52 protein-coding genes (2 of these 52 cut by a window edge) are annotated in these 57,671 nt (G+C 56.5%); 28 read left to right on the top strand and 24 right to left on the bottom strand.

All coding sequences use genetic code 11. The annotated features are described in order from the left end of the window. The 3 genes in view from KW849_RS04560 to KW849_RS04550 are tightly spaced (at most 13 nt apart) and all read right to left on the bottom strand, a layout consistent with a single transcriptional unit that may run on beyond the window. Positions 1–245, bottom strand: the beginning of a protein-coding gene (locus KW849_RS04560) for an alpha/beta hydrolase (RefSeq protein ID WP_218428074.1). The gene continues 652 nt to the left of window position 1, outside the view; 245 of the gene's 897 nt are visible here — the first part of the coding sequence; it begins with the start codon at positions 243–245; its stop codon lies off the left edge, out of view. A 13-nt stretch (positions 246–258) separates the two neighbouring features. After that, on the bottom strand, positions 259–1,260 hold the full coding sequence (locus KW849_RS04555; protein ID WP_218428072.1) for an NADP-dependent oxidoreductase: 1,002 nt from the start codon (positions 1,258–1,260) through the stop codon (positions 259–261). Between the two features lie 9 nt (positions 1,261–1,269). Further along, entirely contained in the window at positions 1,270–1,728 is a 459-nt protein-coding gene (locus tag KW849_RS04550) for a DUF2147 domain-containing protein (protein WP_218428070.1), read from the bottom strand. An 84-nt stretch (positions 1,729–1,812) separates the two neighbouring features. Between KW849_RS04550 and KW849_RS04545 the strand changes: the two genes are divergently transcribed. Continuing rightward, positions 1,813–2,496, top strand: a complete 684-nt coding sequence (locus KW849_RS04545) for a TetR/AcrR family transcriptional regulator (RefSeq protein WP_218428068.1) — start codon at positions 1,813–1,815, stop codon at positions 2,494–2,496. A 49-nt stretch (positions 2,497–2,545) separates the two neighbouring features. On the opposite strand, the gene KW849_RS04540 is transcribed toward KW849_RS04545, so the two are convergent. The 4 genes from KW849_RS04540 to KW849_RS04525 are packed head-to-tail and all read right to left on the bottom strand — an operon-like array spanning position 2,546 to position 7,602. Further along, on the bottom strand, positions 2,546–4,144 hold the full coding sequence (locus tag KW849_RS04540) for a GMC oxidoreductase (RefSeq protein WP_218428066.1): 1,599 nt from the start codon (positions 4,142–4,144) through the stop codon (positions 2,546–2,548). A 60-nt stretch (positions 4,145–4,204) separates the two neighbouring features. Further along, complete coding sequence (locus KW849_RS04535; protein ID WP_218428064.1) at positions 4,205–5,665, bottom strand: class I adenylate-forming enzyme family protein; 1,461 nt, start codon at positions 5,663–5,665, stop codon at positions 4,205–4,207. A 39-nt stretch (positions 5,666–5,704) separates the two neighbouring features. Further along, positions 5,705–6,622: an alpha/beta hydrolase gene (locus KW849_RS04530; RefSeq protein WP_256357075.1), complete on the bottom strand. Its 918-nt coding sequence runs from the start codon at positions 6,620–6,622 to the stop codon at positions 5,705–5,707. 5 nt (positions 6,623–6,627) lie between these two features. Beyond that, positions 6,628–7,602, bottom strand: a complete 975-nt coding sequence (locus tag KW849_RS04525) for an enoyl-CoA hydratase/isomerase family protein (RefSeq protein ID WP_256357074.1) — start codon at positions 7,600–7,602, stop codon at positions 6,628–6,630. A gap of 196 nt (positions 7,603–7,798) precedes the next feature. Here KW849_RS04525 and KW849_RS04520 point away from each other — a divergent pair, with 196 nt between their 5' ends. From KW849_RS04520 to KW849_RS04490, 7 genes are all read left to right on the top strand, one after another. Next, the gene (locus tag KW849_RS04520) at positions 7,799–8,647 is read left to right on the top strand and encodes an SDR family oxidoreductase (RefSeq protein ID WP_218428058.1); all 849 of its coding nucleotides are present in this window, start codon (positions 7,799–7,801) and stop codon (positions 8,645–8,647) included. A 223-nt stretch (positions 8,648–8,870) separates the two neighbouring features. Next, on the top strand, positions 8,871–9,530 hold the full coding sequence (locus tag KW849_RS04515; protein ID WP_046043291.1) for a winged helix-turn-helix transcriptional regulator: 660 nt from the start codon (positions 8,871–8,873) through the stop codon (positions 9,528–9,530). Between the two features lie 345 nt (positions 9,531–9,875). Continuing rightward, on the top strand, positions 9,876–11,246 hold the full coding sequence (locus KW849_RS04510) for an outer membrane protein transport protein (RefSeq protein WP_218428054.1): 1,371 nt from the start codon (positions 9,876–9,878) through the stop codon (positions 11,244–11,246). Between the two features lie 198 nt (positions 11,247–11,444). Continuing rightward, positions 11,445–13,088: a GMC oxidoreductase gene (locus KW849_RS04505; RefSeq protein WP_218428052.1), complete on the top strand. Its 1,644-nt coding sequence runs from the start codon at positions 11,445–11,447 to the stop codon at positions 13,086–13,088. Positions 13,089–13,112: 24 nt separating this feature from the next. Then, positions 13,113–14,378, top strand: coding sequence for an NADH:flavin oxidoreductase/NADH oxidase family protein (locus KW849_RS04500; protein WP_218428050.1), 1,266 nt, complete (start codon positions 13,113–13,115; stop codon positions 14,376–14,378). 52 nt (positions 14,379–14,430) lie between these two features. Further along, positions 14,431–15,312 carry an alpha/beta fold hydrolase gene (locus KW849_RS04495; RefSeq protein WP_218428048.1) on the top strand — a complete coding sequence of 294 codons (882 nt, stop codon included), beginning with the start codon at positions 14,431–14,433 and terminating at the stop codon, positions 15,310–15,312. Next, positions 15,299–15,697 (top strand): helicase, encoded by a 399-nt coding sequence (locus KW849_RS04490; RefSeq protein ID WP_218428046.1) that lies wholly within the window; start codon positions 15,299–15,301, stop codon positions 15,695–15,697. Before KW849_RS04495 ends, KW849_RS04490 begins: the two co-directional genes overlap by 14 nt. Before the next feature lie 126 nt (positions 15,698–15,823). On the opposite strand, the gene KW849_RS04485 is transcribed toward KW849_RS04490, so the two are convergent. Continuing rightward, positions 15,824–16,756, bottom strand: coding sequence for an AraC family transcriptional regulator (locus KW849_RS04485; RefSeq protein WP_218428723.1), 933 nt, complete (start codon positions 16,754–16,756; stop codon positions 15,824–15,826). 585 nt (positions 16,757–17,341) lie between these two features. Here KW849_RS04485 and KW849_RS04480 point away from each other — a divergent pair. The 4 genes from KW849_RS04480 to KW849_RS04465 all read left to right on the top strand — a co-directional run bounded on the left by KW849_RS04480 (position 17,342) and on the right by KW849_RS04465 (position 21,274). Beyond that, positions 17,342–18,691: an MFS transporter gene (locus KW849_RS04480; protein WP_218428044.1), complete on the top strand. Its 1,350-nt coding sequence runs from the start codon at positions 17,342–17,344 to the stop codon at positions 18,689–18,691. Positions 18,692–18,790: 99 nt separating this feature from the next. After that, positions 18,791–19,483 (top strand): fumarylacetoacetate hydrolase family protein, encoded by a 693-nt coding sequence (locus tag KW849_RS04475; RefSeq protein ID WP_218428042.1) that lies wholly within the window; start codon positions 18,791–18,793, stop codon positions 19,481–19,483. A 42-nt stretch (positions 19,484–19,525) separates the two neighbouring features. After that, positions 19,526–20,284 (top strand): SDR family oxidoreductase, encoded by a 759-nt coding sequence (locus tag KW849_RS04470; protein WP_218428040.1) that lies wholly within the window; start codon positions 19,526–19,528, stop codon positions 20,282–20,284. Positions 20,285–20,317: 33 nt separating this feature from the next. Then, positions 20,318–21,274, top strand: a complete 957-nt coding sequence (locus tag KW849_RS04465) for a 2-hydroxyacid dehydrogenase (protein ID WP_218428038.1) — start codon at positions 20,318–20,320, stop codon at positions 21,272–21,274. A gap of 73 nt (positions 21,275–21,347) precedes the next feature. Here the strand turns inward: KW849_RS04465 and KW849_RS04460 are convergent, their stop codons facing one another. Beyond that, positions 21,348–22,256, bottom strand: a complete 909-nt coding sequence (locus KW849_RS04460) for an AraC family transcriptional regulator (protein WP_218428036.1) — start codon at positions 22,254–22,256, stop codon at positions 21,348–21,350. Positions 22,257–22,421: 165 nt separating this feature from the next. Between KW849_RS04460 and KW849_RS04455 the strand changes: the two genes are divergently transcribed. Next, a complete protein-coding gene (locus tag KW849_RS04455) occupies positions 22,422–23,507 on the top strand; it encodes an NAD(P)-dependent alcohol dehydrogenase (protein WP_218428034.1) in 1,086 nt (361 codons plus the stop codon). A gap of 93 nt (positions 23,508–23,600) precedes the next feature. After that, positions 23,601–24,809 carry an MFS transporter gene (locus KW849_RS04450; RefSeq protein WP_218428032.1) on the top strand — a complete coding sequence of 403 codons (1,209 nt, stop codon included), beginning with the start codon at positions 23,601–23,603 and terminating at the stop codon, positions 24,807–24,809. 109 nt (positions 24,810–24,918) lie between these two features. Here the strand turns inward: KW849_RS04450 and KW849_RS04445 are convergent, their stop codons facing one another. Continuing rightward, on the bottom strand, positions 24,919–25,908 hold the full coding sequence (locus KW849_RS04445; protein ID WP_218428030.1) for a 2-oxoglutarate and iron-dependent oxygenase domain-containing protein: 990 nt from the start codon (positions 25,906–25,908) through the stop codon (positions 24,919–24,921). Positions 25,909–26,114: 206 nt separating this feature from the next. On the opposite strand from KW849_RS04445, the gene KW849_RS04440 reads away from it, so the two are divergent. The 3 genes from KW849_RS04440 to KW849_RS04430 all read left to right on the top strand — a co-directional run bounded on the left by KW849_RS04440 (position 26,115) and on the right by KW849_RS04430 (position 29,939). Beyond that, positions 26,115–28,151: an NADH:flavin oxidoreductase gene (locus tag KW849_RS04440; RefSeq protein ID WP_218428028.1), complete on the top strand. Its 2,037-nt coding sequence runs from the start codon at positions 26,115–26,117 to the stop codon at positions 28,149–28,151. Between the two features lie 219 nt (positions 28,152–28,370). Further along, positions 28,371–29,495, top strand: a complete 1,125-nt coding sequence (locus KW849_RS04435) for an S-(hydroxymethyl)glutathione dehydrogenase/class III alcohol dehydrogenase (RefSeq protein ID WP_218428026.1) — start codon at positions 28,371–28,373, stop codon at positions 29,493–29,495. A gap of 60 nt (positions 29,496–29,555) precedes the next feature. Further along, the gene (locus KW849_RS04430; RefSeq protein WP_218428024.1) at positions 29,556–29,939 is read left to right on the top strand and encodes a VOC family protein; all 384 of its coding nucleotides are present in this window, start codon (positions 29,556–29,558) and stop codon (positions 29,937–29,939) included. Positions 29,940–29,978: 39 nt separating this feature from the next. Here KW849_RS04430 and KW849_RS04425 read toward each other — a convergent pair whose 3' ends face one another. Next, positions 29,979–30,764, bottom strand: a complete 786-nt coding sequence (locus tag KW849_RS04425) for a pyrroline-5-carboxylate reductase (protein WP_218428021.1) — start codon at positions 30,762–30,764, stop codon at positions 29,979–29,981. After that, on the bottom strand, positions 30,754–31,461 hold the full coding sequence (locus tag KW849_RS04420) for a TetR/AcrR family transcriptional regulator (protein WP_108217575.1): 708 nt from the start codon (positions 31,459–31,461) through the stop codon (positions 30,754–30,756). Before KW849_RS04420 ends, KW849_RS04425 begins: the two co-directional genes overlap by 11 nt. 366 nt (positions 31,462–31,827) lie before the next feature. Between KW849_RS04420 and KW849_RS04415 the strand changes: the two genes are divergently transcribed. Beyond that, a complete protein-coding gene (locus KW849_RS04415) occupies positions 31,828–32,595 on the top strand; it encodes an SDR family NAD(P)-dependent oxidoreductase (protein ID WP_218428019.1) in 768 nt (255 codons plus the stop codon). A 12-nt stretch (positions 32,596–32,607) separates the two neighbouring features. Next, the gene (locus KW849_RS04410; RefSeq protein ID WP_218428017.1) at positions 32,608–33,363 is read left to right on the top strand and encodes an SDR family NAD(P)-dependent oxidoreductase; all 756 of its coding nucleotides are present in this window, start codon (positions 32,608–32,610) and stop codon (positions 33,361–33,363) included. A 109-nt stretch (positions 33,364–33,472) separates the two neighbouring features. Here the strand turns inward: KW849_RS04410 and KW849_RS04405 are convergent, their stop codons facing one another. Then, the gene (locus KW849_RS04405) at positions 33,473–34,252 is read right to left on the bottom strand and encodes an SDR family NAD(P)-dependent oxidoreductase (protein WP_218428015.1); all 780 of its coding nucleotides are present in this window, start codon (positions 34,250–34,252) and stop codon (positions 33,473–33,475) included. Positions 34,253–34,704: 452 nt separating this feature from the next. Between KW849_RS04405 and fdhA the strand changes: the two genes are divergently transcribed. Further along, positions 34,705–35,904: a formaldehyde dehydrogenase, glutathione-independent gene (gene fdhA, locus KW849_RS04400; protein WP_218428013.1), complete on the top strand. Its 1,200-nt coding sequence runs from the start codon at positions 34,705–34,707 to the stop codon at positions 35,902–35,904. 206 nt (positions 35,905–36,110) lie between these two features. Here the strand turns inward: fdhA and KW849_RS04395 are convergent, their stop codons facing one another. The 10 genes from KW849_RS04395 to KW849_RS04350 all read right to left on the bottom strand — a co-directional run bounded on the left by KW849_RS04395 (position 36,111) and on the right by KW849_RS04350 (position 46,808). Continuing rightward, complete coding sequence (locus tag KW849_RS04395) at positions 36,111–37,040, bottom strand: DMT family transporter (protein WP_218428011.1); 930 nt, start codon at positions 37,038–37,040, stop codon at positions 36,111–36,113. A gap of 140 nt (positions 37,041–37,180) precedes the next feature. After that, entirely contained in the window at positions 37,181–38,194 is a 1,014-nt protein-coding gene (locus tag KW849_RS04390) for a GlxA family transcriptional regulator (protein ID WP_218428009.1), read from the bottom strand. Between the two features lie 37 nt (positions 38,195–38,231). After that, the gene (locus KW849_RS04385; protein ID WP_218428007.1) at positions 38,232–39,230 is read right to left on the bottom strand and encodes a 4-hydroxyproline epimerase; all 999 of its coding nucleotides are present in this window, start codon (positions 39,228–39,230) and stop codon (positions 38,232–38,234) included. A gap of 12 nt (positions 39,231–39,242) precedes the next feature. Next, entirely contained in the window at positions 39,243–40,091 is an 849-nt protein-coding gene (locus tag KW849_RS04380; protein WP_218428005.1) for a proline/glycine betaine ABC transporter permease, read from the bottom strand. Further along, entirely contained in the window at positions 40,088–40,936 is an 849-nt protein-coding gene (locus tag KW849_RS04375; RefSeq protein ID WP_218428003.1) for a proline/glycine betaine ABC transporter permease, read from the bottom strand. Before KW849_RS04375 ends, KW849_RS04380 begins: the two co-directional genes overlap by 4 nt. Then, positions 40,933–42,051 carry a glycine betaine/L-proline ABC transporter ATP-binding protein gene (locus KW849_RS04370; RefSeq protein WP_218428001.1) on the bottom strand — a complete coding sequence of 373 codons (1,119 nt, stop codon included), beginning with the start codon at positions 42,049–42,051 and terminating at the stop codon, positions 40,933–40,935. The genes KW849_RS04375 and KW849_RS04370 overlap by 4 nt, the downstream gene beginning before the upstream one ends. A 75-nt stretch (positions 42,052–42,126) precedes the next feature. Beyond that, the gene (locus tag KW849_RS04365; protein WP_218427999.1) at positions 42,127–42,978 is read right to left on the bottom strand and encodes a glycine betaine ABC transporter substrate-binding protein; all 852 of its coding nucleotides are present in this window, start codon (positions 42,976–42,978) and stop codon (positions 42,127–42,129) included. Positions 42,979–43,043: 65 nt separating this feature from the next. After that, positions 43,044–44,390 carry an FAD-binding oxidoreductase gene (locus KW849_RS04360; protein WP_218427996.1) on the bottom strand — a complete coding sequence of 449 codons (1,347 nt, stop codon included), beginning with the start codon at positions 44,388–44,390 and terminating at the stop codon, positions 43,044–43,046. Then, positions 44,387–45,904 (bottom strand): aldehyde dehydrogenase, encoded by a 1,518-nt coding sequence (locus KW849_RS04355; protein WP_218427994.1) that lies wholly within the window; start codon positions 45,902–45,904, stop codon positions 44,387–44,389. Before KW849_RS04355 ends, KW849_RS04360 begins: the two co-directional genes overlap by 4 nt. After that, positions 45,897–46,808 (bottom strand): dihydrodipicolinate synthase family protein, encoded by a 912-nt coding sequence (locus tag KW849_RS04350; protein ID WP_218427992.1) that lies wholly within the window; start codon positions 46,806–46,808, stop codon positions 45,897–45,899. The genes KW849_RS04355 and KW849_RS04350 overlap by 8 nt, the downstream gene beginning before the upstream one ends. A gap of 483 nt (positions 46,809–47,291) precedes the next feature. Here KW849_RS04350 and KW849_RS04345 point away from each other — a divergent pair, with 483 nt between their 5' ends. After that, positions 47,292–48,527: an aromatic ring-hydroxylating dioxygenase subunit alpha gene (locus KW849_RS04345; RefSeq protein WP_218427990.1), complete on the top strand. Its 1,236-nt coding sequence runs from the start codon at positions 47,292–47,294 to the stop codon at positions 48,525–48,527. Positions 48,528–48,641: 114 nt separating this feature from the next. Here the strand turns inward: KW849_RS04345 and KW849_RS04340 are convergent, their stop codons facing one another. Further along, positions 48,642–49,595: a LysR family transcriptional regulator gene (locus KW849_RS04340; protein ID WP_056724831.1), complete on the bottom strand. Its 954-nt coding sequence runs from the start codon at positions 49,593–49,595 to the stop codon at positions 48,642–48,644. 449 nt (positions 49,596–50,044) lie between these two features. Here KW849_RS04340 and KW849_RS04335 point away from each other — a divergent pair, with 449 nt between their 5' ends. The 7 genes from KW849_RS04335 to KW849_RS04305 form a co-directional block, all read left to right on the top strand. After that, entirely contained in the window at positions 50,045–51,082 is a 1,038-nt protein-coding gene (locus KW849_RS04335; protein WP_108217561.1) for a glycine betaine/L-proline ABC transporter ATP-binding protein, read from the top strand. An 8-nt stretch (positions 51,083–51,090) separates the two neighbouring features. Further along, positions 51,091–52,095: a glycine betaine/L-proline ABC transporter permease ProW gene (proW, locus tag KW849_RS04330; protein ID WP_371319113.1), complete on the top strand. Its 1,005-nt coding sequence runs from the start codon at positions 51,091–51,093 to the stop codon at positions 52,093–52,095. Positions 52,096–52,164: 69 nt separating this feature from the next. Further along, positions 52,165–53,208, top strand: a complete 1,044-nt coding sequence (proX, locus tag KW849_RS04325) for a glycine betaine/L-proline ABC transporter substrate-binding protein ProX (protein WP_218427986.1) — start codon at positions 52,165–52,167, stop codon at positions 53,206–53,208. An 87-nt stretch (positions 53,209–53,295) separates the two neighbouring features. Beyond that, positions 53,296–54,645, top strand: coding sequence for an MmgE/PrpD family protein (locus KW849_RS04320; protein WP_218427984.1), 1,350 nt, complete (start codon positions 53,296–53,298; stop codon positions 54,643–54,645). Between the two features lie 48 nt (positions 54,646–54,693). Then, the gene (locus tag KW849_RS04315; protein WP_108217558.1) at positions 54,694–55,728 is read left to right on the top strand and encodes a GlxA family transcriptional regulator; all 1,035 of its coding nucleotides are present in this window, start codon (positions 54,694–54,696) and stop codon (positions 55,726–55,728) included. 90 nt (positions 55,729–55,818) lie between these two features. Continuing rightward, positions 55,819–56,970 carry an MFS transporter gene (locus KW849_RS04310; RefSeq protein WP_218427981.1) on the top strand — a complete coding sequence of 384 codons (1,152 nt, stop codon included), beginning with the start codon at positions 55,819–55,821 and terminating at the stop codon, positions 56,968–56,970. A gap of 140 nt (positions 56,971–57,110) precedes the next feature. Next, positions 57,111–57,671: the 5' portion of a dimethylsulfonioproprionate lyase family protein gene (locus tag KW849_RS04305; protein ID WP_256357073.1), read on the top strand. 147 nt of this gene lie beyond the right edge of the window; the window shows 561 of its 708 coding nt (coding positions 1–561); it begins with the start codon at positions 57,111–57,113; its stop codon lies beyond the right edge, outside the window.

The following is a 57,671-nucleotide window of genomic DNA, read 5'->3' as shown; positions in this document are numbered from 1 at the left end:
GCGCGAAATCCATAGTTCGACAGATCCGGTTGAGCCGGTGGCTTGGCCGATGCGCCATACCCGCGCAAATCAGCACAGACAACCCGATAGCCACGCGCGACCAGCCCAGGTGCGATACGCGCCCAGAGTGCCATGGTCTGCGGAAAACCATGGAGCATCAGTATGGGTTCGCCTGTACCCGCTGCAACACTGGCAATTTCTACATCACCTACGGTAATTCGGTGCGTTTCGAAGTTATCGAACATGAACGTCGTCTCGTTACTTTACCTTGACGATGACCTTGCCTTTTGCCCGGCCGGTTTCAACATAAGCCAAGGCCTCCGGGGTCGATTCGAAAGGAAAAACCCGGTCCACCACCGGGCGTATGACCCGGGAATCGATGAGCGCGGTAATCTTGCGCAATTGCTCACCGCTGGCTCTCATATAAAGAAATGAATAGCTGACACCACGACGCTTGGCTTTTTTCCTGATCCCATAACTCAACAGACGCATGACCAGTTTCAGGAACCCGGACAATCCAGCGCTTTTCGCAAAGTCCACATCCGGCGGTCCAGAGATTGAGATGAGCTTTCCACCCGGCTTCAGGATGCGTAACGATTTTTCGAGAGTCTCTGTGCCGAGGCTGTTCAAGACCACATCGTAGTCGTGCAGGATCTTTTCGAAATCGTCTTTGCGGTAATCGATCACGATATCCGCACCGAGACGCTTCACCCATTCGACATTCGCCGTGCTGGTGGTCGTCGCGACGGTCGCACCCAGGTGTTTGGCCAACTGAATGGCCAGTGTTCCCACGCCACCGGAGCCCGCATGGATAAGTACCTTTTGGCCTTTCTTCAGGTTCGCTTTTTCAACCAGCGCCTGCCACGCGGTCAAACCAACCAGAGGGATCGAAGCGGCTTCCTCCATGGTGAGATCTTTCGGCTTGATCGCCAGCGAACGTTGATCGATCGCAATGAATTCGGCGAATGCACCGATTCGATTGTCATCGGGCCGTGCATAGACCTCATCACCCGCCTTGAATTGCTGCACGCCTGAGCCGACCCGTACGACAACCCCAGCCAAATCATTCCCCAGAACAAGCGGCATGCGATAAGGCAAAATCATTTTGAACTCACCGTCTCTGATTTTTAAATCCAGGGGGTTTACACCCGCCGCATGGATCTGGACTAAAACATCATCCTTGCCCAATTCAGGTTCTGGTATTTCGGTCGCCCGTAACGCAGCCTTTTTTCCGTAGCGATCGATAATGAATGCTTTCATCGTGCTTCCTTATTCCTGGCGTACCCAGGTTTGTGAGCGCCCTAATACCGGCACGCCAATGTAGCCGCGTACGCTGAGCTTTTTGCCGTTGTCGGTCAGGTGGACTTTACTGCTATAGACCTTGCCGTTATCCGGATCGAGGATTTGGCCACCGGTGTACTCTTCGCCATCCTTTCGCAATCCGGTCAGAATGGTCAGGCCTACAATCGGCATATTCTTGTTCACGCCTTCACATTTCTCGCACCTCGGATTCTGATCTTCCTTGAGAGTGGGAAACGCTTTTTCGATAATGCCCTTCAGAGTCCCATTGGATTCGGTGATGCGAATCAACGCCCTCGGCTTGCCACTGACATCGTCAATGTTTTGCCACAGGCCAACCGGCGAATTGTCGTCTGCCCACAGCGCCGATGACATGACTGCTGCTGCCAGGGTGAGTCCGAAGACACCTGCTTTATTCAAAGTGCGCATTGCCTGAATCCTCATGATCGAGCGGTTACAGATCTATAACACTGTTATTTGATAAACATAACGCCGTTATGGCAGTATTGCAACATGACCACTGATAACTCTCTCCCTAATGCCCCCACCCGCCTCGTCGAGGCCACCATCCGTGTGCTTGCGACCAGCGGCCCGTCCGAAGTCAAGGCCCGTTCGGTAGCGAGCGAAGCCGGCCTGTCGACCATGGGGGTTTACACACACTTCGGCGGAGTGCCGGAACTTCTACAAGCGGTTGCTGACGAGGGATTCAAGCGCTTGGCCGCTGTCTTCAAGTGTGTGCCCATCACGGAGGATCCCATAGCCGACTTATGCGCGATGCTCCTGGCTTGCCGAGACCTTGCACGAAGCAATCCCCATCTGTACGACTTGATGTTCGGTCTTTCGATTGACGGCAGATATAGCCCCTCGCGAGGTACCATGACATCGATTGCAAATGGGCAATCGGAAGCCTTCAAGGCGACATACGCGATTCTGATCGACGCGTGCGCTCGCCTGGTCGATGCCAAATGCGTTCGTAAAATCGATCCTGCTCTCATCGCGCCACAGCTGTGGAGTGCCGCGCATGGGTTCATCATGCTCGAACTCGCTGGCCACTTCTCAGGCATGGAAAATCCTGCTGCGCAGATCCTGGTAGCGACGTGTAACAACATTGTTGTCGGCTTGGGAGCGAAGCGCGAAAAAGTGGAATCTTCCACTGCTGGCGTGATTGCCGGGCAGGCAACTGCGCCAGAGTCTTGAAAAACCGCGCAGCCATGCGGTCACGCGGTCACTCGGTGCGAACAGTATTTCAGTTCAAGTACACAGGAGCCTGTGGAATCTGCGCCATGGCGTACTCGGCGAGTGCCGTGATGGTCAGCGCAGGATTAACCCCGGGATTTGCAGGCATCGCAGCGCCGTCACACACCAACATGTTCTGGTAACCAAAAACGTGCAGGTTCTGATCAATCACGCCGCTTTGCGCATCGGCGCCGATCACGGCGCCTCCCAGCACATGGGCTGTTGTCGGAATGTTGCCCAGCGCTTCCAGTACGTTGCTCTGGGCAATACCGCCGGTGTGCCTGGCCAGCCACTGAGCGGCCTGATTACCCATCTCGATGTACGTCGGATTTGGCTTTTTGCGGTTCTGCTCGGTGACGAGGCGATAGCCACGGCCCAGCCAACGCTTCCTGGGACGCAGTGCAATCGCATTGTCCAATGTCTGCATCACCAGCAGCATCACCATGTGTCGGCTCCAGCCCCTTGGCCACATTGACTTGAGCCATCGCACCGGGTGCAGCACGATATTCCCCAGCCACTTCAACGGCCGCGTCACGCGGTTACCCTTCCCGACCAACAGCGTGCAAAGCAAGCTCAGGAAGTCCGCGTTGCGACCATAGGTGAGAAATTCGATGTGGGTATCCTGATCGACGTGCACACTGCTGCTGGCGGTGACATCGTTCCAGGTTTTGCGGTCCTCGGGCAGGCGCACGTTCAGAACCGATTCGCTGTTGGTGCGCACCAGTTCACCAAGGCGATCGCTGACCCGGGGCAACGAGCCGCCGTGCTTGCAGTTGGCCAATAATTCGTTGGTACCGAGGGCCCCGCCGGCGAAGATCACTCCGCGAGCGGTATACGTCTGACGATCACGGAAGAACCAGGCGCCGGGACGCTGGGTGGTCACACGATAGCCTTCACTGCCGTCGGCGGCCCCGAGCGGGCTCACATCAACGACCTCACGCTCTGCCAATATCTGCACGCCGCGTTTCTCTGCGAACCACAGGTAGTTTTTCACCAGCGAGTTCACGGCACCGACGCGGCATCCCACCATACAGGCGCCGCAACGTATACACCCGGTACGGTCAGGCCCTTCCCCACCGAAATAGGGGTCCTTGACGGTTTTGCCCGGTTCGCCAAAGAACACTCCGGTGGGTGCTCGAGTGAATGTGTCTTCGGTTGCGAAGTGTTGCGCCATCTCCCGGGCCAGTTGCTGGTTCGTCGAGTCGAATGGCACCGTCTTTACCCCAAGCATGCGCTCGGCCGTATCGTAGTGAGGCTGCAATAGCCTGTCCCAGTGACCGAGCTCGCGCCACTGCGCGTTTTCGAAGAACGCTGGCTTGGCGCGGTACAACACACCGCCATACACGGTGCTGCCGCCACCGACACCCGACTGGCTGGGAAAAAAGACATGACGAAACAGCGACACGCGCATGATGCCCTTCAAACCCAATGCGGGTGCCCACAGATATTTGTTGAACTGCCAGGCCGACTTGGGAAGGTCTTCGTCGCGATAGCGACGGCCGCGCTCGAGTACCCCGACGCGATAGCCTTTCTCCACAAGGCGCAGCGCCGAGACGCTGCCGCCAAATCCCGATCCGATCACCAGCCAGTCGAAGTCTGCGTTTTTCATGATGTGTCCCCTTCTACGTGCCGGTTGCTTTGCGCCTAAAGTCCATCAGGTAACGACCTGTCAATCGACACATTCGGTCCACATCTTGCGCAGCCTCAGCTTGTCGACCTTGCCCACGGCATTCTTTGGCAGGCTGTCGATGATGTTGATCGTGGAAGGTCTTTTATAACGCGTCAGCCGGTCAGTGCAGTGCTCATTCAAGCCCTCCTGGGTACCGGCGATTCCCGTACGAAGCGCGACGTAGGCAATCACAATTTCGCCGAAGGTCTCGTGAGGCACACCGATCACTGCTGCTTCAAGAACCCCCGGAAATTCGCACAACACATCCTCGATCTCCTTCGGATAGATGTTCTCGCCGCCGCGAATGATCATCTCTTTAAGGCGCCCGACGATGGCCAGATATCCGTCTTCGTCGATCCGGCCAATGTCGCCAGTGTGCAGCCAGCCATCGACGATGGTCTTCGCTGTTTCCTCGGGCTTCCCAAGGTAACCGCGCATGACGTTAGGACCTTGAACCAGCACCTCGCCAGTGGCGCCCTGCGGTAAATGCACACCGCTCGGGTCGGCGATTGCAATGCGTTGCCCGATGAAGGGCAGCCCGACCGTACCGGCCTTGCGTAGGCCGTCGAAGGGGTTGATGGTCGAAGCGCACGTGCCTTCGGACAGGCCATATCCCTCAAGCAGCGGAAAACCGAAGCGAGCTTCAAATTTTTCCAGTAGTTGCGCCGATGCAGGCGCCGCGCCGCAGATGCCATACCGAAGACTGGAGGTATAAGGTTTTACCTCGCGAGGTAACGCGTTGAGCATTGCGTAGATGGTTGGCACTGCAGAGAAGTACGTGGGTCGAAGCCACTCGACATCCTCAAAAAACGTGTCGACATTGAAACGCTTGCGAATCGAAACCCGACCACCGCTTGATAGCGGGACGAGCGTGCTCACCACAATGCCGTTTACGTGAAAGAGTGGAAGTATCAATAAACAGTGGTCTGCTGCCGTGACCTTGAGTGAGTTTCGTCCCATTTGCGACATGGCTTCGATATTGGCGTGATCGAGCATCACGCCCTTCGGCAGGCCGGTAGTGCCACTGGTGTAGATCAACAGAGCCAGTGCGCCAGGCTCTTCAAAAGGTACTCCGGTGTAGGACGCCCCCGTTTCCAGAGTGGCGACAGGCACAGACTGCAGATTCGGGACTAGGACTTCGCCGCTGGCGTTGATGAGCAGCTTCGCCCCTGAATCAACCAGTTGATGGGTGGCTTCCTTGCTGGTAAGCCCAGGATTGATCGGCGTGACCGCCGCCCCCAAACGCCAGGCGGCGAACATCGCCACCACAAACTCCACCTGGTTGGGCAACATGATCGCAACGACGTCTCCAACGCCCACCCCCCTGTCCGCGAATACTCCCGCTGCCGCGAGGACTCTGGAATGGAACTGCCGGTTAGTCAGGTTGCTGCTGTCGTCAGCGATGCACAGACCATCAGGCTCTGTCGTCGCGCGCAAATCTGAAAGTGTGGAAAAACACATTATTGTTGTTCTCTCTGAAAAGTGACGAAAACGCTTGAATCAGTTGGCTGAAGAGCCGAGTAGATGTTTCGTCAGAAATTGAGTCTGATCCTTCACCAGCTCTTCGAACGCGTCGCCCATGTAGAACTCGAAATGCCCCGCCGCGTAGAGTCTGGTTTCTCCATGCGGCGCCTTGCGCACCAAGGCGATCGTCTGTTCCGGTGGCGTGACGGTGTCAGTGGTGCTGACGCAAAACAGGATGGGGAGCTTCACCTTGGAGGCCGAGCGTCCGGGCCGATAAACCATGATTTCCGGGAGCACCCGTGCGGCGACGTGATTGACGAACACCATGCCCTTCGGCACCAAGGCCAGATAACCCGGCAGCGCGTCATGCGCATTCATCAAGGCGGGCTGACCGGGAGCGGCAGCGATTGGCACCATCACGGGCGGGCGACCCAGTAGCCTGGCTGCAAAATCACGCAGGAGCACCGGCATTACCTGCAGCGATCCCTTCACACCCAGTGCGGCAGTTGAAGCCAGGCCATCGGTGAAAGGGCACTGACTGATGGCGGCCAGTAACTCGGGATGCCGGCTGGCCACGGTAATCGCATGCCCTCCCCCAAACGAGCTTCCCCATACGGCAGCCCGGCGCCCATCGACCTCCGCGCAGCCTTTGACGAAGTCCAGCGCTGCATCCCAGTCAGCCAGTTGCCGCTTCACAGACATCAACTGCCTGGGTCGACCACCGCTGTCTCCGAAATAACGGTAGGTGAAGGCCAATGTAGCGATTCCCGCAGCGGCGAATCGTTCGCAAAAGGCATCGAGGCGCATCTCGCGAACCGCACCCAGTCCGTGTCCGAGCACTACGATCGGCGGTTTCTCCACGCCAACCGGCAGGTAGAGCCAGGCCGAACAGTAGGTTTCGCCCGAGTCAAACTGAACGTCCTGGCGAGTGAACTGATAGGTAAGCGGTGACATTTGATTCATTTCCTCCCTCCCCCGTTTTGCAGGGGCAAAGAGCCTTGCTCAAGGGTTTGCTCGAAAATGGCCGGGTTGTAGAACGGCACGTTGCCGTCCCGATCGGTGCGCTCAAGGTATTCGACCATCAGCGATTGCGCCGTCTCGGTCGGCGAGATCCTGATGAATTCGGTACGCTCCCTATGCAGCCCCTCGTCGAGGGTGGCTGACCCGCCGAAGTACACGGCTCGCTTGACGGCCTCAATCGCCCCTTTGGGTCGGGAACCCAGATACCCGGCCAGCTCGATGGCTCGATCAAGCAGCGCATCTGGAGCAACCACTTCGTCGATGTATCCTATTTCGAGCGCCTTCTGTGGCGACACCGGCCGACCTTCAAGCATCAGCATCAGCGCGCGATGGGCGCCGACCAGTCGTGGTAATCGCTGAGTGCCTCCGCCACCAGGAAGGATTCCAAGCAGCACCTCAGGCTGCCCGATGAAGAAATCGCCATCCGCCATCAGGCGGACGTCACACGCTAGCGCGAGCTCGCTGCCTAGTCCCAGCGCAGATCCATTCAGCGCGGCGACGAAAATGACGCCACTGCGGTTCATCCGTAAAAAAGTGTCGTGCAGCTTGTCCAGTTGCATCCCGCCATCCAACGGTGTCAGGGACGCAGCTGCCGCCAATGGCGCGATACCGCGAACGGTCTTGGCGGTTCGAGCGATCGCCGAGGCCATACTGCGCCCGACCGACGGGATACTCTTTCCACCTTCCTGCAGCCAACGAACGTCTGCATGACCGATGAAACGCTCAGGATGAGTTCCGGTGAGCACAACTGCTTTTACCGCGGTATCGGACTCCAGCTTGTCCAATAGCGCCGCAAGCTCATTGGCCATGTCCAACCCCATCAGCCCGTGTGGACCTCCATCCAGCCGCGCAATCAACACAGAGCCACGGGACTCCATATCAAGGTACTCGGGAGGTGCATGCATCTTCGTCATCTCTTGGATCCTCCGGTGACAAACGTAGAGAGCAAGCGCTCCCATCAGTATTTCCACCTCCTGACCAGTCATCGGATCAGTCGGAGAGGCGGATAACACTGTTATTGCAAAACATAACACCGTTATATTACTCTCGCAATATGCACTGACCTGTACACAAAACCTGAATGCTCAGCTCCTGAAGGGAACCTCTGAAATGAAACCGCACATCTCTGTGGTAAAGAGCAATCAAACAGCCAGAAACCCGACTCAATCCCCTCTTCCTGAATGGAGACCCGCCATCTTCGTCACAGGCGCGGCTTCGGGAATCGGTCGCGCCTGCGCTGAGTTGTTTGCACGGCGCGGTTGGTTCGTGGGGCTATACGACATCGATTCAGAGGGTGTCGCTGCGGTTGCCGCGACCCTGGGAGAGGGCAACGCCGTCTGCGGTGCGCTCGATGTGAGCGATCCCGAAGCATGGAGGCAAGCGCTTGTGGATTTCTGGGCACACAGCGGCCAGCGGCTTGACGTGTTGCTCAATAACGCGGGGATTCTCGCTGCCGGGCAATTTGAAGCCGTACCGTTGACCAGACACCAGGCAATGCTTGACGTGAACGTTCAGGGAATGATCACCGGCTGTCACAGCGCCTTCCGGTACCTGCGAGGTACGCCCTGCTCTCATGTCATCAATATGGCCTCCGCCACCGCCATCTACGGCCAGCCCGAACTTGCAACCTACTCGGCGAGCAAGTTCGCCGTGCGCGGATTCACCGAAGGACTCGACCTCGAATGGGGAAAGTTCGGCATTCGCGTGAGCGATATCTGGCCGAGCTTCGTAAAGACTGCAATGGCTGATGACTACGGCCGTATCCCCAGCGCCAGATCGCTGGGCATCCGGCTCACCTCGCACGACGTCGCATCGACCGTGTGGGCTTGCGCGACGTCGAAACGACGAATCCACAAGACCCACTGGACAGTCGGCATGCAAGCCGGATTCCTGTCGTTCGCTACACGTCTCGCGCCTGCGGCTCTCACCCGCTGGGTCGTCCAGCGCATTACGCGATAACGGACAGGTTTACGGCACAGCTATACGTTTTATATAGCATTACAACTAACCGGACGGTATAGTGAAATCAACAAGAATGACTCAACCTGTTCAGTGAGCGATACATGAACGCGACCGTGAGATCAGCCGTCCAAGGGACTGGAACAACGCCCAATGCCTTCGACTTGAGGCAGCAGTGGCTTTTCACTGTATTTCAACTGAGCGGAATTTTGTACAATGCGCCATGACAAACAAAACCTACGGTCAACTCTGCCCCTTAGCCCGGTCGCTCGACGTACTCGGAGATCGCTGGACGCTGCTCTTGATTCGCGAACTCCTGTTAGGTCCGAAGCGTTTCAAGGATCTGCTCGCGATCCTGCCTGCAATGGGTACAAACCGGCTGTCCGAACGCCTGGCCATGCTGGTGCAGAACGGCGTCATTCAACAAGTCACCCTGCACACACCTTCCGCCACGCCCGCTTACGAGCTGACGGACTTGGGCGAGCAACTACGCAAGCCGGTGATCGCGCTGGGATTCTGGGGGCTGAGCCTGCCGATCGACGAACGCATCGATCCGTCCAGTGCTCGTGCGGAGCTCATAGCCCTGTGCCTGACAGGCTCGAACGATTCGGCAGCGAGCGCCGGTTTGCAGGAGTTGTACGAGTTCCAGGTGGGGGCGGAAGTCTTCCATATTCGAGTCAACGACGGGAACCTGTTGGCACGCTCCGGGCCGAGCGAAGAGCCCATCGACGTCAAAATACAATGCGACATGGAAACCTTCATTGCGTTAGTCCTGCGCCAGATCACGCCAACTCGCGCACTTCGCGAAGGTCATGCAAAGCTGTTGCAAGGGGATCGACCCGCCTTCACACGAGTGTGCAAAGTACTCGAATACAAGCCCTAGGACTGCAGGTCCTCTCCCTTTCCCCTTCTCTCGCTTCATGCGAGTCGAGGGGAACAGCCGCCATTACCTCTTACCTGCGCCCTGCCCGCATCCTTGTAACCGCACGCGGCTCAGTCTGGCCCCAACTTGCAACCCCCAAATATATAAATACGGCGATCGCCTGAGCACGTGATATTCCAGAGAGGGCTCTGCAACTAAAAAACAACTACATATCTGCAAGACCTAATTAACACTCTCCTACTCCAGCCCAGCCGGGACTGTTGATGTATACGGCCGCCCACGATTTCTATTCATCCCGACAACAACAACAACAACAACAACAACAACAACAATAGGTACCGCCAGATGAACCATGAATATCTTTCTGCGCTTCGCCCTTCCCAGAAATCAGTACTGCGTTTGAAACGTCATCTTGAGACAGGGTCCACCCCGATACTAAAGTCAAGCAAAGCGTTGTTCATATTCACTCTGTCATTGGCTATCTGTGGGCAGGCAACTTTATCTTCGGCCAATGGTTTATCCATTAACGAGCAAAGCGTCAGCAGCGCCGGAACAGCTTATGCCGGGCGCTCGTCCGCGGCCCTGGATGCGAGTACTGTCTATGGAAATCCGGCCGGCCTGAGCAAGCTAAAGCGCAGGGAAGTGAGCGGAGGGTTCGCCTTGTTCAAGGTCAATAGCGATATTAAAAACGCTCATGGCGATGCGCCAGGCACCAACAAAGGAGATTCCGTACCCCTGACGACAATCCCTTTTGGCTATTTATCCATACCGATTGACGAACGCTTCACTTTCGGCTTGGGCATGTACGCGCTCTATGGTCTAGTGAACGATTACGAAAGTTCGTTCCAGGGACGCTACCATGGCTCCTATAGCAAGGTTCAAGTCAAAACCCTGAACTCCGCCGTTGCTTATCGCATCAATGATCATGTCTCTGTCGGAGGCGGGCTGACATTGAACCGTATCGAAAACAATATGCAAACCTATTTGGCCACAGGGCAGCTCAATGGGGGCACCGACACGAAGATCACTATCAAGGGTAACGATAACGCCGTTGGCTATAATTTCGGCCTGATGGTCGACCTGAACGACTCCACCACGTGGGGCGTCACCTATCATTCAAAACTTGATTTTCATGTCAACGGCCATACGCAGGTGAGCAACTCGCCAAGTGCTTTCGGTCTCGATGGCAAATACAGCAATAAAATAGACATCACGTTGCCAGAGTCGCTGGACACATCGTTTACCCATCACTTTGACGACCGCTGGACTGGCTACCTGGGCGCAACCTGGACCCGATGGAGCCGCGTTCAGAGGATCGAAGCCGTTAATAGTGGTGTACCGCCGCTGGGCCAGCAACTGGGTTTTAGCAGCTTCGGAGATGACTTTAAATTACATGACACCTGGTCGATGGCCGTTGGGGCCTCTTACCAGCTTTCCCCGCAATGGCTGTTGCGCAGCGGCTTCGCCTACGATCCATCACCTGCCCGCAATGCCGATCGAAACGTCCGACTCCCCGTAGGCAACCGAAAAGCCGTGACGTTGGGCATAGGTTTCTCTCCCGACACCGACCTGACCATCGATTTGGCTTATGGCTATCTATGGGAATCGACCACCTCTGTCAGCCAGGCAAATACAACCGGCGTACAGCCCAGCTACAGCGCAAAATACGACAACAGCGCGCACATTATAGGTACACAGATAACCTACCGTTTCTGACTGGCCCCCTCCTGCGTCTACGTCTGCAGCTCTATTATACTATACCAATCGTATAGCATTAAAAATATACGAATGGTATAGTCACAATGACAGAGTCACTCCTGCCACCAGTGTCCGCAGCACCCTTACAAAAACAAGGAGACACCGCATGACCCGTGCTTTCACGCCTGATCGCAGTGCTTGCCTGAGCAGCACGCAATGAATCCATCTTTCGATTTCGACTACGTCGTGATTGGCTCCGGATTCGGTGGCAGCGTTTCCGCCTTCCGGCTGACAGAAAAGGGCTACCGCGTTGGGGTAATGGAGATGGGCCGACGCTGGACGGCCGAGGACTTTCCAGAATCCAACTGGGACGCGCGGCGCTGGATGTGGCGACCCGGGCTGAAGATGTTCGGCTTCTACAACATGCGCCTGTTCCGTCACGTGATGATCGTCAGCGGCAACGCTGTCGGTGGAGGATCCATCACCTATGCCAACGCCTTGCTGACACCGCGCGGTAGCGTATGGAATGAGGGTTCCTGGGCCGGCCTGGCGGACTGGAAACGGATCATGCCGCAGTACTACGCCACGGCGGAAAAGATGCTGGGCGTGACAGAGAGCAAGATCATGGGCGAGGCTGATCTACGCCTCAGGAAAATGGCGGATTTGCAAGGTGTGGGCCACACGTTTCACCTCCCACGCGTTGGTACCTTCTTTGCTCCCGATGGTGAAGAAGGCGGCCAGACCTACCCGGATCCCTACTTCAATGGTGAAGGCCCGGCGCGCGGAACCTGCACCGGTTGCGGTGGCTGCATGATGGGTTGCAAGCACAACGCCAAGAACACACTCGACAAGAATTACCTTTATCTCGCAGAAAAGCGTGGCGCCCAGGTTTTTGCCGAGACCAAGGTGGTGGGCGTGCGACCGCTCAACGGCAAAGAAGACGGCAGTGACGGCTATGAAGTCTTCACTGAATGCTCGACCGCCTGGTTCGCCAAACAGCGCCGCAGTTTTCGCTGCCGAGGCGTGATCTTTGCCGCCTCGTCGTTGGGCACCATGGAATTGTTGTTCCGGCTCAAGCAAAACGGCTCATTGCCGCGCATCAGCGACGACCTCGGAAAACGCGTGCGCACCAATGCCGAATCCCTTATCGGCATACGCTTTCCGGCAGCGGACAAGAGCATGTCGCCGGGACTGGCAGGGGGCGGCAGCATCTATCTTGATGAGCACACCCATATCGGAGTCGTGCGCTACCCGGAAGGCTCGGATGCGATAGGCCTGATGATGACCTTGCTATGCGGCGGGCGCCCGGGGTGGACGCGAATATTGACCTGGCTATGGACGCTGCTCAAACATCCGCTGCAAGCATTGCTCGTGCACAACCCTATCGGTTTCGCCCGTCAGACCATGTTACTGCTGGTGATGCAGACAGCGGACGCGTCTCTCGACATGCGGCTCAAGCGTCGCTGGTTTTGGCCGTTCGCGAAACAGCTCGCCAGCGAAGGCGGCCCCATCCCCACCTTCATTCCGGAGGCGAATGCCTTTGCTGAAAAGGGTGCAAAGGCGCTCGGTGGCATACCTACCACTTTTCTCTCCGAGATTTTATTCAACATCCCGACCACGGCGCATTGCATGGGCGGCTGTGCGATGGCGGACTCACCGGAGCGCGGCGTGATGGACGTACAGAACCGGGTCTTCGGCTATCAGAACCTGCTGGTTTGTGACGGCTCGATGCTCAGCGCCAATCTCGGGGTTAATCCAAGCCTGACGATTACCGCGCTGACCGAGCATGCCATGTCGTACATCCCAGTGAAAAACAAGCGGATATCGAACGCCATTCCGCTGCACACCCTTCAATCTTGAATCAGACCTTATAGAGAACTCACCATGACCGCCTCCTCGCCTGAAGAAAATCTGCTGAGCCAGCCCTTGCAACTCCCGAACGGCAGCGCTTTTCGCAATCGCCTCGCCAAGGCATCCATGAGCGAAACGCTGGGCACCTACAACAATCATCCGACGTTGAAACTGGTCGAGTTGTACCGGCGCTGGTCCGCCTCGGGCATTGGTTTGCTCATCACCGGAAATGTGATGATCGACCGGCGTGCGCTCGGTGAACCAGGCAACGTGGTGATCGAGGATGAAGCGGACCTGCCTGTGTTACGCCAGTGGGCTCGTGCGGCAACCGGGCAGGGAGCGGCGATCTGGGTGCAGCTCAATCACCCCGGAAAACAGTCGACCAAAGGCTTGAATGCCAGCAACCTCGCGCCGTCGGCCGTGCCCTTTCGCGAGGACATGGCCGCACTGTTCGAGACTCCACGCGAAGCCACCACGGCCGAGATCGAAGACATCATCCGGCGCTTTGGACGCAGCGCGGCCATCTGCAAGGAGGCCGGCTTCAGCGGCGTGCAAATCCATGGCGCGCACGGTTATCTGATCAACCAGTTCCTCTCGCCACACCACAATCGGCGTACGGATGAATGGGGTGGCAGCCCGGAAAAACGTCGACGTTTCGTGTTGGCTGTTTACGCCGAGATTCGCCGCCAGGTCGGTGCCGAATTTCCCGTCGGCATCAAGCTCAACTCAGCAGATTTCCAGCGCGGAGGCTTCACCGAAGAGGAATCGATGGCGACGATTCATGCACTTGCCGAAGCAGGCATCGACCTGATTGAGATTTCGGGGGGCACCTACGAGGCTCCAGCCATGAGCGGCGGGCTCCAGGAGACGAAAAAAGCATCCACCGTAGCGCGTGAGGCTTACTTTCTTGAGTTTGCTGAAAAGGTGCGCGCCTCGATCAAGGTGCCTTTGATGGTCACTGGCGGTTTTCGCAGTGCCGCCGCCATGAACGCTGCGCTGCGTTCTGGAGCGCTCGATGTCATTGGCCTCGCGCGGTTATTGGCCATTGATCCCGAGGCACCGGCGGCCCTGCTGCAAGGGCAAGACAGTTCGCAACGTGTACGGCCGATCACCACAGGCATCAAGCAAATCGATCAGATGGGCGTCATGGAAATCTTCTGGTACACGCTGCAGCTCAAACGAATCGCCAATGGTGGTGATCCGCGTCCCAACGAAAGTGGGCTGTGGGCATTTTCAAAATCAGTGATGAAAAGCGGCTGGGGCACGTTCCGTACGCGGCGCATGCGCGCACGGGCCTGAGCCCGAGGTTAGCTCGCATCGATCACCACAATAGCCACTCTGGAAGACGCCAATGACCGACACCCATTTCACCGCCCCCACTCGCTTCGTGGAAGTCGACGGGGATAAATTTGCCTATCGCCGCTGGGGCAACAATACGACAGGCCAGCCCCCCCTGTTCTTCCTTCAACATTTTCGCGGCGGCATGGACCATTGGGATCCACTCATGACGGATGGCCTGGCTGCGGGGCGCGAGGTCATCCTCTACAACGGTCGCGGGATTGCCTCCTCATCCGGAAAACCGCGGACACGGATCGAACATATGGCCGACGATGCGGCTGCGGTGATCCGCGCGCTAGGCGTGTCCAAGGTCGATGTTCTAGGTTTCTCACTCGGTGGTTTTCAAGCCCAGGACCTGACACGACGCCATCCCGACCTCGTGCGCAAGCTCATGCTGCTCGGCACCGGACCTCGTGGCGGTAATCCGGATTCAGACCCTGGAGTGCTGGAAGCTGCACCGCGCCCCGTTCCGACCCTGGAAGACTTTCTGTTTCTGTTCTTCGGTCGATCCCCGGCGGCACAGCAGGCCGGACGTGATTTCTGGGAGCGCCGTCATCAGCGTGTCGACCAGGACCCACCCAGCTCTCCTGAAGTGATACAGGCCCAGATCGAAGCGAATATGTACTATTTGCCAAAGCTGGACCCGAACGATCCTTTCAAACATCTGCGCGAGATCAAACAGCCGACGTTCATTCTCAATGGCATGAATGACGTTATGGTTCCAACGGTCAATTCCTGGTACATGGCTCAGAACATCCCGAACGCCCAGCTGTTCCTGTACCCGGATGCCGGCCACGGTGCTCAATTCCAATGCCCTGAGCGTTTTCTCAAACACGCCATTCAATTCCTCAACGAGTCCCCCCTTGCGGAGCAAGCTCACCATGCTGAAGTTTAAATTTTTGTTATGGGCTTTGACCAAGCTGTTACAGCGAGCGATCAAAAAAAGCCCCGGCTGCGCAAAGTACGTTAGAGGCAAGGAGCTGGTCTTTCAAATTCGAACGGAGGGTGGAGTGGGTCGCTACTTCACCATCAAAAACGGCAAGATAAAATCCTCCGCCGGCTTAACTCAAAAGCCAGCATTCACCCTGACGTTTGAAGATGCAGAAAAGGGTTTCGCCATCTTGTCTGCAAAAGACAGTAAGGATGCATTCCTGACAGGCTTGCGTACAGAAGACTTGAGCATCAGTGGTAATTTCGTGGAGGTGATGTGGTTCCAGGGATTGACTGAATACCTACAGCCCCCAAAAGAAACATCACACCTCAATCTTTCGACGCGCTAGGACTTTGACCTGTCGGATGGACATTCTCTGGCAGCCGTTGGCACGCGCCGGCAAGTCCGGTTTCGGCCAAAGCGGTGCACGTGGATCGACCTCGGTATCTACCGCCACATCACCCACTGCTGTCGATCACGTGCCGGACGGTGATTGCGGAGTATCGGGATTGAGTTGCTGACGCCTGAATTGCCCGGGTGGCTGGCCATGTATCTGGCGAAAGCGTCGGGAAAAATAAGCCTCGTCAGCAAAACCGCACAACCTCGCCACCTCCCCCACCGGTCGTGTCCCATTGAGCAGATAATTGCGTGCCGCGTGCATCCTCCGTTCGAGCACCAGCTCAGTGAAGGTCTTGCCGATTTCCTTGCGCAACCAGTGCGTCAGGTACGTTGGTGACAGGTAAGTCGCAGCAGCCACCTTGATCAGATTGAGATCAGGGTCGGCAATATTCTTGCGCAAGTATTCGGACATCCTGCTCAGCGCGTCGCGCCGGCTTACTTCGGCGGCATTCTCTTCGGCCAATCGTTTGAGCGGCTCGGCATACAAGGCACAAACGCTCCCCAGCAGTTGCAGCAACAACCCCTTGAGCATCTCGCGGGTGCCAAACTGACGGTTCTCATCGAGCACGCGCATCTGCTCGATCAAGCCACAGACTTTGCTGAAATCCTCATCGGCCAGGATGAAATCCAGATGCTCCTGAAAGCGGAACGGTGACAACTCCGGCGCCAGCAGAATCGAGACTTCCTCCAGGTCCATCGGGTCGCACTGCAAATGCGGCAGCAGGAAGGTCTGGGAAAAATTGATCACCATGAAGTTGCTGTCTGCCGGATGCGGAATCACGTGCACGCGATGCGGCAGGATGAAGGCCAGCGTATTGCGCGGAAACGGACGTTCGACGTTGCCGATGTGCTGCACAGTATCGCCACCGAGGTTGACCTGGATCTGGAAATACTCATGGCGATGCGGACTGGTTTCGGCGCGCCGTCCCTTTTTGTCGCGGATGTAGAAGTCCGTCAATTCGCTGCGTTGCTGCATGACGTAAGTGGGTACTCGACTCGGTGACGACATCGCCTGAGGCTCCTCGACAGGTACATGGACAGGTTGTCGTCGCGCCGCGATGCAGGCGGTGACCGCGGTGATTGTGATGGCAGACACCGCTGGGTTCAACACGTCATAGGATGACAATGAAATACAGAGAATTAATTGTATCCGTGTGTGATGTTTCGTCTGTCCAAAAACAACGAGCACACAAAAAACAATTAATCTTTTAAAAACATCTACTTATGAAACACATAAAGCACAACGAAGGAAATTAGCTGATTAGATTTTTCTTGGACACCTGCATTAATCCCCTTTTTCAGAAGAAAAAACGATCTAACGCCTCCATTGATTTTGAAAGGTTGTACGACCACCGTGATAGCCAATTCAGCCCGACCTTTCCAAAAACAATCAAAAGGTGCGCACGTGATGAATCTGTTTTTCCCCCTCGCCAACCCTCCCCCGATCGAGCCAGTCCGAAGGCGTATCTGAGCGCCTGACAGCAGCTGTCCGCGCCTCTCATTCAAGTAGCGATTGCTCTGCCCCGACACTGGGGGCATCGGCTTCGGCTGCGCGCGAACATCTCGATTCTTCTAACAATAAAAAGGTCTACTCATGTCGAACTCGCACACCTCCCCGTCCACCGCGCCGTCGGTGAGCGCCGGCGCCCGGGACGCCGCACTGTCTCAGCGCCTGCCGACACGTCGGCGCTGGTTCATGCTGTCGTTGCTGCTGATTGCAACCATCATCAACTACATCGACCGCGTGAACATCTCGATTGCCGCACCGTTCATGGCCAAGGATCTGGGCCTGGACAAGATCGAAATGGGCCTGATTTTTTCCGCGTTTGCCTGGACCTACGCACTCGCCTTGGTCCCCGCCGGGTTCATTGCCGATCGCTTCGGCTCCCGGTTCACTTACGGGGTGTCGCTGATCAGTTGGTCGACGGTCACCGTGTGCCAAGGCTTTGCCACAGGGTTCGCTTCGCTGTTCGGGCTGCGACTGGCCGTCGGTGCCATGGAAGCTCCAGCGTTTCCGGCCAACAGCCGAGCGGTGACGGTATGGTTTCCGGCCCGCGAACGGGGCTTGGCCAGCAGCATCTATGTGTGCGGCCAGTATTTGGGCACGGCACTGTTTACCGGCGCGCTGTTATGGCTGGCCACGACCTATGACTGGCGACACGTGTTCTACAGCACCGGGATACTTGGCATTGTGTTCGGTGTGATCTGGCTGTACCTGTACCGCGATCCGTTGAACTGCAAGAACGTCAGCCAGGAAGAGCTGAAGTACATCGAAGCCGGGGGTGGACTGGTCAAGAGCAGTCAGGAACGCACCCGGTTCAACTGGCGGCAGATCGCCGAGCTGTTCAGTTATCGGCAGATCTGGGCGATTTGCATCGGCAAGTTCGCCAGCACCTCGGCGTTGTACTTCTTCCTGACCTGGTTCCCGACGTACCTGATCGAAGAGCGCAAGCTGACCATGATCAAGGCCGGGATCTTCGCGGTGCTGCCGTTCGTGGGCGCAACCGTCGGCATTCTGCTGGCCGGCATCGTCTCCGACTTGCTGATCCGCCGCGGCTATTCGATGTCCTTCGCGCGCAAGTTGCCCTTGGTGGTCGGATCAATGCTGGGCATGTCGATCGTCCTGGTGAATTTCACCGACTCGAACGTGATCTGCATTGCCGTGCTGACCATTGCCTTCTTCGCCCAAGGAATCGCCTCGTCATCGTGGGCGGCGGTATCGGAAGTAGCGCCCAAGGAACTGATCGGCCTGACCGGCGGGATCACCAGCCTCGCCGCCAACATCGGCGGGATCGTCACCCCGATCGTGATTGGCGCCATCGTCCACGCGACAGGCTCGTTTGCCTACGCCTTCTGGTTCATTGGCGGCGTGGCGCTGATTGGCACCCTGTCCTATTCGTTGCTGCTCGGGCGCTTGTACCGCATTGAACTCAAGGTGCGCTGAGTCAAAAAAGCCGTATTTCTCCAACACGAGGCGGCATTCGTCCAACTTCGCAAAAGATTGCCGCCGTACGCTGACGCTTCTAACAGGACTACTACAAAAATGACGATGACCGAGTATGTGTTTACCCCGGATCTGCCCGTGACCTTGCCGGTTGCCGGCAGCCAGGAGCGCTTTCCCATTGGCCGGGTATTTTGCGTCGGCCGCAACTACCCTTGGCCAGACACCCAGGGCCAGTCCCGCCAGCCGCCCGTGTTCTTCATGAAACCGGCGAGCAACGTGGTAGATGCGGCGGGTGAAGTGGCGTTCCCGCCGTTGACCGAAGAGTTTGCCCACGAAATCGAATTGGTCGTGGCCATCGGTGAGGGCGGCGCCAATATTCCGCAGAGTCAGGCGCTGGCCTATGTCTGGGGCTATGCCGTCGGTCTTGACCTGACCCGTCGTGATGTCCAGCGCGCGGCCAAAAGCAATGGCTTGCCGTGGGAAGGTGCCAAGGTGTTCGACGGCGCCGCACCGATGACCGCCATCGTGCCGGTGACTCGCGCGGGACACCCGGACGGCGAGTTATGGCTGAACGTCAACGGCGAAGAGCGCCAGCGCGACAGCCTGGACAGTCAGATCTGGTCAGTCAGTGAAATCATCAGCCGAATCTCTCAGTCGGTAGCGCTCAGGGCCGGTGACTTGATCATGACCGGCAGCCCGGCGGGCGTTGATGTGCTGCAGCCGGGCGACATCATCAACGCCGGGATCGACGGCATCGGCCAACTGGAAATGCGCGTCGGTCAGCGACCTTGAACCCGGCACACGCCCTCGTGAATTGAAAAAGGAGATAACAACATGAACAGTCCTTTGAAAGTAGCCCTGGTCACCGGCGCCGGTAGCGGAATCGGCCGCGCCGTGGCCCTGGCTCTGATGGCCGACGGATTTACCCTGGTATTGGCTGGTCGTCGGCCAGAGCCTTTACAGGCATTGCTCGAATTGGCGCTCAGCGAAGGACACGAAGCGTTGGCGGTGCCCACTGATGTGCGCGACCCGGCCAGTGTCGATGCACTGTTTGCAACCATCACCGAGGTATACGGACGCCTCGATGTGGTGTTCAACAACGCCGGGGTCAACGCCCCCGCCGTGCCGCTGGATGAACTGACGTTCGAGCAGTGGCGAAACGTGATCGACACCAACCTCAACGGCGTTTTCCTCTGCGCCCGTGGTGCCTTCGCACTGATGCGCCGGCAGCAGCCACGGGGCGGACGCATCATCAATAACGGCTCGATCTCGGCATATACCCCACGACCGTTCAGCAGCGCCTACACCGCCAGCAAACACGCGGTGCTGGGGCTGACCAAATCCCTGGCCCTGGACGGGCGCGAATTCAACATCGCCTGCAGCCAGATAGACATCGGCAACGCCCTGACCGACATGTCGGTGCGCATGACCAAAGGCGTGCGCCAGGCCAACGGCACCATCGCGGTGGAGCCGATGGTGGACGTCAAGCATGTGGCGGATGCCGTGCGCTACATCGCCGCTCTGCCGTTGGAGGCGAACGTCCTGAACATGACCGTCATGGCCAGCGCCATGCCGTTTGCCGGTCGCGGTTAAACCGGACTTTTTATTCTGTTACGCGAGGTTTACATGAAGCCAGAAGTCTTGCAGCTCAGCCCGATCCTGATCCCCGAAATCAACGCGCGGCTCGATGAGCTGTTTACCGTCAGACGTTACTTCCAGCAGGCCGACAAGCCGGCTTATTTGCAGGTGCACGGCGCGAACATTCGCGGGGTGATCACCGGCGGCCATACCGGTATCAGCCAGGCACTCATGGCGCAATTGCCGAAACTGGAAGTGGTGGCGGTCAATGGCGTGGGCACCGATGCGGTCGACCTGGCTTACGCCAGGGATCGCGGGATCCGCGTGACCGCGACCATCGGCGCGCTGACCGAAGATGTCGCCGACCTGGCCATCGGCTTGTTGATTGCCGTGTGCCGGGGTCTGTGTACCAGTGATCGTTACGTGCGTTCGGGGCAATGGCCCCATAGCCCGACTCCCTTGGCCCCGTTGCCGTTGGCGCGTCAGGTGTCGGGCATGCGCATCGGCATCGTCGGCATGGGTCGAGTCGGCCGTGCCGTGGCGACCCGGGCCGCAGCGTTCGGCTGCCCGATCAGTTACACCGATCTGCAGCCGATGAGCGATGTGAACCACACTTTCATCGCCGATCTGAAGCAGCTAGCCAGCAACAGTGATGCGCTGATTCTCGCGGCCGCTGCCGACAAGGCTGAAGCCATCATCAATGCCGAGGTGCTGCAGGCGCTGGGCAAGGACGGGTATCTGATCAACGTGGCGCGCGGCAAGCTGGTCAACGAGGTCGATCTGGTGGCGGCGCTTGCTGCTGGTGAGATCGCGGGTGCGGCGCTGGATGTGTTTGTCGATGAACCGTACGTCCCCGAGACACTGTTCGGCAACGAGAACGTGGTACTGCAGCCCCATCGCGCCAGTGCGACGCTGCAGACCCGCACGCGAATGGGAGAGATGGTGGTGGCGAGCCTGGTGGACAGTTTCGCCGGGAGAATACCGCAGGGTTCCGTGACTGACTGAAGGTTGGCCGCCGAGGAGACGTTGCGTCCCGCACGTGGACCAACCACCATTTTTGAATGATCTCACCATGTCGCTACCCTGCCCCTCGCAACAGCGCAATATCTCGTTTGGGCGGCACTCCAAATAGTCGGCTGTATTCGCGACTGAACTGCGAAGGGCTTTCATAGCCGACTTTGAACGCCGCGCTGGATACGTCCTGATGCTCGTTGAGCATCAGGCGCCTCGCCTCGTTTAGCCGTAGCCATTTCTGGTACTGCAACGGGCTCATCGCGGTGAGCTGGCGGAAATGGTGGTGAAAAGTCGGCGTGCTCATTTGCACCCGGGCGGCAAGGTCATCGACGCGCAGGGCCGAGGCGTAATTCAACTTCAGCCAATCGATGGCTTTGGCGATCCGATAGCCCTGGCCATCGACAGACGTGATTTGTCGTAACCTGCCCGCCTGATCGCTCTTCAAGAGACGGTAGTGAATTTCACGCTGGATCAAAGGGGCGAGAACAGGAATGGCTTCCGGTTCATCGAGCAGCGCCAACAAGCGCTCGAACGACGCCAGCATGGCTGCGGTCACAGAACCGATGCCCACCCCTTTCGCGACCGAACGTCCACGGGTGGGCGGCAGGTCACTCTGCGCTATCAGCTCTGCCAGCATGCGCAAATCGAGCTTGAGCGTCAGCCCCAGGCACGGTTGTTCCGGGCTCGCCGCAAGCACCTCCGAGTTGGCCGGCAAATCCAGTGAGGTGACCAGAAAACGCGAGGCGTCATACGGATAACCCTCGCCGCCTACCCACAGCTGTTTCTCGCCTTGGGCGACAAGAATGATGCTCGGTTCGACCATGCAAACAACGGGCGGCGACGGGTGTTCGCGCCTGAAGAAGCCGAGGCCCGCAATCGAGGTTGCGTAGTCACCGGGTTTCAAGACCCGCGAGCCAATGACCTGGGCGAGCGCCTCCTGGGGCGATGTGGCGGTTTCGTGTTGGGTCATCATGAACGTCTCATACCTCTTCGCTGAACTCTAACCCGCCCGCACGCAACCGTCCTGCGATTGAACGCAGACTCATAGAATCAGGCAAGTAATCCAGCGGATTGCACTACAGAGAGCCTTGTCAGACCGGGAAAATGTCCATCCGACAAATCCTTTGAGGTCTCTCCCATGCTTGTACAAGCCTATGGTGCTCATGCGGGCGACAAACCCCTTGAGTCTTTGCAGATCAGCCGCCGTCACCCCGCCGCCCATGACGTTCAGATTGATATCGCCTTCTGCGGTATCTGCCATTCGGACTTGCATCAGGTGCGTGCCGAATGGGCAGGCACTCAGTTTCCTTGCGTACCGGGGCACGAAATTGTCGGCCGTGTATCGGCGGTGGGTGCGCACGTTTCGGATTTCACTGTTGGAGACCTGGTCGGCGTTGGTTGCATCGTCGACAGCTGCAAACACTGTGACGACTGTGAAAACGGTCTGGAAAACTACTGCGACGGCATGGTCGGCACCTACAACTTCCCGACCCCGGACGCACCCGGCTGGACGCTCGGCGGCTACTCGCAAAACATTGTGGTGCATGAACGTTATGTTCTGCGCATCCGCCACCCGGAGGAGCAACTGGCCGCCGTCGCGCCGCTGCTGTGCGCGGGCATCACCACGTATTCTCCGCTGCGTCACTGGAACGCCGGGCCGGGCAAGAAAATCGGCGTGGTCGGCATCGGTGGGCTGGGCCACATGGGCATCAAGCTGGCCCATGCGATGGGCGCTCACGTCGTGGCGTTCACCACCTCTGAATCCAAGCGCGAAGCGGCAAAACAACTGGGTGCCGATAAAGTTGTGGTGTCGCGCAACGCTGAAGAAATGGCCGCGCATGCCAAGAGCTTTGACTTCATCCTCAATACCGTCGCAGCCCCGCACGATCTCGATGCCTTCCTGGTTCTGCTCAAGCGAGACGGGGCGCTGACCCTGGTCGGTGCGCCCGCCTCACCTCATCCGTCACCCAACGTGTTCAACCTGATCATGAAGCGCCGGACGATTGCCGGCTCGATGATCGGCGGCATCCCGGAAACGCAGGAGATGCTGGATTTCTGCGCGGAGCACGGCATCGTCGCCGACATCGAGCTCGTTCGAGCCGAGCAGATCAACGAATCCTACGAGCGGATGCTCAAGAGCGACGTGAAGTATCGCTTCGTTATCGACAACGCCACATTGACGGGCGAAGCGAAGAACGAGGTCAACTTGGCGAATGGAACCTGAAGTAATTTGCCGGTGCCCCTGACCGGGCACCGGTTCTCTCTCGTGGCCTCGTTCACGGGACCGCAACGCTTCGCGCATGACAGGATTCAATCAATGACCAGCCACTCCCTCCACGCCCCCCGGAAAGCTGAACCATCGTGGGGCGCCGTATTCGCCATGTCGCTCGCCGCCTTCGTACTGGTGGCATCGGAATTCATGCCCGTCAGCCTGCTGACGCCGATTGCCGCCGATCTGCAGATCACCGAAGGGCAAGCAGGCCAGGGCATTTCTGTCTCTGGGCTGTTTGCGCTGTTCGCCAGCCTCCTGATCGCTGCGGTGGCGGCGCGGGTCGACCGAAAGCCTCTGCTGATGTCACTGACTGTGCTGATGATCATTTCGGGAACAGTGGTCGCGTTCGCGCCGAACTACTGGGTGTTCATGGTCGGCCGCGCACTGATCGGTGTGGCGATAGGCGGCTTCTGGTCGTTGTCGGCGGCAACCGCCATGCGCTTGGTACCTGAAGACCAGATCACTCGCGCTATGGCAATCGTCAACGGCGGCAACGCTCTGGCGACAGTGATTGCAGCACCTTTGGGCAGTTTCCTCGGTTCCTTGATTGGCTGGCGCGGTGCGTTTATGTGCGTCATTCCGGTCGCGGTAGTCGCCAGTGTCTGGCTTTTGTTCAGCCTTCCAGCGATGAAATCGCAAAGCGTTTCAGGCTCTGGAAATGTCTTGAAGTTGATGAAAAGCCTGCCCGTCGCGTTAGGCATGTTGGCGGTCAGTGTCTTTTTCATGGGTCAGTTCATGCTGTTTACCTATTTGCGACCGTTCCTTGAAGCCGTCACGCACGTCAGTGTTTCCATGCTCTCGTTGATGCTGCTCGTCCTCGGTCTGGCGGGCCTCGCGGGAACCTTCCTGATTGAAGCCTTCTTGAAAAATGGCCTGCATCGCACCCTCATCGTCATCCCGATCTTGATGGCGGTGATCGCACTGGCACTGGTTTCATTCGGCAGCTCGGCGGCCACCACCACTGTCTTGCTGGGTCTCTGGGGCCTGGTTGCGACTGCGGCGCCGGTGGGATGGTGGACGTGGCTGGCGAGGACATTGCCAGAGGCAGCTGAAGCGGGCGGCGGTTTAATGGTGGCGATCATTCAATTGGCCATTACCTCGGGTGCAACCGTCGGCGGGCTGGTGTTTGACTCGAGCGGCTATCGAGCGACCTTCGAGTTGAGCGCCGCGTTGCTGGGCGTGGCGGCTGTTCTTGCCTTCCTGGCTGCACGCGCAATCTCGCGGGAGCCTGTTACATCGGTAAACATCGCTTGAAAAAAAACCACAAGACACGCCAAGGCGTTTCTTGTGGTTGTGGTGGAGCATTCGTTCGCAGGCTGGTGACTTTGACCTCCAATCAGCATCTTCGTAGCCAGAAGAACGATCATGCCTTCTCGGTTTCTTTCAGGTGCGCATAGCTATCAACAAATCGCTTAAATTTGTGTTTGCCACACGTGTACGCTTCATACTTCGCAGGCAAAATCTCACTCACGCAGGTTGACACAGGCTCAACAACTGCATCGAAATCCAAATCAATAAAGAACGGTATGGAATAACGTTCCAGGCCGCTGGTATTTATGACGCGATGCATTGTCGATGTGTAGCGATCATTGGTCAGGGTTTGAACCAGATCACCAATATTGACGATAAACGTGCCTTCAACCGGTGGTGCAGTAACCCACTCCCCTGCACGATTCATGACCTGCAAACCGCCAACTGCATCTTGGGACAGGACAGTCAGGAAACCGTAGTCCGTGTGAGCCCCAATACCAATCTCTTCTTGGGAAACCCTACCCATCTGGGGCGGGTAACGCAAAATTCGCTGAATAGTGATGGGCTTGCGCTGAAGACGTTCAAAGTAATCTTGTGGCAAACCTAAACTCAGCGCAATTGCGCCGATGAGCGTTCTCGCGAGCGCCAATACAGCGCCATGATAAGCGTCGGCAACCTTCTCGAATTGCGGCAGTGCGGAAGGCATTTGATTAGGGCCAAAAAATGGAGAAATATCATCGTAATGAGCGCCGTAATCAAAACACTCTTTAAAGTCGCGGGTGTTGGCAGGGTCTACGTTCTCCGCATACATCGGTATATAGCCGCGCAGCGTCAGTCCGGAGTTGACGACATTAAGTTCGTTTTTCTCCTCATATGGAAGCTTGAAAAAATCCTTGCTCAGCCTGTACATGTTGTCTATCAACTGCTGATCAACACCATGATTTTTAATATAAAAAAACCCCACCTTTTCGCATGCATCACCTATCTGGCTTGCCACCTGCAGTGGATTATTACCGTTGATAAGTGGCGACACATCTATGATTGGAATTTCAGTAAAAGCTGTTTGCCTGCTCGCCAAACGAATATCGGATAACGCTGTCACGTAGGCTCTCCTTTTAAAAATTATATTAAGGCAGTGGGTTCAGAAAGACCCCCTGACGATCCCCCCTGTTCGAATCGATCTTAATCCTGGTTTTTCCACCACGCAAGGAAAATGTACACCTGTGTCTCACACATTGACACACATGAACATTCGACATACCGTTATGTCAAACCAAGCCTGATGTTCTGTTCCCGGAGCGCAACACCATGTCCAGCGATCCCTTGCTGCAGCCCTACAAGATCAAGCACCTGACTCTCAAAAACCGGATCATGACCACCTCCCATGAGCCCGCGTATCCTGTCGACGGCATGCCGAAGGACCTGTACCGCGCTTATCACGTTGAGCGCGCGAAGGCCGGTGTGGCGCTGACCATGACCGCAGGCTCCGCCGCTGTTTCCCGCGACAGCCCGCCGGTGTTCAACAACGTGCTGGCGTATAAGGATGAGGTGGTCAAATGGATGAAGGACCTGACCGACGAATGCCACGAACACGGCGCGGCGGTGATGATTCAGTTGACCCACCTGGGAAGGCGCACGCGCTGGGACAAGGCTGACTGGCTCCCGGTCGTATCGCCTTCTCATCGCCGTGAAGCGTCCCACCGGGCCTTTCCGAAAAAGATGGAAGACTGGGACATCGATCGAATCATCAAGGACTACGTGGATGCCGCCGAACGCATGAAGGCGGCGGGTCTCGATGGCCTGGAGTTGCAGGCTTACGGTCACCTCATGGATCAGTTCTGGTCGCCATTGACCAACGATCTTGACGGCCCGTACGGCGGCTCGCTGGAAAACCGACTGCGCTTCACCTTTGACGTCCTGCGCGGTATCCGCCAACGCTGTGGCGAAGACTTCCTGCTCGGGGTGCGCTACACCGGCGATGAAGACCTGCCCGGTGGCTTCGGTGCGAAGGACGGCATGCAGATTTCTCACATGCTCAAGGACAGCGGCCTGGTCGACTTCCTCAACGTCGTACGCGGGCACATTGATACCGATGCCGGCCTGACCGATGTGATTCCGATCCAGGGCATGCGCAACTCGCCGCACCTGGATTTTGCCGGCGAGATCCGCTCGGCCACCGGCTTCCCTACTTTCCATGCAGCCAAGATCCCGGATGTCGCCACGGCTCGACACGCCATTGCCTCCGGCAAGGTAGACATGATCGGCATGACCCGAGCGCACATGACCGATCCGCACATCGTGCGCAAGATCATCGAAAAGCGCGAAGAAGACATCCGCCCCTGTGTAGGTGCGAACTACTGCCTGGACCGCATCTATCAAGGCGGCGCCGCGTATTGCATCCACAACGCCGCAACCGGGCGTGAAACCACCATGCCCCACGAAATTCCCAAGGCGCCGGCCAAGCGCAAGGTGGTGGTGATCGGCACCGGCCCCGCGGGTCTGGAGGCAGCGCGGGTCGCCGGTGAACGTGGCCACGACGTCACGGTGTTCGAAGTCGCCGACCAGCCCGGCGGGCAGATCCGATTGACTGCGCTCAGCGAACGACGCCGCGAGATGATCAGCATCATCGACTGGCGCATGGCGCAATGCGAACGCCTGGGTGTGAAGTTCCACTTCAACACGTGGGCCGAGGCCGAGACGGTCCTGGCTGAAGAGCCGGATGTGGTGATCGTTGCCACGGGTGGCTTGCCGCACACCGAGGTGCTCAAACATGGCAATGAATTGGTGGTGTCGACCTGGGACATCATTTCCGGCGACGTCAAGCCCGGCAAGAACGTGCTGATCTTCGACGACGCGGGCGACCATGCGGCGCTACAAGCAGCAGAGGTCATCGCCAACAGCGGTGCAAAACTGGAGATCGTCACGCCTGACCGGTCGTTTTCGCCGGAGGTGATGGCGATGAACCTGGTGCCTTACATGCGCAGCCTGCAGGACCTGGACGTTACCTTTACGGTCACGTATCGGGTCGACTCCGTAGAGAAGCGCGACGGGCAGTTGGTTGCCAACTTCGGCAGCGATTATGGCCAGGTGCATAAACAGCGGGTGGTCGATCAAGTCGTGATCAACCACGGCACCCTTCCCCTGGACGACTTGTACTTCGATCTGCGACCCCATTCGAGCAATGACGGCGCAGTCGAGCAGCACAATCTGATCGCCGGCAAAACCCAGAACATCGTGACCAACCCTGAAGGCCGTTTCCAACTGTTTCGGATCGGCGATGCGGTCTCGGCGCGCAATACCCACGCCGCCATCTACGATGCGCTGCGGCTACTGAAAGACATCTGAAGTCATGTCCCTGATCTTAAGGTTCAGGGACTGATGCTGCATTTAAGGAGTTCGGTAAACCCGTGGCGAGGGAGCTTGCTCCCGCTTGACCGGGCTGGCGCTCCAGTGCGAAGCGCTCATAAAAATGGGTCTGCTGCGCAGCCCAGCGGGAGCAAGCTCCCTCGCCACGGCTTTATCGTTCTCTCAAGTCAACTGCGTTGCAATTAACGAGGCTTTTCCATGTCAGCACAGACCTTGAAATCCAGGGCTGCTGTCGCGTTCGCCCCCAATGAACCGTTGCAGCTGGTCACCATCGATGTCGCCCCGCCCAAAGCTGGCGAAGTACGGGTTCGCATCGTCGCCACTGGCGTCTGCCACACCGACGCCTTCACCCTTTCGGGAAGCGATCCCGAAGGTATTTTCCCCACTGTGCTGGGGCACGAAGGCGGTGGTGTGGTCGAAGCCATCGGCGAAGGCGTGACTTCGCTGCAAGTCGGCGACCATGTGATTCCGCTCTATACCGCGGAATGTCGGCAGTGCAAATTCTGCCTCTCCGGCAAGACCAACCTCTGCCAGGCCGTCAGGGCGACCCAGGGCAAAGGCCTGATGCCCGACGGCACCTCGCGTTTTTCCTACGACGGCAAGCCACTGTTCCACTACATGGGTTGCTCGACTTTTTCCGAGTACACCGTGCTGCCTGAAATTTCCCTGGCGAAGATTCCAAAGGAGGCTCCGCTGGATCAGGTTTGCCTGCTCGGCTGTGGGGTGACCACGGGCATTGGCGCCGTACTCAACACCGCCAAGGTAGAGGCTGGCGCTAGCGTCGCGATTTTTGGGCTGGGCGGTATCGGTCTCGCCGCAATCATCGGCGCAAAAATGGCCAACGCCGGACGCATCATTGCGATCGATATCAACCCAGCCAAGCGCGATGTTGCTATGTCGCTGGGCGCGACGGATTTCATCAACCCCAAGGAACATGACAAGCCTATCCAGGACGTCATCGCCGAACTCACCGACGGTGGCGTCGATTACTCGTTCGAGTGCGTCGGCAATGTGCAGCTGATGCGAGCGGCACTGGAGTGCTGCCACAAGGGTTGGGGCGAGTCGATCATCATCGGTGTGGCCGGCGCCGGCCAGGAAATCAGCACTCGCCCCTTCCAGCTGGTCACCGGTCGCGTATGGCGTGGTAGCGCTTTCGGCGGCGTAAAAGGTCGCACGGAGCTTCCCGGTTATGTGGAGAAGGCCGGCCGCGGTGAAATCCCGCTGGAAACCTTCATCACCCACAACATGCCCCTGGAAGAGATCAACCAGGCATTCGAGTTGATGCACACCGGGCAAAGCATTCGCACCGTCATTCATTTCTGATATCCGACGGGTCTCCGATCCGTCGACAGTCCAATCACCACCAACAGTAAGGAAACAAAGATGTCTGTTTTTACTCATGTAACCGTCGGCACCAAAGATCTGCAAAAAGCACGCGCATTCTATGATGTCGTTTTGAAGGAGATTGGCCTGAAGCGCGTCGCCGATCTCGACGAGGCCGGCTCCATCTGGGGCATCGATAAGCCTTCGTTCTTCGTACTCAAACCGGCAAATGGAAATCCGGCCACCGTCGGCAACGGTGTCACCGTCAGTTTCGAAGCACCGAACCGCGCTGCGGTCCATGCCTTCCATACAGCCGCATTGGCGAACGGTGGCGTGTGCGAAGGCCTGCCAGGCTCACGTGGCTGGGCTGAAAATGCCTACGCTGCCTACGCCCGGGATCTGGACGGTAACAAGCTGGCCGTTTACTGCTTCAAGGCAGAGTAAACGACGCTTACCGGAGCCCCTGTGGAGGGGCTTCGGTTTTCAGGCCTGAAGCCCTCTTTGGGCAACGGCAGCACCTGCTTGCAAAGCCCTGCCGATTTGTTCTTCGAAGTGCCCTTGCGTCATCGCTTGCAACGCGGCGGCCGTCACCCCTCGATAGGCAACCAACGCGTCGATCATCTGCTGAGCATCGCGGCTGGCCAACAGTTGACTACTGTTTACGACGACATTTTTCGCGGCAAGTTGTGCGATTTCCGCAGGTATGCCTGCGACCATCGCCTGATTGGCCAGCGCCGTCATCAATAACGCAGGAAAGGCCGGGCCGGTGCCCGATAGTGCAGAAAGGTAATCGATGAAATCCTCTTGCTGAACTTCGGCGGCAGTGCCCACACACTCGAAAAGGTGCTGCACGAAATTCTTCGTCGCGGCCTCTATCTCTCCGAAGCAGTACCAAGGCGTAAAAGACTGCCCGATTTCTACCGCCGCGTTGGGCATCGCCCGCACGACCGCCGAAGCCGATGTCTGTTCAGCAATCGCCTGCGCTGTAATCCCGGCCATCAGTGAAATGACTGTTTTGCCCGTCGCGTTGATGTTCAAGCCGGCGAAATGCTCGGGGCGAACCGCGATGATGACTACGTCGCTGCGATCCACCAGGTCCTGGTTATCTGTGACCAGGCAAGCGCCTTGCTGTGCCAATGGATGGCTGCCCGTGCGGTTGGAAATGATCAGATTGCCCGTCGGCACCAATGTCTTTGCCAGCACTGCCTTGGCGATCGCTGCGCCCAACCACCCCGTTCCTCCAATAATGCCTAGCGTCTCATTGAGCATCTGCAGACGTCTCCTCGAAGGTATCTGTCAAGGGCACGAAAACCCCGGGCTCTTTTTCGGCATAGCCGAATTTCCCGTAAAAACGATCCAGCTCGCGCTGCTTGGGTACTTTCCCGGTGAAGATGCTCACGTAATGAGGAATGCGTTGGAAGCGCACAGTGATCAACTCAGTCGTGTTCATGGTGATGTAGCCGATCTGGGTCAAATAAATCGTTCTGGCTCGCGCATCAGCGCCCTGGCTGTCATAGCCGAAGCGCTTGAACATGCTCGCCAGGGCATTCATGCGCTGCTCGTCTACGGTAGCGACCTCTTGAGCCACTTCAGCTGACTGAAGCGCCCAGCTGCGCACGGCGAACTCGAATTGCGAGTCGAACAGTTGCGGGTTGAGCCAGCACTCGAACACATTCAGGATCGCCTCCGAGATGCTTTCGGCATAGCTTTCACTTTGCCGGATCAAGCCCCCCGTATTGGTCTCCCGCCAGCGTGAAAGCAAGGCGGCGAGCAATTGTTCACGATCCTCAAAAAACCAGTAGAAGCTGGTTCGTGACAAGCCCAGGCGCTTGGCCAGCGGCATGACCCGAACGGCATCGATGCCCGATTCCTTCAGGGCTTCGTAGGCGGCTTCGAGCCAACCCTCCGGGGACCCGCGCCAACCTGCATCCTGGGCCTTACCACGTGCCTTCCCTAACTGGGACATCGCGCTCACCTTCTTCAAAAATGCGTAACGCGAATGTACTCTGATGCCTCATCAAATGTACACCTAAGTACATTTTATTGACTTCGTAGCCTTAGCATGCCTGTTTCTCCACACGCTTCAAAGGAATACGCACTAGCCACATTGGGATCATTGGAGATTCCCATCCAGAGACAGAAAGCGCGGAGCACAAAGAAAACAAACTTCGTGCGCCGCTCCGTTGGGCTGTCTTGGGCGCGATTCCATTCTCGAGTCAGTAATTTTAGATAACGCCTGGTTATCTTTGGCCCAGTAAAAAAGTTGCTAGACGCTGCGATCCATTGAAATTAAATAATGGCTGCGCCAAAAAACTACCAGGCAGGTTGCCATATGAAATTCAATAATAAAGTGGTGCTCATTACCGGCGCTGCCGGCGGTGTCGGACAAGCGTTAGCGTTATTGTTCGCCCGAGAAGGCGCAAAACTTGTTTTATCTGATCTTGACGAAGCCGGTTGCAAATCAATCTCAGCCAAAGTTCGTGACTTGGGCGCCGAAGTGCACTACGTGGCAGGCGATTTACGCCGAAAAGAATACTGCGAAGCGATTGTCCAAACTGCCGTAGATATTTTTTCGGGGATCGATATCGTGTTGAACAATGCGGGCATCATTCCCCGCGGCACGATTGAGGAAACCACTGACGACATGTGGTTTGACGCCATGGGCGTAAACCTGAATGCAGTGTTCTTCATCTGCCGTGCCGCGATACCGCACATGAAAAATCGTCCGGGCGCCGCAATCGTCAACACATCATCTGTCTGGGGAATTTATCCAGGCCCCGCCCACGTGGCGTATTGCACAAGCAAAGGGGCCGTCGCGGCTTTAACCAAAAATCTGGGTCGCGATTGCGCCCCTTTGGGCATCCGTGTCAATGCTGTGTGCCCGCACGAAATCAATACCCCGATGATACGCAGCGGCTTTGAACGTCGCGGCCTGGATCCGGACAAAGCCGTGCAAGAGCTAAACAAGAGCGTGCCATTAGGCCGTATCGCCGAACCTGAAGACATTGCGGATGTCATCGCATTTCTGGCGTCCGACGAGGCCAGGTACATCGCCGGTGAAACGGTAGAAGTCACAGGCGCCAAGCCGGTATCCGGCTAAGGAGAAGTAGCGATGCTCAATGGTAAAAATGTAGTGGTGACCGGGGGTGGCAGAGGGATTGGTCGAGGCATCACCGAACAATTGCTTGAGGCGGGAGCTACTGTGTTGATCGCTCAGCGTCAGGCACTGGACGCCGACTTGCAAAATCACCCTCAGGTCTATTTCGTCGAGGCAGATCTCACTTCGGTGGAGTCCCCCGATGTGATCGCGCAAATAGCCCGGGAGCAGCTCGGCGGAGTCGATGTCCTGGTGAATAATGCGGGGTTCATGTTCGAAAAATCGATTGATGAGATGACCGAGCAGGACTGGGATCGCATGATGGCTGTCAATCTGCGGGCGCCAGCGTTCTTGTGCAAGGCGTTGGTGCCCCAGATGCGTCAGCGAGGCGGTGGCAGCATCATCAACATCGGGTCGATCGAAGGGATAGGCGCCAACCCTGAACATGCCGCGTACTGTGCCTCCAAGGCCGGTATCCATGGGCTGACCCGAGCCTTGGCAGTCGATCTCGGCCGGGACGGCATCCGCTGCAATGCCATTGCTCCAGGGTGGATCAATTCCGAGTTGAGTGATGCGTACCTCGCCGCTCAAGCTGATCCCCATGCGGCGCGCCAGGCACTCCTGCGCCTTCATCCGGTCGGACGTACCGGATTGCCGACGGATGTTGGCGGGACAGTCGTTTTCCTGGCCTCGGAGTCATCGGCCTTCATCACCGGGCAGGTGCTCGTGGTGGATGGGGGGCGCACAGCGAAACTACCACTGCCATTTTGATCGAATCAGCCTGACTTGCGACGGAGGGAGTCACTTACCCACCTCCGTCGCAGGTTGCGCGAAGCCAGACTCTGGCTCGCTGCAAAATTTTGCAGCGGACACGCATTCATTACTTGGGCGCTTTGTTTTCTATCAGGCAATTGCCACCATCGACCACCAGCAACTCACCGGTAATGTAACTGGACTCAGGTGAGGCCAGGAACGTAACGGCAGCAGCCACTTCTTCCGGGCGACCGGCCCTGCCAACCGGGACGTACTTCGCTGCATTCACTTCCTCTGGGGTACTTGACCCAGTGGCGATCCAGCCCGGCGCGACCGAGTTCACAGTGATTCCATAGCCCGCAACCTCAAGGGCCAGGCTCATGTTCATACCCACCATTCCCGCTTTGGCCGCAGCATAAGCCGCCTCTCCTGGATTACCCGCCCGAGTGCCTGTCGTGGAGCTGACATTGACGATACGACCGTAGTGTCTGTTGCGCATCCCCGGCAAAACTCCACGGGTGAGCAGAAAGGCGGTTGTCAGATTTCGAGCGATTGAAAGATTCCAGCTATCGACACTCATGTCCGCCAGATCGGCAAAAGGCTCCGGATGACCCTGCGCAGCCATCCCGGCATTGTTCACCAGAATATCGATTCGCCCCCATACCGATTCTGCCCAAGTGGTAAGTTCAAGGACTTGATCCTCTTTACTCAAGTCTGCCTCACGACCTTGCGCTTCAAATCCTGCGGCACGTAACTCCTCCACCCGATCATGGATGCGAGCACTGCTGCCTGTGACGATCAACCTCACACCCAGGTTGCCCAGTCGCTTCGCAATCGCAATGCCAATGCCTCGCTCACTACCCGCGCCACTGACAAGCGCTACCTGACCAGTCCAGTCCGCAATCATCGCGCTTGCTCCTATCGTCCGGGGTTAGCCCCTGAATCCATGGAAACTGAGGGGAAAGAGAGACTTAACCTAACGCTGCAGGTGGATATCTGGGGATACAGGCACTGATCCTGTTGGTAAGTACTGCGTCCTCATAGAAGATCCAGGCTGAATCATAGACGCATCAGGCACGCAGGGATGCATACCTCCAGCAAGCATCGGAACCTGCGATGGCGATTGTTCGGAGCATGGCTGGAAACAGGTGATGATTGGGTGCCAAATGCCCTCGCAGAGTGCTGATACCAGGCGTAGGATTGATGCGATGACTGCTAATTACGCATGGTTGGAAGGTGACTTCCAACCAATTCTGCATCACACGCAAACGCAAGACATATACCGCCGCACTGTAAGGCCGCGCGCCCCTTCGCAGTACAAGGGCCGTGTTCTCACAACAACAAAAGCGAGGTGAAAGCATGTCTGGTAATCGTGGTGTCGTGTATCTCGGCGCAGGCAAGGTCGAGGTGCAGACCATCCCCTATCCGAAAATGGAAGACCCACGCGGCAAGCGCATCGACCATGGCGTGATCCTGCGCGTGGTTTCGACCAATATCTGCGGCTCCGACCAGCATATGGTGCGTGGCCGGACCACGGCCCAGGTCGGGCTGGTGCTTGGCCATGAGATCACCGGCGAGGTGATCGAGAGGGGCCGTGACGTGGAAAACGTGCAGATCGGTGACCTGGTCTCGGTGCCGTTCAACGTCGCCTGCGGCCGTTGTCGCAGCTGCAAGGAACAGCACACCGGCGTCTGCCTGACGGTCAACCCGGCGCGCCCCGGCGGTGCCTATGGCTATGTGGACATGGGCGACTGGGTTGGCGGCCAGGCCGAATACGTGCTGGTGCCGTATGCCGACTTCAACCTGTTGAAGCTGCCCGACCGCGACAAGGCCATGGAGAAAATCCGCGACCTGACCTGCCTCTCCGATATCCTGCCGACCGGCTACCACGGCGCGGTGACCGCCGGTGTCGGCCCTGGCAGCACGGTGTATATCGCCGGTGCCGGTCCGGTCGGACTGGCTGCTGCCGCCTCCGCCCGTCTGCTGGGTGCGGCGGTGGTGATCGTCGGTGACGTCAATCCGCTGCGTCTGGCGCATGCCAAGGCCCAAGGCTTCGAGATCGCCGACCTGACCCAGGACACTCCGCTGCACGAGCAAATCGCCAACCTGCTCGGTGAGCCGGAAGTCGATTGTGCGGTCGATGCGGTCGGCTTCGAAGCCCGTGGCCACGGCCATGACGGCGCGCAGCACGAGGCCCCGGCCGATGTGCTCAACGCGCTGATGGGCGTGGTGCGGGTCGCCGGCAATATCGGTATCCCCGGTCTGTATGTCACCGAAGACCCTGGCGCGGCCAACAAAGCCGCCAAGCATGGCAGCCTGAACATCCGTTTCGGCCTCGGCTGGGCCAAGTCCCACAGCTTCCACACCGGCCAGACCCCGACGATGAAGTACAACCGTCAGCTGATGCAGGCGATCATGTGGGACCGGATCAACATTGCCGAGGTTGTCGGCGTGCAGGTGATCAGCCTGGACGACGCGCCGCGCGGTTACCACGAGTTCGATGCCGGGGCGCCGAAGAAATTCGTCATGGATCCGCACAAGCTGTTTATCGCGGCCTAAGGAGCAGGAGGGCATGAGGGGGCGTGCACCGCAACAGCACCGCGAGGCGAGCTAACGCTCGACCTCGTTGTTTGGTGGTGCACGCGTTCCCCTGTAGGAGCTGCCGAAGGCTGCGATCTTTTGATCTAGATCTTCAGCAATCTCCAGATCGCAAAAGCAAGATCAAAAGATCGCAGCCTTCGGCAGCTCCTACCACTCAGGTACGTTCACGCCTTCGCTTTAATCGCATACAGCCCACCGATAATCACCAACGCTGCGCCGACAACCACCCAGGTATCAGGGCGCTCGGAAAAGACGATCACACCAATCAACGTGGCGAACACCAGAAGCGCATAGTTGAAAGGCTGCAGTGTAGAAGCGGTCGCGTATTTCAGTGCTTGAATAAGCAGTATCTGAGCGACTACTCCCGTCAATGACAGGATCCCCATCAAGAGGCCCTGGACCGGAGTCGGAGAAACCCATGCGGGCAGCCCCACAAATGTGATCGTCAGGGCACCCACACTTGCCATAAAAAGCATGTTCGTCGCAAAGGAATCGTGCTGGCTAATTCGGCGCGTCAGTACATTGAATACTGCAAACCCCAAAGCAGACAGCAGGGGAATCAGCGCTGCGAGTTCAAAGACGCCCGCGCCTGGTCGGAGGATGATCAGTGTCCCGGTGAACCCTATGGCAGCCGCTATCCAACGTCGTAGCCCGACAAACTCTCCCAGCAGCCCCCCCGCCAATGCCAAAGTCATCAGAGGGAATACCGCATAGAGAGCATGCATTTCAGCCAGGCCTAAATAACGCAGCCCGACTCCGAACAGTACTATTTCACCCACGGCTAACAGCGCTCGAATGATTTGGAGCCAAGGGTGCTTGCTCCGAAACTGTTCCTTGACCCTACCTTGGTAGGCGGCATATCCGAAGGCAAAAACGACAAATACCCAATAGCGCACCATGACCAGTTGGGCAACCGGGAGGTCTTTGACAAGCACCTTGGTTATTCCGTCCTGGCTCGCAAAGATAAGCATTGAAAGCAGGCATAGGAAAATCCCGAGTTGGGGCCTTGTGACCCCAGGACCAGCGGCAACGGTGGGCGTAGTCAAGTACGCCGTGTTTTTTGTTTGATCGCTCTTCAATCGCACTTCGCTCATGCCCTCCTCCTTAGCGTGTCAGCAACATCAGGTTTTGAAGCGTTTCACTAACGCATCCAGCACAAACAGCCACGCCACGAAGTCGTTAGCCCACCGTCGCGGTAAACACCGCCAATCACAAAGGTTTGATCAGGCGTACTTTATTTCACCAGCCGTGTTTCTCTCGAAGGCCGGTAACCAAAGTACGAGCTGTAGCATTTGCTGAAATGGCTCGGTGAAACAAAGCCGCATGCGACCAGCACATCAACCTGAGACAGCTCTGTGTGCTGAAGTAATCGCCGTGCTTCGGTAATGCGTAATTCCAGGTAATACCGTTGCGGTGTGGTACCCAGTTGTTCTTTGAACAAGCGCTCTATTTGTCGACGGGAACGTCCGGCATAGACCGCCAGTTGCTCCATTTGCAACGGTTCTTCAAGGTTGGCGTCCATCAGTTTGACCACCTCTTTGAGGGGGGCGCTCAACGAGATGTTCTGTGTCGGTTTGATACGCCGATACCGCGACTCCTCGAAAGACAGAATGTCTTCGATGCCCTCGACAAGCGCCTTGCCGTGCAGCCCTTTGATCCACTCGAGAGCCATATGATAAGCACCCGCCGGACTCGAAGCCGTGAGCCTGTCTCGATCCATGACAAATGCTTCACTGGTGACATGCGTGACTTTTGAAATTTCTGCGAGCGCAGGTCGGTGTTCGGGATGAATCGCACAACGATACCCCTCAAGCAAACCTGACACGCCCAAAAACCACGCCCCATTCCACAGCCCGGCCAGGGTGATACCCAGTTCCGATGCCGTTTTAAGGATGCTGATCAGCTCGTGATTGACTTTGAGTTCAGTGCGATAGCCGCCGCATATGACCAGCAAATCAAGGTCTTTGAGTGCTGCCACGTCCAAACGCGCATCCGGTCGAATGATCAGGCCAAGGTCGCTGGTGACCTCTCCGTCCTGCAACCCGAAGGTTCGTGAAGAGAACAACGTAGGCCGCAAAAGGTTGGCAGTGACAATCGTATCGAGCGCCTGCGTAAATGCAGGCAACGAGAAGTGCTCGAGCAGTAAAAAACCTGCCCGGGCATGAGCCGTCGGCTCGCTGCGAGTCTCTTCCAGATAGCGCAGGTTTTTACCTTTCATACACCCGCTGAAATCTCGTCGTTCGATCACTTTACGCCTCGCTTGTTTACTCTAACGAACGCACTGTTTATGCGAGCTGGAACCCGTGGGCCAGAGGGTCCTTGTCATCGACAAAAATAGTGTTGTGACCTATCACCTCAGCCCAGCCGCTGACACTTGGCTTCATTGCGTCGAAGGTTCCGACTTTTACCGACGCCTCAACCTTTCCTTCGTAGATTGTACCGATCAGACTTTCAAGTCGGTAAATATCACCGACGTTCAGCTGCCCCTTTGCGAAGAGCTGAGCCATCCGTGCCGAGGTACCGGTACCGCCGGGAGAACGATCAATAGCTTTATCACCGTAGAACACTGCACAGCGGCCATGCACGGTTCTACTCTGTGGTTTGTCACACCAGATGATGTGATGAACACCACTGATTCTACTGTTCTCTGGATGCACAGGGTCACAAATGGCCGAGAGCGCTGCGCGCAGCTTCTGGCTCAACCCCACGATGTCAGCCGTCGTCTGCCCTTCGAACCCAGTCCAGCACGCCTGTGGTTCGACCACCGCATAGAAATTCCCGCCGTAGGCGATGTCCACCGTAAACGTACCAATACCAGGTACTTTTACCACCACATCGGCGCTGTGCAGGTAGCTGGCTACGTTGAACAAGCGAATCGACTCGACAAATTCACCGCCCAGGGTGTATTCGACATCGACCCGTCCCGCCGGTGTTTCAATCGCCAGTTTTCCCGGCTCACGAGGCGTCACCAGGCCCTCTTCAATGACCACGGTCGATAATCCGATGGTGCCCGCGCCACACATCGGCAGGCAGCCGCTGACTTCGATAAACAGCGCACCGAAGTCGCAGTCATCACGTACCGATGGATAAATAATGACACCAGACATGATGTCGTGTCCCCGAGGTTCGAACATCAATGCGGTACGTACCCAGTCGTGGTCACGCACGAAAATATCGCGACGTTCGGCCATCGATACGGAGGGCATCAGCGGCGCTCCGCCCGCTACAACCCGAACCGGGTTGCCGCACGCGTGCGAATCAATGCAAAAAAAGCTGCGTCTCATACTGATGCCCTTTCAAAGGAGTTTGCTGGGGGAGTGACGCTGCAACGCGCCCCGTGACAGTCGATCCAACAGCAGTGCAATAGCGACAATGGCCAGGCCCGCTCGAAGGCCTAATCCCATCTCCATCCTGGAGAGGCCACGGGTCACTTCAGCCCCCAGACCGCCCGCCCCCACCAGACCTGCCAGTACCACCATCGCCAGCGACATGAGGATGCATTGGTTCAGGCCTACCAACAGCGTGGGTGCGGCAGTCGGCAGTTCAATTTTGAACAGAACGTCTTTAGGTGAAGCACCGGACGCCTGGCCCAACTCAAGGAGATCCTTGGGCAGCTGTTTGAAGGCCAGGGTCGTCAATCTGAGCATCGGCGGGATGCCGTAAACAATCGTTGCGATGATCGCGGGCACCCGTCCCAAACTGAACAGCATCACTGCGGGGATCAGGTAAACCCAGGGCGGCACGGTTTGCATGATGTTCAGAATCGGCAGCAACGCTTCATCTACACGCTTCACCCGGGCCGCCAGAACTCCCAGCGGGAAAGCGATGGACACCGAGATCAGGACGGCCACACTGACGAGCGCGATCGTCTGGATGGACGCGACCCAAAGGCCAGCGAACAAACAGAAAGCCAACATCACCGCAGCGAAAACAGCGACCCGCTTATTGGCAAAAAAGAACGCCGCGACGACGACAATACCGATGAACAAATACGGATGGGGTGCCAGCAGTGCTCCCTCCACTGCACCGAGTACCGCCTCAACGACCTGACTGATCCCTTTGAACAAACCATGTAAATTCGTGTTCAGCCAATCAACGGCAGGCGCCAGGTAATCGCCTGGAGAAAATTGAATGTGCGTTGTCATTGGGAAGCCCCCACCCGCGCCTGTGCAGCGCTCTGCGCCAAACGATCCAGAATCATGGTCAGAATGACGATTGCGATGGCTGCGTTGATCGACTTGGCGATATCCAAAGTACGGATGGACCCGTAAATCGCCTCGCCCAAACCGCCCGAACCTACAATGCCTGCAATGACAACCATGCCGAATGCCATCATCAGGCTTTGGTTAACGCCAGCCATGATGCTGGGCATGGCGAACGGTAAGCGGATCTTGAAAAACATCTGCATACCCGTCACGCCGCTGGCATCTCCCAACTCGATGAACTCCTTGGGCGTCATGCGAATACCCAGGGAGGTCAGTCGTAGCGCAGGGGGAAGCGCGACGATAAAAGTCGCCAACAGCGCCGTGGCAGGGCCGTAGCCGAGCAGTGCAATGGCCGGTAGCAGGTAGATGTAGGGCGGCATCGTCTGGATCAAATCCAGACAAGGATCAACCACACGATCAAAGGCCGGCGCCAGACCCGCGATGACTCCCAGCGGAATGGCGACCGCCAGTGCCAACACGGTAGCGGTGAGCACCAGTGCAAGCGTACTGACTGTCTGTGGCCACAACCCGATGAGGTCGCACAGCAACAATGCCAGACCTGAGAGAATCGCGAAGCGAACGCCAGCCACACGCCAGCCAATCAACGCCAGGACAATCGCCACAACGTAATGCGCTGGATAAGCGATACACCACAGCACGCCTTCGTAAATGCCATTGAGCACCGCATTGACGGCATCGAACACGAACTCGCCATTATCTGAAAGCCATTCCAACCCCGTATCAATGGATGCATCGAACTGACTGGAAAAATCCGGCGTGCTCATGCGGACGCCTCCATCGCATTGGCAGTTGCTAAGGGCGCCAATTCATTGGGAATACCTTGCACGCCCCGCAGCAGATCACGCGGGGTAATGATCCCGACCACTGTGCCGTTATCGACGACGGCGAGCGCGTCACGCTCGGACTTCATCGTTAATCCGATAAGTTCATCGATATCGGCGTCAAGCGAGGTTTTGGTCAGCCTGGAGATGTCGCATGTCGGGTGTGCTGCCTTGTAGGCCTGGACCGACGTCATGACCGAGTGAGCCTTGACCAGATGCAATCGGGAAATGCCGGCGACGAATTCCGCCACGTAGTCGTCAGCCGGGTTGAGCACGATTTCCTCGGCGGTGCCAACCTGAATGATGGCGCCATCCTTCATGATCGCAATGCGGTCACCGATGCGGATGGCCTCGTCCAGGTCGTGTGTAATGAACACCGCGGACTTGCCCAGCTCCTTGGTCAGCTGGCGGAACTCATCCTGCAACTGTCGGCGAATCAGCGGATCAAGCGCGCTGAACGGCTCATCCATCAAGATTATTTCCGGGTCGGCAGTGAGTGCACGCGCCAGTCCGACCCGTTGTTGCATGCCGCCGGACAGCTCGCCTGGATAGCGTGAAGTCCACTCGCTCAATCCAACCTTCGCCAGCGCCTGCTCGGCCACTTTGTAACGTTCAGCCTTGCCCACACCCTGCACTTCCAGGCCAAACGCGGTGTTCTCAAGAACCGTACGGTTAGGCAGCAAGGCAACGCTTTGAAAGACCATACCGATGTGACGCGCCCTCACCTCTCGCAGTTGTGCCGGCGACAAGGATGAAACGTCCTTGCCTTTGACCAGCACCTTCCCCGAGCTCGGGGTGATCAGCTTGTTCAGCAACCGTATAAGGGTGGATTTGCCACTGCCGGACAAACCCATGATGCAAAAGATTTCCCCCCGGCGAACCTGGAGACTGACATCGGAAACCCCGACCACACAGCCATAGTTTTGCAGGATCCGGGTCTTTGAAAGACCCTGCTGAACAACCGCATCCATGGCTGTCGGTGCATTTTTACCGAAGATCTTCCAAACCGACTGGCAATCCACCAGCACTTCGTCAGTATTAATTGTGGCCATCGTCATTTCGCAATCCATCGAACCAGTTGTTTGCTGGTTTTTTTAATTAATCAAAGGGCGGCAGTGGCAAACAAACAAAACTCAATAGTTCTTGATATTTCCCCAACGATTGACAAGATCTGTATGGCTATCTATCCAGCCCTTGATAGCCTCGTCCATGGTCTTGCCATCCTTGACTTCAGCATTCATTGCGGTGATGTCGGTGATGGGTACATAAACGCTGGCCATCAGTTCACGCACACGCGGATTGGCTTCAGCGAAGCCTTTGTGCCCGATCCAGTAATAACCCTGCAATGGCGGGAAGACCCCTTTTGGATCTTTCAAGAATTTTAGATCGAATTTCTTGGTCATCCAGGAAGGATCCCAGACGGTTACCGCCACCCATTCTTTTCGGTCGACTGCCGACTTCAAAGCCGCGGTCATTGCCGAAGTACTGCCTTCGACCAGCTTGAGCTTGATGTCGTACGCTTTGACCACGTTGTTCGCGTCACTCATCAAACCCGAGCCAGGTTCGATGCCAATGATTCTGTTCCCCAGTTTGTCCGCGTTTGCATTCAGCTGTTCGATGGAATCGATGTCTACGTAACTGGGTACTGCCATGCCCTGATAAAGACCAAAGGAGACCGGTGACAGCTTCTCGATTTTGTTCTTGTTCTTTTTCCAATAATCGGCGGCGGCGTAATCAATCTGGGAGGCCAACACCTGAATATCCCCTTTGCTGAGTGCAGCGTAGGCGATACCCCACTCGGAAAACTCCACGACTTTTACGGTATACCCAGCGTTCTCAAGTACCTTCTTGGTAATGCCGGTAATGGGCACCAAATCCTCCCAGGACATGGTCCCCATTACTATGTTTTTTTCTTCAGCCTGTGCCTGCAAACTCATCATGCCCACAAACGCGAGCGCGCAGAATGCCTTCCAGATACTCTTCATGGATTGTTCCGTTCTTATTAGTGACTTGTTAAACGGCCTTTATAGAAAGCCGACGACTTAACTTATTAACCTTCTCGCCCGGCCCAAAACTCATGCCAACGAATAACCGAACTGACGCCCAGCTTCGTTATTATTTTGGGGGGTAACCTGCTGGGTCCTGGTGCGTGACTGAAACTGGCCAGAAAATCAGAACGTGTACCTGAAGCCAACTCCGCCGCCATTACACCCGCCAGGGTGCTCTTGACCGTTCCCAACCCATTTTCGCAGCAAGCCGAATACAGGTTTTCTTCGATCTCGCCAAATGCAGCGGCGCTGTTACGACTCAGACACAGACGGCCGGCCCAACTGAATTCCAACGCAGTGGATTTCAATTCCGGAAAGCGGGCGTCCAAGGAGTGTCGCTGCTCCTTGGCCACCGCCGCTACACGTTCTGGCGTGACCTGGATACTCGGGTCATAGGTGAATTTTGTCCGGATGACGATACGAGAGAGACCGTCTGTAGAGATTTTACGAACAGTCGCTCCCATTGGATCAGCTGGCAACAATGCCCACTTGGCTCTACCCGGCACGTCTTTCCTGAATGCATCATCACTGTACGCTGCCGTCATGGAGGCGTACGTAAAGACGTGCAGCAGACGTCCCTGATAATGACCAAAGTCTTCAATGTGGCCGTTAACCCCAAGAATGACCTTGGGTGCGTGCACCGTCCCGTTATGAGATCGAGCGCTCCAACCGCTTCCCTGCCTGGTCAATTCAATAATCGGAGAGCGTTCGAACAGCGTGATTTTCCCTTCCAGCCCTGCTGCCAGGTCTCTAATGTATTGCGCGGGTTGAATCAACACTGCGCCGGGCGTGTAGATCCCACCGTGGTAATAGGCGGACCCGGTGATTTCGCGCATTTGCGCGGCATCAAACATCTCGAACTTCTCGCCAATGCGCTCAAGGGATTGTGCGTAATTGACGTTCAGCTTCAATCCCCGCGCAGTGGCGGCCGCGTTGATCTTCCCGGAAGGGTCGAAAGTGTCGGCAGACATGCCGTACTCCCGTGCGGCTTCAGCGGCAAAAGCAATCGCAAAACGATTTTGGGTGATTTCCAGTGCCGTTGCAGACTCACTCGCCACGGAATATTCCCCGGACGACAGACTGTGCGGCACATCGATCATGAAGCCCGAGTTCCTGCCCGCCGGCCCCTTGGCGACTTCATGAGCATCGACCACAACAATGCTGTCACCCGGGTGCAACTGTGAAAGTCTGCGAGCGGCGGACAGGCCGGCAAAACCGGCACCGATAATCAGCCAATCCGCCGTCACGTTTCCATCAAGCATGCGGACAGGCGCAGTGCGTGCGGAAATCGCCTCCCAACCTGAAACCCCGGTGTCTACCGGCAGACGCTTGATGGTATGGGTGCTCATTTTTCAGTCTCTTCATCCGACCGATCAGACACATCGATCCAGATGGTTTTGATTTCGGTGTACTGGTCATGGGCAAAAATGGATTTGTCCCGACCACCGAAGCCCGACTCTTTGTAGCCGCCGAATGGCGTCGATGCATCGCCCTCGCCAAAGCAGTTCACGGTGACGATGCCGGCGCGAATTTCCCGCGACAACTTGATCGCCCGCCGCAGGCTGCCGGTATAAACCGAGGCGGCCAGGCCGTATACCGTGTCATTGGCCAAGGCAATGGCTTCGGAGATTGAATGGAAGGTGGTGACCGAAAGAATCGGGCCGAAGATCTCTTCCTGAAACAGCCGGTTGTCTCGACCAACACCGTCAATCACCGTTGGCTCTACAAAGGCACCGTCTTTGGTCGCACCACCGTAAACCACTTCAAGCTTTCCGGCGGCGGCGTGCTCAAGGTACGACTTCACTTTTGCGAAATGCTCAGGGCTGACCAGCGACCCTACGCGGTTTTCCGGATCGAGTGGGTCGCCCATTTTCCATTCGCGGATGTAGGCGCCCATGCGCTCCAGCAGCTCGTCTTTAACAGACGCATGGACGATCAGACGAGAAGTTGCCGAGCAGTTTTCGCCCATGTTCCAGAACGCGCCATTGACGACATGCTGAGCAACGAGGTCCAGGTCTTGCGCATCGTCCATCACCACGGCCGGGTTTTTCCCGCCGCACTCAAGGACGATGCGCTTCAGGTTCGAATCGGCGGCGTAATGCAGGAAACGGCGGCCGGTCGCGGTGGAGCCGGTGAAGCTCACCATGTCGACGTCGTTATGCAAGCCAATCGGCTCGCCAACCTCTTTGCCCGTGCCGGTGACAATGTTGAGGACGCCGGCGGGAACGCCGGCTTCAAACGCCAACTGAGCAACGCGCAACGTGGTCAGCGAGGTTTGTTCGGCAGGTTTGACGATGACCGAACAACCCGCAGCGAGTGCCGGGCCGATTTTCCAGGCCAGCATCAGCAGCGGGAAGTTCCAGGGCAATACGCAGCCCACCACGCCGATCGGCTCCCGGACCACCATGGTCAGCGCGTCGCTGCCAACCGGGGCGGTGTTGTCGTAAATCTTGTCAATCAGTTCTGCGTGCCAGCGGATCGTGTGGATGGTGTCGGGGATGTCGACCAACTGACATTCACTGACCGGCTTGCCGCTATCGAGACTTTCGAGGACGGCCAGTTCGTGTTGATGGCTTTCAAGCAGGTTTGCAAACTTCAACAGAACCGCTTTGCGCTCCCTGGGAGAAATCGATCTCCAGCGTCCGTCCTCGAAGGCCTCCTTGGCATTGCTCACCGCAAAATCGACATCCTCGGACGAACAGGCGGCGACGTCAGTCAAAAACTCACCGGTTGCCGGATTGTTCGTGGCGAATGTTTTGCCAGAGATCGCGGGCTTGAACGCGCCATTGATGAACGCCTTGGATGGCAACGAAATGTCTTTGGCCAGAGCGGCATATTCGGCCTTGCTCAGAAGATCACCCATGGCTGGCTCCCGAAGAAATGTTGGCTACGTTACGTTTGAGTTCAGCAATGACCGACGCGAAACTCTGCTTTTCGTCCGCTTCAAGTGGCTGCAATGGCAGGCGCACATTACCGACTTTCAATCCGGCAACTTCGCAGCCGTACTTGATCGACTGCACGAACTTGCCACCGTCCAGAGCATTCATCAGCGGCATCATTGCCGACATGATTTGACGGCCTTTGTCGAAGTTCTTTTCGATCACGCAGGCTTCATAAAGCGCCACGTGTTCCTTGGGCAGGAAGTTGGAACCTGCGCACACCCAACTGCGGGCGCCCCAGGCGAAAAACTCGAGGGCCTGGTCATCCCATCCGCAGGACAAGGCGATGTTGGGGAACTGCCGGGCCAGCATATGCACCTGGCCCATGTCGCCGGAACTTTCCTTGATGGCGACGACGTTTTTCGATTGGCTGACACGCGTGAAATATTCTTCATCCATCGAAACGCACATGCGCCCCGGATAGTTGTAAAGCATGATCGGCAAGTCCGCTGCGCGATCGATAGTGAGCGCGTGAATCGCGTTTTCCTGCGAGGTTGGCAGCGCGTAAGGCGGGGACGTGACGAGAATCGCGTCCGCTTTGATCGATTTGGCATCCTTGGCGTACTGAACCGCATCTTCGGTACGAATCGCCCCGGTGCTGACGATCAGTTGCACCCGAGTGCCGATCACATCTTTGGCGTAGGCCGCCAACTCGGTGCGCTCTTCCGACGTCTGCGCATAATACTCGCCGGTCGACCCGCCGATAATAATGCCGTGCACCTTCGCCTCAATCAGCGACTCCAAAACTTCCGAGTACACATTCCAGTCAATATCTCCATCAGAATTATAAGGAGTTACTGCTGGTGTATAGATACCTTCAAATTTCAAGATAAATGCTCCGAATGCGAGTTAGGTGGAAGATCAACGAGCGCGTCAGCCTTGATGCCTTGAACACGATAACAATCTCCATGTTTTCACGGGACTGTTGCCAATGCTCAAACACGAGATCGCCAGAGGTTGTTTTACTGACTAAGTACCGTTAGCTGTTGAATCCAGACTGGCATGGGGCAACAGAGTGGTCAATAGCGTGTCTTCCTCGCACAGACATCTTTAAAGCGATATGGCGCACAGAATCGAAAAATATTTATCCTTTAAAATCAGTTGGTTACGAATAACGGTTTAAAGCTACGCTATCGATCGATAACATTTGTTTATGCATTGATAAGCGTAAAAGTTTCTTGTTGGGGTGTGATTGCAGACGTAGTCTTTACAACAGCGATATTTTACCGGCGAAATGGCGTTATCCAATTTCGAGATTGATGCAAACAATGGTCTTTTGTCGTCCCTTTGGTATTTTGGAGTGTGTTGACCGTGAGCACTAAATCGGCAGTTTCAAATCTAATCTCGCAGCGCAAGCCTGACCACGCGCTGCCAGGTGCCCTTTATAGCGACCCAGATGTTTACCGGCAGGATCTGGAACAGATCTGGCACAAAAGCTGGATCTTCGCAGGGCACACATTTGAGCTGGAGAAGACGGGTCAGTACCTGTCGCTGCAAATCGGCGATTACCCTGTCGCGATCGTGCGCGGCGCAGACGGGCAGATTCGTGCATTCCACAACGCCTGCCGTCATCGCGGCTCCAAAGTGTGCCCGCAAGCTAGCGGCAAGGTCGCCAAGCTGGTATGCCCTTACCACAAATGGACCTTCGAGCTGGACGGCAGACTGCTTTTCGCCGGGAACATGGGGGACGATTTCGACAAGTCTCAGCATGGGTTGAAGTCCGTGCATTGTGAGGTCGTTGAAACCTATATCTATGTGTGCGTCGCTGATGTGGCTCCTGACTTTTCGTCATTCAGAAAGTCTCTGACGCCTTTCGTTGCGCCTCATAACCTGGACGACTGCAAAGTCGCGTTTGAGTCGAACATCATCGAGAAGGGCAACTGGAAACTGGTTTTCGAGAACAACCGCGAGTGCTACCACTGCGATTTTACTCACCCGGAATTGATGCACTCATTCGTCGACAACCCATCAGTGGGTGGCGCTGGCGGCGACGAGGATCTCGAACTCAAAGAGCACTGGGATCGCTGCGAAGCGGCAGGCCTGCCCAGCCGATTGGTCATGGACGAAGACGGTCGCTTCCGCATGACCCGCATCCCCCTTTTTTCCGGGGCCGTCAGCTACACAATGGATGGCAAGCCTGCGGTTGCCGGTCGCTTGGACACAACCGGTGAAGCCAACATCGGTGCGTTGCTTTATTTCAACTACCCCTCAACCTGGAACCACTTTCTGGGCGATCACGCGCTGAGCTTCCGCGTTCTGCCCATCGGTCCGGGCGAGACGATGGTCACTACAAAATGGATCGTCAAGAAGGACGCGCAGGAAGGTGTCGACTACGACATCGATCGCCTGACCAAGGTTTGGCTTGCAACCAATGACCAGGATCGCACCTTGGTGGAAGGCGCACAGGTCGGGGTCAGCTCCCCTGCTTACGAGCCCGGCCCTTTGTCGGTGGCTAGTGAAATCGGTGTGTGCCAGTTTGATGACTGGTACTGCAAAACGATGCTTGAGCAACTCAATGACACCATCCCGTTGAGATCTGTCGGCTAAGTGCAACACTGCCGGTGGTGAGAACCACGAATGATCACCACCGGCACACCCAAACCTCTCCCCTCCCCGCAAACCGATTCACTGCTCAGCCAGTACTCCTTTCTTCTAAACGGCTCAGGAAAACTGGGCGAGAATCCAGTCGCGTAGCCGGCAACAGGCGTCGTCATTGATCCGGTCTTCACGAAATGTCAGATAGTGCTGACTTTCATGGAGAACCACTTCCTCTTCGATCGGCCGAATCAGCGTGCCGTTTTCGATCAGGTTTGCAACCAGGTGATTCCATCCGAGGGCTACGCCTTGATGGGTCAACACCATGCTGATTACCAGGTTGTAGTCGTTCGCGTTGAAAACGTGAGGGCTGTCGTGGGGACGTTTCTCGATATCGACATCGTGATAAGCCAGCCAAACGCCCCAGTCAACGTGCTCCGCTACCTGGGATCTGCCATAGGGACTGAGGTTTAGCAAAACCCCGTCGCGCAGTGCTTCCAGGCTGGACAGCTCAGGGTGCTCCTCTTTGTAACGAGGAGTGCACACCGGGTAGATGACGTCATGAAACAACGGATAACTGCGGTAGCCATCCTGAATCCTGGCCATTTTTGTGATGAAGATGTCCGGAGTTACACCCGGCTCCATCGACAAAAAGTTTTGAGTGGTGACCAGATTGAGGTCGATATCTGCGTTTTTGGTAAAAAAACCCGGCAGCTTCGCTGCGAGCCAGAGGGCTGAAAACGCGGGAGAACAGCAAAGCGTCAACGTGCGCTTGCCTGCATTGTTGGTGCGAATGCGCTCCGCCGCCTGGGAAATGTTGACGAAAGATATCTGTGCCGCATCAAAAAAGATGGTTCCGGCTTCCGTCAACTCGACTGCTCGCCCCACTCTCTTGAAGAGATCCACCCCAAGGTACGCCTCAAGTTCCCGAATCTGACGGCTGATTGCCGCTTGAGTAACACACAGTGCTTCTGCCGCACGCGTAAAGCTCTGATATTTTGCGGCGGCTACGAATGACTTCACTGCTTTCAGAGACGGCATTTTCAGCAGCGTCATGTCTGGATCGATGTGCTTAACCATAACCTAGAGTATTGAATATCCGGTTCGGGGCCCTTCGGAGGGCCGTTAGGGACGAGATCGGCGAGAGGGTTCCACCTAGAGCCTACGCTGGAGCGTAGCTCAAACGCAGGGCCTAAGACAGGGCCAGCCGCAGTCGTCTGCGCAACTGGCACTGCCACAGTCGCAAATGGACATAATTAAATTATCGATAACATGACGTTATTGATTGGCTGGAAGAAATGTTGTTAGACGCTGACTCTATTAGGTAATAACTTGGTTCTCAACGGTACTGCTTAATTCAGCGCCGATAAAACAAAAATAATAAACATCACATAATAAAGAGGATGGTCACAATGACTATTTCCCAACCTTTCTCCCAGCTTGACTGCCCCCACAAGCACCGTCTGAACTGATCAAGACACGTACACCTGAATTCTTGGTCTTACATCGTAATTGCAGCAGGAGGGGTTATGAGTCTTGGTGACGAGATACTCTCGGTAAAAAACATTTACAAAGTCTTTGGCCCTCAGCCGAAGCTCGCGATGGAGATGCTGGCTCGCGGTGCTGACAAGAATGAAATCTTCAGCAAAACCGGTCAAGTCGTTGGCGTTTTTGATGCCAGTTTCTCCGTAAAACGTGGAGAGATTTTCGTCATCATGGGGCTTTCCGGTTCCGGGAAGTCGACGATGGTCCGCTTGTTCAATCGACTGATCGAGCCAACCTCCGGAACGATCCATCTTAACGGACAGGAAATTACCGGTCTGTCGGATGCTGATCTCCTCAGCGTTCGTCGCAAAGACATGAGCATGGTGTTTCAGTCGTTTGCCCTGATGCCCCACATGAGTGTGATCGACAACGTTGCTTTCGGTCTGGAAATCTCGGGTGTCGAGGAAAGTGAAAGGCATAAACGTGCACTCGAGGCACTCAAACAGGTGGGGCTCGATGGCCACGCCTACAGCTATCCGCACCAACTGTCCGGCGGTATGCAACAGCGAGTAGGCCTGGCCCGAGCGCTGGCCAATGATCCCGCTATCCTGCTGATGGACGAAGCCTTCTCGGCACTCGACCCGTTGATTCGCCACGAAATGCAGGGCGAACTGATCCGCCTGCAGGCAGAACAGCATCGCACCATCATCTTTATCTCCCATGACATTGACGAGGCGATTCGCATCGGCCATCGCATTGCGATCATGGAGGGTGGCCGGGTAGTACAGATCGGTACCCCGCAAGAGCTGCTTTGCAACCCGGTGAACGATTACGTCAGGGCTTTCTTCAAAGGTTTCGATGCTTCGAAGATCCTGAAGGCTGGCGATGTTGCCAGGATTTGTGCAGAACATCCGTACGCCGTGGATCAATCCACGCCTACGCTGCGCGACGATGTACTCCTGCAGGACGTCTTTCACATCGTTGCTGATGCCGTTAATCCGGTTGCCGTGCTGGATCGCCAGGGTGTGTTCAAAGGCACGATCTCCAAGAGCCTACTGCTTCAGACAATGAGCCGACACTAACAGGCTCTATTTGCTGGCTTGCCAGGCAAGGACATTCAGGTAATGACATGAACGAATTCAATTTTCTAGACCCATTTCAATCCATCAACGTCCCTTTGGGCCAATGGGTAGAAGTTGCCCTGAATTTTCTGGTTCATAATTTCCGCGAGGTATTTCGCTCGATCAGGTGGCCAATCGACCAGGTACTTAATGGCATCCAGTTCGGATTGTTGGCTATTCCTCCGTCAATATTCATTATTATTGCAACGCTCTTCGGCTGGCAGATAGGAGGGAAAAAGATAGGAATACTTTGTTTCGTCACCCTCACCCTCTTAGGAGTGATCGGCGTATGGAATGACGCCATGATCACCCTCGCCCTGGTACTCACTTCACTGTTTTTCTGTGCAGTTATTGGCATACCGCTGGGCGTCCTGTGTGCCCGGAGTGACCGGCTTGAGATGCTTCTGCGGCCAGTGCTCGATGCAATGCAAACACTGCCTGCTTTTGTTTATCTGGTACCCGTGGTGATGCTGTTTGGTATCGGCAACGTACCGGGGGTACTGGTCACGATCATCTTCTCGGTAGCACCACTGGTCAGGCTCACCAATCTGGGAATTCGCCAGGTGCCGGAAGACAAGGTTGAAGCAGCCCGGGCTTTCGGATGCACCCCACGCCAGATGCTGAGGCGGGTTCAACTTCCTTTAGCTGCACCGACGATCATGGCGGGTCTGAATCAGGCATTGATGTTGTCACTTTCCATGGTGGTGATCGCATCAATGATTTCGGTTGGCGGGTTGGGGATGATGGTACTTCGCGGGATCGGCCGCCTTGATATGGGCTTGGCAACCGTCGGTGGATTGGGGCTGGTATTGCTGGCGATTTTCCTCGACCGACTGACCCAGGCAATGGGCGAACGCAGTAACAGGGCAACCAAAGGTGAGCACTGGTACCAGACAGGCCCGGCGGGTGTCATTTATCGCCTGAAGAGAAAAAACGCTGTTACGCAAATAAAAGTCAGTCCCAAAGAGAGTTAACTCCGCTAAGCGGTGCGTCGTGAACCGAAAGAAATGCCAACTTCTTTAATCCAGCCAAGGCAATCGATAATGAACTTCACAACATTCGGAATAAAACAGAAATTCATTCACTCTGTGGCGCTTTTAGTACTAGCGGTTTCCCCTGTTTTCGCATCAGCCGCCACGGCGCAGGAGCCCGGGAAAGGGGTATCGATCACCCCAATTTTCCCGTCAATTGCCGAAGAGCGATTTCGCGGAGAGATTGCAATGGCGGGCCTCAAGGAATTGGGCTACGACGTTGAGACGCCCAAGGAAACCGAGTACTCCACCATGATGATTGCAATTGCCAATGGTGACGCTGACTTCTCGGTTCATCTGTGGGAGGAGCTACACAAATCTTTCTACGAGAAGGCCGGCGGCGATGAGACGATGGTGAAAACCGGCGCTATCATGCCGGGCGTACTACAGGGCTACATGATCGATAAGAAAACGGCTGACGAGCATCACATCACCTCTATCGATGATTTGAAAAAACCAGAGATCGCCAAGCTGTTCGATAGTAATGGCGACGGTAAAGCCGACCTGACAGGTTGCAACCCCGGCTGGGGCTGTGAGTTGATCATTGCCCACCATATGAAAGCCTATGGCCTGGAAAAAACTGTCACAAATAACCAGGGCTCCTATTTTGCCCTGATGGCCGACACCATTGCTCGTTATAAAGAAGGCAAGCCGATTCTCTATTACACTTGGGTACCTCAGTGGATCTCCGGTGTTCTGGTCGAAGGTAAAGATGTTGTGTGGTTAACCGTGCCGCGTACGGATCTTCCCGGTGGCAAAAACGATGTCAACACTACCTTCAATGGTAAAAACCTTGGATTCGCGGTAGACAGTGTCAAAGCGGTAATCAATAAAGAGTTTGCCGAGAAAAATCCGGCTGCGGTGAAGTTTCTGTCTGAAATGCAGATCACTACCGACGATGAAAGCGCGCAAAATCTGAAAATGCACAACGGTGAAAAAAGTGCAGCGGACATTACCCGGCACGCCAAAGAATGGATCGCGGCCCATCGCGCGAAATACGACAGCTGGCTGGCAGACGCACGCGCCGCGGCAAATACCGCCACCGCAAAGAACTAGTCCCTTCTTATAACTTTGCATAAAAGGTTGCCCTTCACCGGGCAACTTTTTTATCCGTTTCGGCGTTCATCACTCGGGAATATTGAAATGCAGTTGTATTCATTCGTCCAGAATTTCAGTTACAAGGACGCGCCCCTGCATACACGCGAGCTGGTTAAAACTTGCCTGCTCGACATCATTGGTGTGGCGGCCGGAGCCCGCGACAATCAAACCAGCGTGATGCTCAAAACCTACGCTGACACCCACTACTCTGCCAACAAGCTGTCCAGCCGCCTTTGGTTCGACGGCAGAGCCGTACATCCATTGGGCGCCGCTTATGCAGGCGGCTTCAGCGTTGATAGCCTGGACGCACACGAAGGTCACTTCACCTCCAAGGGGCACGCGGGTGCAACCGTTGTCCCGGCCATTGTTGCATTGGTAGACGCGTACCGCAGTCAGGGCAAAGACATCAGCGGCGAGGAGTTCCTCAGCGCACTGTGCATTGGTTATGAGACGGCCTTGCGTGCGGGCCAGGCATTAATGGCCACTGCCCCGGAATATCATGCTTCAGGTGCATTTTCCGGAATCGGAGTCGTTTGTGCAGGCGCCCGCCTGCTGAAACTGGATGAAGCGACGTTCCGTCACGCTCTGGGTATCGCGGAATACTTTGGCCCGAGGTGCCCGATGATGCGCCTGGTGAGCTTTCCAACGATGTTGCGTGATGCCCACGGCGCCGGAGCGTATGCCGGACTGAACGCACTACTGATGGCACAGACAGGTGTCACTGGCGCTCCAGCCGCCACCGTTGAACCTTTGGAGATCTCCACTTTCTGGCAGGACATCGGAACCCGCTGGGAGATCGACGAGCAATATTTCAAACCGTGGCCCGTATGTCGCTGGGCGCAACCGGCACTCACGGCCATGACCGATTTGATGCGAGCGCATCCAGTCATCACTGCCGAGTTGATCGAGACCATCGATGTCGAGACATTCCACGAGTCTGTCTGCTTGCAGGGGCATTTTCCGAAGAATGCGGATGAGGCCCAGTATGCGCTCGCATTTCCACTGGCCGCCTTGATCGTTCGTGGAAAGCTGGGCCCTGACGAAGTTACCGGGGATTCCATTCATGCGCCGGACATCTTGAGCATCAGCGAGAAAATAACCCTGCATGAGGCACCTGACCTGTCCGCCAGGTTCCCGGAGGAAATTCTCTCCCGCGTCACGATCACCCTGAAAGACGGCACACGTCTTACGAGCCCAACCGCGACGGCCAAGGGCGACCCCGGCAACCCTATGTCGAGTGACGAACTCACCGCTAAATACCATCTGTTGGCTGATGACAGCTTGGGAACCACGCTCAGCAATGCAATCAAGAACAGTGTTGAAGCATTGCCTGACAGTGGTGACTGCCAATCATTCCTTGATTTGTTGCTGTCCGCTGCAAAAACCACTGTCTAGATCCGGCAATGGTTTTTTGGCTATTCGTTCAGGTGTCAAAGAGGATTTATGTCATTCGTCTTCGAGAGCGTGCTTAAAGACAAGAACATGGGGTACTCCTATACGGCTGAGAAACCATTGAAGCCGCAGGCGGTGACTCGTGTAGCCTTCGTGCTTTTGAACAATTTCTCGATGATGTCGTTCACCGGCGCTATCGATGCGCTGGTGACTGCCAACCTGATTAGCGAGACACCGGCATTCGAAGTGTTAACCGTTGGTATCAAAAGCCGTCTGGTCATGAGCGATCTGGGAATTGCAATTTCAGCGGACCTGGAGTTATCCCAATTGCCAGATCGTATCGACGTTCTCATCGTCGCGGGTGGTTTACGGGTGAAGTTGATCAGCGATCCGATATTACGGCGCAAGCTACGTAACGTCGCCTCTCTTGGTGCGACCATGGGCGGTTTGTGGAACGGCGCATTTTTCCTGGCGGAAGCGCAGTTAATGGACGGTGTCGAGTGTGCCTTCCATCCAGATGGGCGAGCGATGATGGAGGATGTTTTCCCCAAAGTCCTGGTCTCTTGCCGAACTCACGTAATAGATAGAAATCGCATCACGTGCGCCGGCGCCAGTAGTTCGTTACGCATGATGCTGGAACTCATCACCGCTAAACAAGGCGTGTCACTGACCCATGCGGTCGAGGAAATACTCAGTTGCGATCAAACCCCTGAAGTCTCAGGGATATCGACTGTCATCGTTGACTCTGACCCCACCTTGCCACAAACCCTGAAGCTCGCTTTAGAGCTTATGCAAAAGAACATCGAAGAGCCGCTATCCATCGACGAACTGGCCGAATGTGTGAACATTTCCCGACGACAATTGGAGCGCCGTTTCTGCCGTTTCGTCGGCGCCACCCCTACCCGTTACTACCTGGAACTGCGCTTGACTCGAGCGCGTCAGCTTATTCTGCAGAGCAACCGGCCGATCACCGATATCGCAATTGCGACCGGCTTTTGCAGTTTCGCCAACTTCCATATGCGCTTTCGTGACTTCTTTGGCGTAGCGCCAAGCAGCTATAGAGCGACGTATGAGCGCAGGCGTTAGTTTCCCGAAACGCCCCCCAAAAAAAGAAATCGGCAAAGTCTAAGCCGAGCAAATGATGGTTAGCATCATCGATAAGGATTACCAGGAATTATGAATGCTCCATCTCCAGTGTTGATACCCACGGCCAACTACAGCGAGCGGATGTCTACACGCATTGCCTTCCTCATCGCGGGCTTGCTCATGTCCGCTTGGGCGCCTCTGGTTCCATTGGTCAAAGCCCGCGCAGGCTTGGACGACGGTGGCTTGGGGTTGCTGCTTCTCGGCCTTGGCGGTGGATCTATTGTGGCTATGCCCTTCGCTGGATACCTCACTGCGCACTATGGATGCCGACCGGTCGTCATCTGGGCGACGATTGTCCTGTGTGCCGCTCTTGCGTTGTTGAGCACCGTGGTGTGGCTACCTGGCCTGGTGATAGCGGTCATTATCTTCGGTGCCAGCATGGGCATGCTTGATTGCGCCATGAACATACAGTCCGTCATCGTCGAGAAAAACAGCGGGCAGGCACTTCAGTCCGGCTTCCATGGCCTTTACAGCGTCGGAGGCATATTGGGCGCCGGGGCGATGACCGCTCTGCTGACCTTCGGCCTGGATCCACTGATGGCTGCGCTCTGCATCGTTGCCACAGTTTTGGGATCGCTTTACAAGGCCGCACCTGCTTTGCTGACGTATGGCACTGAACGTGGCGGACCATTGTTCGCGGTGCCCAGGGGTATCGTGCTGTTTTTAGGGACGCTCTGTTTCATCGTCTTCCTCACTGAAGGTGCAATGCTTGACTGGAGCGCGGTCTTCCTTGTCTCGAACCGAGGGTTAGAGCCGAGCATCGCCGGCTTGGGCTACGCATCCTTCGCCGCTGCGATGACGGTGGGCCGCCTGACGGGAGACGCCATCGTCAGCAAGCTGGGCGGCGTGCGCGTAGTTGCACTAGGCGGGCTTTGCGCAGCCGCAGGCATGCTCGTGTCGCTTGGAATCGATGGCTGGCCCGCGTCCCTGGTCGGCTACGCTCTGGTCGGGGCTGGCTGCTCGAACATTGTCCCGGTGATCTTTACCGCTGTAGGCCGGCAACAACGAATGTCACAGGCGGTAGCCATCCCCGCTGTCATCTCGATGGGCTACGCGGGCATTCTGATAGGTCCCGTATTCATTGGGGCGGTCGCCCATCTAAGCACCTTGTCATTCGCTCTGGGCGGCCTGATTATCCTGCTTGTTTTTGTCAGTGCAACAGCTCGATTACTTCGCAATTAACCGAGTCTTTTCAAGCGCGGCAAAGGGAACACCCTGTATGAAAGAGCTGCTCGCTGGCCGTGAGTAAGGTGCCCAAGCCTTGGTAAATCAAAGGGGTTTCCCACAGCGACCCGCGCTGTCTATTCGAGAGGTAAAGGGCTATGCAATCCAACTGCAATATGTCGGAGCAAGAACTCCTGATGCATGGAGTGATCATGCGGGAGGCACTCCTGCGAATCCTTGCCCGTCACTCCCCACTTTGCGGGATCGACGGCGGGGATACTGAAGCCTGTGTTCGCTCCTTGGCTGATGCCCACTTGAACGTCGGCCTGCCTCCCTTCAAGGGCAATCCCCTGCCCTCGTCCTTGTACTCCACGGCCTCACAGGCGTTGTCTGACGCGCCCAGAATTGAGCGTGACTTCAAGACTCTGCTAACAGCGCTTGAACCCCTTCTACACAATAGCCGTTGGATAAAGCGATTCGCTACTGAAGGGGATGATGCCGGCTTTGAAGAAAAACATCGGCATGCATTGATTCTCGGAGAAGGCGCTCTGTTCGAATGCTCAACGATGACAGTGGGTCTGGCTGTGATGGCGCCCAACCTGTGCTACCCGTTCCATACGCATCCCCCTGCAGAGTTCTACGTCGTTTTATCAGAAGGCGATTGGTACCGGGAAGATGTCGGATGGTGGAACCCGGGGCCTGGCGGTGTGGTGTTCAAC

This window comes from Pseudomonas sp. PDM26 (assembly GCF_019219185.1).
Taxonomy (GTDB): domain Bacteria; phylum Pseudomonadota; class Gammaproteobacteria; order Pseudomonadales; family Pseudomonadaceae; genus Aquipseudomonas.
The sequence above is the reverse complement of the archived record's forward strand: the minus strand, read 5'-3'. Positions and strand labels throughout refer to the sequence as shown.

Coding starts and splice junctions, on each gene's coding strand:
- KW849_RS04515 (WP_046043291.1), top strand. CDS start 8,871: ATGACAAACAAAACCTACGGTCAACTCTGCCCCTTAGCCCGGTCGCTC.
- KW849_RS04490 (WP_218428046.1), top strand. CDS start 15,299: ATGCTGAAGTTTAAATTTTTGTTATGGGCTTTGACCAAGCTGTTACAG.
- KW849_RS04495 (WP_218428048.1), top strand. CDS start 14,431: ATGACCGACACCCATTTCACCGCCCCCACTCGCTTCGTGGAAGTCGAC.
- KW849_RS04410 (WP_218428017.1), top strand. CDS start 32,608: ATGCTCAATGGTAAAAATGTAGTGGTGACCGGGGGTGGCAGAGGGATT.
- KW849_RS04335 (WP_108217561.1), top strand. CDS start 50,045: ATGAGTCTTGGTGACGAGATACTCTCGGTAAAAAACATTTACAAAGTC.
- KW849_RS04440 (WP_218428028.1), top strand. CDS start 26,115: ATGTCCAGCGATCCCTTGCTGCAGCCCTACAAGATCAAGCACCTGACT.
- KW849_RS04415 (WP_218428019.1), top strand. CDS start 31,828: ATGAAATTCAATAATAAAGTGGTGCTCATTACCGGCGCTGCCGGCGGT.
- KW849_RS04550 (WP_218428070.1), bottom strand. CDS start 1,728: ATGCGCACTTTGAATAAAGCAGGTGTCTTCGGACTCACCCTGGCAGCA.
- KW849_RS04460 (WP_218428036.1), bottom strand. CDS start 22,256: ATGATGACCCAACACGAAACCGCCACATCGCCCCAGGAGGCGCTCGCC.
- KW849_RS04355 (WP_218427994.1), bottom strand. CDS start 45,904: ATGGGTGATCTTCTGAGCAAGGCCGAATATGCCGCTCTGGCCAAAGAC.
- KW849_RS04535 (WP_218428064.1), bottom strand. CDS start 5,665: ATGTGTTTTTCCACACTTTCAGATTTGCGCGCGACGACAGAGCCTGAT.
- KW849_RS04480 (WP_218428044.1), top strand. CDS start 17,342: ATGTCGAACTCGCACACCTCCCCGTCCACCGCGCCGTCGGTGAGCGCC.
- KW849_RS04435 (WP_218428026.1), top strand. CDS start 28,371: ATGTCAGCACAGACCTTGAAATCCAGGGCTGCTGTCGCGTTCGCCCCC.
- KW849_RS04545 (WP_218428068.1), top strand. CDS start 1,813: ATGACCACTGATAACTCTCTCCCTAATGCCCCCACCCGCCTCGTCGAG.
- KW849_RS04365 (WP_218427999.1), bottom strand. CDS start 42,978: ATGAAGAGTATCTGGAAGGCATTCTGCGCGCTCGCGTTTGTGGGCATG.
- KW849_RS04370 (WP_218428001.1), bottom strand. CDS start 42,051: ATGACGATGGCCACAATTAATACTGACGAAGTGCTGGTGGATTGCCAG.
- KW849_RS04540 (WP_218428066.1), bottom strand. CDS start 4,144: ATGAAAAACGCAGACTTCGACTGGCTGGTGATCGGATCGGGATTTGGC.
- KW849_RS04360 (WP_218427996.1), bottom strand. CDS start 44,390: ATGAGCACCCATACCATCAAGCGTCTGCCGGTAGACACCGGGGTTTCA.
- fdhA (WP_218428013.1), top strand. CDS start 34,705: ATGTCTGGTAATCGTGGTGTCGTGTATCTCGGCGCAGGCAAGGTCGAG.
- KW849_RS04320 (WP_218427984.1), top strand. CDS start 53,296: ATGCAGTTGTATTCATTCGTCCAGAATTTCAGTTACAAGGACGCGCCC.
- KW849_RS04310 (WP_218427981.1), top strand. CDS start 55,819: ATGAATGCTCCATCTCCAGTGTTGATACCCACGGCCAACTACAGCGAG.
- KW849_RS04315 (WP_108217558.1), top strand. CDS start 54,694: ATGTCATTCGTCTTCGAGAGCGTGCTTAAAGACAAGAACATGGGGTAC.
- KW849_RS04485 (WP_218428723.1), bottom strand. CDS start 16,756: ATGTCGTCACCGAGTCGAGTACCCACTTACGTCATGCAGCAACGCAGC.
- KW849_RS04555 (WP_218428072.1), bottom strand. CDS start 1,260: ATGAAAGCATTCATTATCGATCGCTACGGAAAAAAGGCTGCGTTACGG.
- KW849_RS04450 (WP_218428032.1), top strand. CDS start 23,601: ATGACCAGCCACTCCCTCCACGCCCCCCGGAAAGCTGAACCATCGTGG.
- KW849_RS04475 (WP_218428042.1), top strand. CDS start 18,791: ATGACGATGACCGAGTATGTGTTTACCCCGGATCTGCCCGTGACCTTG.
- KW849_RS04430 (WP_218428024.1), top strand. CDS start 29,556: ATGTCTGTTTTTACTCATGTAACCGTCGGCACCAAAGATCTGCAAAAA.
- KW849_RS04420 (WP_108217575.1), bottom strand. CDS start 31,461: ATGTCCCAGTTAGGGAAGGCACGTGGTAAGGCCCAGGATGCAGGTTGG.
- KW849_RS04505 (WP_218428052.1), top strand. CDS start 11,445: ATGAATCCATCTTTCGATTTCGACTACGTCGTGATTGGCTCCGGATTC.
- KW849_RS04500 (WP_218428050.1), top strand. CDS start 13,113: ATGACCGCCTCCTCGCCTGAAGAAAATCTGCTGAGCCAGCCCTTGCAA.
- KW849_RS04375 (WP_218428003.1), bottom strand. CDS start 40,936: ATGAGCACGCCGGATTTTTCCAGTCAGTTCGATGCATCCATTGATACG.
- KW849_RS04520 (WP_218428058.1), top strand. CDS start 7,799: ATGAAACCGCACATCTCTGTGGTAAAGAGCAATCAAACAGCCAGAAAC.
- KW849_RS04340 (WP_056724831.1), bottom strand. CDS start 49,595: ATGGTTAAGCACATCGATCCAGACATGACGCTGCTGAAAATGCCGTCT.
- KW849_RS04385 (WP_218428007.1), bottom strand. CDS start 39,230: ATGAGACGCAGCTTTTTTTGCATTGATTCGCACGCGTGCGGCAACCCG.
- KW849_RS04425 (WP_218428021.1), bottom strand. CDS start 30,764: ATGCTCAATGAGACGCTAGGCATTATTGGAGGAACGGGGTGGTTGGGC.
- KW849_RS04510 (WP_218428054.1), top strand. CDS start 9,876: ATGAACCATGAATATCTTTCTGCGCTTCGCCCTTCCCAGAAATCAGTA.
- KW849_RS04455 (WP_218428034.1), top strand. CDS start 22,422: ATGCTTGTACAAGCCTATGGTGCTCATGCGGGCGACAAACCCCTTGAG.
- KW849_RS04395 (WP_218428011.1), bottom strand. CDS start 37,040: ATGAGCGAAGTGCGATTGAAGAGCGATCAAACAAAAAACACGGCGTAC.
- proX (WP_218427986.1), top strand. CDS start 52,165: ATGAACTTCACAACATTCGGAATAAAACAGAAATTCATTCACTCTGTG.
- KW849_RS04405 (WP_218428015.1), bottom strand. CDS start 34,252: ATGATTGCGGACTGGACTGGTCAGGTAGCGCTTGTCAGTGGCGCGGGT.
- KW849_RS04470 (WP_218428040.1), top strand. CDS start 19,526: ATGAACAGTCCTTTGAAAGTAGCCCTGGTCACCGGCGCCGGTAGCGGA.
- KW849_RS04380 (WP_218428005.1), bottom strand. CDS start 40,091: ATGACAACGCACATTCAATTTTCTCCAGGCGATTACCTGGCGCCTGCC.
- KW849_RS04530 (WP_256357075.1), bottom strand. CDS start 6,622: ATGTCACCGCTTACCTATCAGTTCACTCGCCAGGACGTTCAGTTTGAC.
- KW849_RS04525 (WP_256357074.1), bottom strand. CDS start 7,602: ATGACGAAGATGCATGCACCTCCCGAGTACCTTGATATGGAGTCCCGT.
- KW849_RS04465 (WP_218428038.1), top strand. CDS start 20,318: ATGAAGCCAGAAGTCTTGCAGCTCAGCCCGATCCTGATCCCCGAAATC.